This window comes from Rhizobium sp. rho-13.1 (assembly GCF_007000305.1).
In the GTDB taxonomy this organism is placed as follows: domain Bacteria; phylum Pseudomonadota; class Alphaproteobacteria; order Rhizobiales; family Rhizobiaceae; genus Rhizobium; species Rhizobium rhododendri.
The window spans coordinates 785,113-841,686 of sequence record NZ_SCFL01000001.1; the positions used below are offsets into that span (position 1 = coordinate 785,113).

Sequence of the window (56,574 nt, forward strand, 5' to 3'; positions counted from 1 at the left end):
TCCGCAGCGTGTCGTAGACCTGCATGCTGTCGGCATTGATCACCACGCCGTCGTGCAGGCTGGCAAGCTCCACGGCCATGCCGGACTTGCCGCTGGCGGTCGGCCCGGTTATCAGGATCGCGTCGATGTCGTTCACAGGGTTTCCCATCATGGCCTTCGTTGCCACGCTTATTGCCAATCCGTCAAACCCCGTTCTCGTCTCGCGCCTCGCGGAACAGGCGGCCGATGCGGTGAAAGCATCGGGATTGTACTGGCTGGCGGATGGCATAGCCTGCGACATCGCCCTCCGGGACGGCACCAACCTGCAGGCGGCCGAGACAAGCCTCAGGACCGTACTAGGCAGCGCACCCATCGATCTCGTCATCCAGGATGCCGAGACCCGACGCAAGAAGCTGCTGGTGGCCGACATGGATTCAACGATAATCGCCCAGGAATGCATCGACGAGCTGGCAGCCGAAGTCGGCCTGAAGGATCAGGTCGCAGCCATCACTGCGCAGGCCATGAACGGCGAGATCGATTTCGAACCCGCCCTGCGCGCCCGCGTCGCGCTGTTGAAAGGCCTGCCAATCTCGGTCGTCGACGAAGTGATCGCCAGGCGCATCACCATGACACCAGGAGGCCCGCAACTGATCGCCACCATGAAGGCGAAGGGCTTCTACACCGCGCTCGTCTCGGGCGGGTTCACAGTCTTCACCAGCCGCATCGGCGCTACTCTCGGCTTTAATGAAGACCGCGCCAACGTGCTGCTGGAAGACAATGGCGTGCTCACCGGCTTCGTCGCCGAGCCGATCCTCGGCAGGCAGGCGAAGGTCGATGCCCTCACCGAAATCGCGGCCACCCTCGGCATCTCCACCGAGGACGCGATTGCGGTCGGCGACGGAGCCAACGATCTCGGCATGCTGGAGCTCGCCGGCTCCGGCGTCGCCCTGCATGCAAAACCCGCCGTCGCGGCTGAAGCAAAAATGCGCATAGACCACGCCGACCTCACCGCGCTCCTCTATATCCAGGGCTACCGCAAAACGGATTTTGTCGACGCCTGAATCTCCAAACGCATTTCGAGGCTTCAAGAGACGGATGGAACTTTGGCCATGATCATTCTCGAAACCGACCGCCTCATCGTTCGCAACTGGCGCGAACCCGACCGTGATCTTTTCTTCGAGATCAACTCCGACGAGACGGTCATGAAGTTCTTTCCCTTCTGCCGGGATCGGGCGAGCGCGGATGCTTTCTTCGACCATCTGAAGACCCTGATTGCGGAAACAGGCCTCGGCTTCTATGCGCTTGAAAGCAAGGCGACCGGCGAAACGATCGGCTTTTGCGGCCTTGCCCGCACCGACCTAGAACCGTTCATTCCGCTTGGGACGGTGGAAATCGGCTGGCGTCTGCCGGTGCGCTTCTGGGGACAGGGTTTCATCAGCGAGGCGGCAACCGCCCTGCTCCGTCACGGCTTCGAGACCCTTGATCTCGACGAGATCGTTTCCTTCGCCGTCCACAACAACCACCGCTCGACGGCCGTGATGCGGCGCATCGGCATGCACCGGGATATGAACGGCGACTTCGATCATCCCCGCATCCCCGACAGCAAGCCGGAGCTGAAGCATCACGTGCTCTACCGGTTGACGGCAGACCAGTGGCGCGACGCGGAGAGTGCGGCCTAAGCCCTACTCCAGCGGCACGGCAATGAAGCGCAGGTCGCCGTTGGGCGCGGCGATCATCATCTGCGCGTTGCGACGGCCTTCCTTTTTCAGGGACGTAACCTTGGCCGAGATCGATCCCGGCGTCTTCATGAATTCCTGCGCCACCTCGACGATTACGTCGCCGGGCTTGAGGCCTTTTTCGAGCGCCGGCGATCCCGGTGCAACCTCCATGACGACGACACCGTCGACGCTGTCTGCAATACCGAAGGTCTTGCGGTTGTCCGCGTTGAGGCCCGCCAGCTGTATACCAAGTACGGTCTGGACTGTATCGGCGTTCGGAGCCGGTGCAGCGTCGCCCTGGTCTTCCTGATCGTCCATCCCATCGTCATCGCCAGCGCCGTCGCCATCGGGGTTAATGACGCCATTGCCATTGGAGCCGCCGGGTGCCGCATCCGGCGCAGCCGCTTTATCGTCCGCGGCAGCGGCAGTGTCGTCAAGCTTGCCGAGCGTCACCTTGACGGTCTGCTGCTTGCCGTTGCGCATCACCACGACATCTACCGCCTTGCCGACCGGACTTTCCGCAACCACGCGCGGCAGGTCGCGCATTTCGTTGACAGCCTTGCCATCGAAATTGAGAATGACGTCTCCCGCAAGGATCGAGCCGTTGTCGACCGGACCGCCCTTGATGACACCCGCCACAAGCGCGCCCTTGGCCGACGGCAGTCCGAGGCTCTCCGAGACATCGTCGGTCACAGGCTGGATACGCACCCCCAACCAGCCACGACGCGTCTCACCAAAATCCATCAGCTGCTTGACGACACCCTCGGCAATCTCTGAAGGCACGGAGAAGCCGATGCCGATGGAGCCGCCGCTCGGCGAGATGATAGCCGTGTTGATGCCGATCACTTCACCGCGCATGTTGAACAGCGGACCGCCGGAATTGCCCTTGTTGATCGCAGCATCCGTCTGGATGAAATTATCGTACGGGCCGGCATTGATGTTGCGGCCACGTGCCGAAACGATACCGACCGTCACCGAGCCGCCAAGACCAAAGGGATTGCCGACGGCCATCACCCAGTCGCCGATACGCATCTGGCTGGAATCACCGAAGTGAACCGACTTCAACGGCTGCTTCGGCTCTACCTTGAGGACGGAAAGGTCGGTCTTGGTGTCGGTGCCGACAAGCTTTGCCTTCAGCTTGGTGCCATCCGGAAAGATCACCTCGATATCGTCGGCGCCCTCGATCACGTGGTTGTTGGTGACGACATAGCCCTTCGGATCGATGACGAAGCCGGAGCCCAGGGAACTGACCTTGTGATTGTTGCTCTGCCCGGGCTTATCCTTGAAGAAGTCGTTGAACAGATCCTGGAAAGGCGATCCGTCGGGCATCTTCGGTGTCGACACGGTGCCCTCGCCCTTGACCTTCTGCGAGGTCGAGATGTTGACGACGGCATCAAGCAACCCGGCTGCGAGATCGGCAACCGAGGCAGGTCCTGCCATCGGTGGGCGTGGAGCGGCAGGCGGCGCAGATCCTGGCGGTGGCACCGGCAACGGACCTGACGGCGTCGGCGGGGTCGTGGCATTCGGCGGCGCGGGAGTGGCCGGCATGGTGCCCGGCACGCCCGAGAGGACATTCGTCGTGCCTTCCGCATAAGCCCGTTCGAAGCCATTGAAGGTGGAGCCGGCAACAAGGGCCGCGCCAGCCATCAGGGCAAGCGAACGTCGAAGGGTCGGGCAAGCGGTCGAAGCCATCAGGCATCCTCATCAAAAGGTCAGGTCGTTTATTACAGCATCAGCATAGGGCGGAATGATGAAGGGTGGAATCGCCTTTTTCGCTAATCCCCGCCCGTGATGACAAAGGTCGGAGATGGGCGCCACTTGCCGGTGGTTAGCGGGCACAAAAAAATCGGGCCACCCTTTGGATGGCCCGACATGATCGCAATCTTGAGTGCGAGACAGCGTCAGTTGACGGCTGGTGCTCCCGGCAGGGCGAGAGGCGCGCTGGCCGATGGCGCTGCCAGGGCGGGTGCGCCTGGCTGCGGTGCAGGCGGCGTTCCGTTCGGGTTCTGGAAATACCGGAAGAAATCCGATGTCGGCGACAACACCATTGTCGTCGTCCCGGACCCAAGTGCCGTCGTGTAGGCGGCCATCGACCGATAGAACTGGAAGAAGGCAGGATCGCGCGAGAATGCATCGGCAAAGATCCGTGCCCGCTCGGCTTCGCCCTGACCACGCAGGACTTCCGAATCCTTGCTGGCTTCGGCAACGATCTCAACGACCTGGCGGTCGGCGACAGCCCGGCGACGCTGGCCCTCTTCGGTGCCTTCGGCGCGCAGCAGCTCTGCTTCCGCCAGGCGCTCGGCGCGCATGCGGTCGTAAGTCTTCTGCGACACGTCCTGCGTCAGGTCGGTGCGCCGGATGCGGACGTCATCGATCTGGAGACCGAGCGTTTCTGCATCCTTGTGCAGGTCGTTGCGAACTTCGAGCATCATCGATACGCGCTCGTCCGAAAGAGCGGCATCAAATTCGCGCAGACCGTAGACCCGACGCAGCGAGGCGTCGAAGCGGGTACGAAGCTGCGATTCGGCCGCCGTGCGGTCGCCCGACACGGTTTCGCGGAACTTGCGGGCATCGGCGATGCGGTAGACCACGAAGGCATCGACATCGAAGGTGGCGCCGCCCTTAACCTGGACGCGGATATTATCCAGATCGAAGCGCAAGGCCTGCTTGGAGACATACTGGACGCGGTCGGCGTCAGCGAAGGCGAAAGGCAGCTTGAAATAGATGCCCGGCTCGGACTTCACCGACTGGATCTGACCGAAGCGGACCAGAACGGCCTGCTCGCGAGCGTTGACGACGAACACCGACGAATAGACGATGAACAGGAGGACGAAGATGGCGATGACGATCGCCGGAAGACGACTGGAGGACATGTTACTTACCCCCCTCTGTCGCGGCAGCCGGCGGAACGACCTTGCCTATCCCGTTCAGCGGCAGATAGGGCAACACACCCTGCTTCTGGTCGATGATGACCTTGTTCGAATTCTTCAAGACGGATTCCATCGTTTCAAGGAACAGGCGTTCTCGGGTGACATCGGGCGCCTTGACGTACTGCTCGTAGACCGACACGAAGCGCTGGGCCTCACCCTCGGCTTCCTTGACGACACGGTCCTTGTAGGCAGCCGCTTCTTCGCGGTTCTGCGCCGCCTGGCCGCGTGCGCCACCGAGCTTCTGGTTGGCGTACTGGTTAGCTTCTTCGACGAGGCGCTGCTTGTCCTGGTCAGCACGCTGCACTTCTTCGAAGGCATCGGCGACTTCGCGAGGCGGAGCAACATCCTCGATGTTGACGCGGTTGATGGCGATACCCGAGCCGTAGCGGTCCATCGTGCCCTGGATGATGTTCTGGACTTCGCTGGCGATCGGCTGACGGTTGTCGCGGAATGCATCCTGTGCCGGACGACGGCCGACGACTTCACGCATGGCGCTCTCGGACACCTGCTGCAGGGTTTCTGCCGGATTTTCGAGATTGAACAAGTAGGCCTTCGGATCGCTCACCGTGAACAGCACCGTGAACTGGACATTCAGGATGTTCTGGTCACCCGACAGCATCAGGCCAGATGTGGAATTGGCACTGCCGCGTCCACCGATGCTCTGCAACTGCTCAGTAACCTTGACGATGTTGATCTGGTCCATCGGCCAGAGGTGGAAATGAAGACCAGGAAGCGAGACTTCCTCTTTGGGCTTGCCAAAGCGCAGTTCGACGCCTCGCTCGTCCGGCTGGACGGTGTAGATGCACTGGATAAGCCAGAAAACAACGACGACCGCAGCAACAATCAGGAAAATACCGCTGTTGAAACCGCCTGGAATGATCCCCCGCAGGCGCTCCTGGCCGCGTCGGATGATGTCTTCCAGATCGGGAGGACCGCCCCCGCCGTTGCCGCGCGGACGGTTGGGACCCTTGCCCCAGGGGCCTGGCTTGTCGCCACCGCCACCATTACCGCCGCCGCTGCCACCGCCGCCCCAGGGACCGCCGCCATTCTGATTACTCCAGGGCATTAAAACCTCATCGTTCGTGGAATCCTTGACACGTTGTCCGGCCCTGGTTCCCCGCGGCAGCAACGATGCCCTCGTTATAGGTATCGGCGGTGTCGCTTTCAACGCAACCTCTGGAAGTTGGGCGGCATAATTGGAAAAATAGTTGATTTTTGGAGCTTAAATGCAGTTTCGCGTGTTTCGCGGCAAAGCCGTTGCAAACTTTGAAGCAGGCAAAGCCACGCCTGTAATCCGCGCGACTTTCACCGGCGACGATACGTCACGAAGCGCGTTGCAAAGCTGTCTCGCTCGCCAGCGGGGACTGCCAACTCGGCCTCTTCCTGCCATACCGCCGGGTCGATCGCCGGGAAGGATGTGTCTCCCTCAACCTCTGTCTCGATGTGCGTCACATACATGCGCTCGGCAGTCTCCATCGCCTGGTGATAGATCTCTCCGCCACCGATGACGCAGATTTCATCCACGCCATCGAGCCTCGCCTTTTCGGAAGCCTGCGCAATCGCGTCCTGCAGCGAGTTCAAGACCGTAACGTCTTCAGGAGCGAAAGTGGGGTCGCGGGTAACGATGAAGTTCGGCCTTCCCGGCAGCGGCTTGCCAATCGACTGGAACGTCTTGCGGCCCATGATGACCGGCTTTCCCGACGTCAGCGCCTTGAAGCGCTTGAGGTCGGTGGATAACCGCCATGGCATGGCGCCATCCCTGCCGATGATGCTGTTTCGCGAAATCGCGACGATGATGACCTGTCTTATGTCCGACATGGAACCTGCATCCCTTCAATCCCTCGGCAGCGCCGGCACCCATCTTGGCGCGGTCGGCCTTCCCGCCCGTTCTTACCGCACCATAATCATCGGTGCCACAAAAAGGCTCGAGCGGGGGAGCCGTCCCGCGACCGCATCGCACAAGTGGACCTTGCCTGCGAAATGCAGCATACCATTTGGTCCTTGCCTCAAGCAAAAACCGGCAATCCCGACTGGAGTTAACCGATGACCGAGAACACCGAATACAAGCCCGCAAGCGTCTGGACATGGGACAAGGCAAGCGGCGGGCGGTTTGCCAATATCAACCGGCCCATCGCCGGAGCCACCCATGAAAAAGCCCTCCCCGTTGGCAAGCATCCCCTGCAGCTCTATTCCCTGGCGACACCCAACGGTGTCAAGGTGACGGTCATGCTCGAGGAACTGGTGGCCCTCGGCCACGAAGGGGCTGAATACGATGCCTGGCTGATCCGCATCAACGAAGGCGACCAGTTCGGCAGCGACTTCGTCGACATCAATCCGAATTCCAAGATCCCGGCCCTGATGGATCGCAGCGGACCGACACCGGTGCGCGTCTTCGAATCAGGCTCGATCCTGTTTTATCTCGCCGAAAAATTCGGCGCCTTCCTGCCGACGGAACAGCCGATCCGTACGGAATGCATGTCCTGGCTGTTCTGGCAGATGGGCAGCGCCCCCTATCTCGGCGGCGGCTTCGGTCACTTTTACGCCTACGCACCGACAAAGATGGAATACCCGATTAACCGCTTCACGATGGAAACGAAACGCCAGCTGGACGTCCTCGACCGCCGGCTTGCCGACAATGAATATCTGGCCGGCTCGGACTATACCATCGCCGATATCGCCGTCTGGCCCTGGTATGGTGCGCTGGCCAAGGGCTGGCTGTACGAAGCAGCCGAGTTCCTGCAGGTCCAGGAATACAAGAACCTGCAGCGTTGGACCGACCTGATCGGCGAACGCCCCGCAGTCCAGCGCGGCCGCATGGTCAATCGCGTGTTTGGAGAACCGTCGAGCCAGTTGCATGAGCGCCACGATGCCGCCGATTTCGACACGAAGACACAGGACAAGAATCCGTCGTAAACAGTCAGAGGCAGTTTCTTACCGCCCACATGCGGCCCCGGCTTTCGGGGCCGTTCCCATCACGGGTTGGCGCGCAGATAGGCAATGACGTCCTTGATCTCGCTGTCGCTCCACAATCCCCAGAATGGCATGGTCGTGCCCGGGACTTTCTTCTTCGGGCTGGATAGAAACGCCGAAAGCGCTGCCTCGTCCCACACCAGTCCGGCAGCACCGGCATCGCTCATGGCCTTCGAATACCGGTAGCCGGCAACGGCCCCGGCAGGCCTGCCGACGACGCCCTTCAGATAGGGACCGAAGCCGTTCCTCTCGCGGTCCACAACATGGCATTGCGTACAGAGCTGGAAGACTTTCTTGCCATGCGCAAGATCCTCAGCCGACACCCCCGTCGCTCCGCCGATCGTCATAGCGACGGTAAAAGCCGCCACCGGCATCTTCCGCAAAATCAAATGTCTGAGGCACTCCATTTCGCGCTGATCTCCTCGACAGCCAGTTGCAGCGCAACGTGATACGCCGTTGCAGGCTGAAAATCGCTTGGCTTTATAGTCGCAGCATCGGTGGTTTCGAAGACCCGGCGACAAAACCCCTGACACGCGCTTTCAGAGCTGGGCTAAGCGTCGCGATATCGAAAGTGCCGGTTTCGTCTGGATTTGCACGCCTGGATAGTCCAAAACAGCAGAATGAAAACAGCAAAGAAATCGAAATTTCCAATCCGGCCGATGTCGTTCGTGCGACATTTTCTGCAAAGTTCGTCCGCAGGCGGCATCGTTCTCATGGTGTCCGCAGTGGTGGCGCTTACCGTCGCCAACTCGCCCCTCTATTCTGTGTATGCGGACACCCTGCATCTCTACGTCGGAGGTCTTTCGATACTTCATTGGGTCAACGATGGCCTGATGGCGATATTCTTCCTGATGGTCGGCATGGAAATCAAGCGGGAAGTTCTCGACGGCCAGTTGTCGACCTGGTCGCGCCGGATCCTCCCCGGTGTCGCAGCGATTGGCGGCATGCTGGTGCCCGCCCTCATCTATCTCTCGTTCAATCTCGGAGAAGCCGGGCATCCGAAGGGCTGGGCTATCCCGTCTGCCACCGATATCGCCTTTGCTCTCGGTGTCCTCTCGCTGCTCGGGCCAGCAGTCCCGACATCGCTGCGCGTTTTCCTGACGGCCCTCGCAATCATCGACGATCTCGGCGCCGTGCTGATCATTGCCGTGTTCTATACCGGCGACCTCAATGTCTATGCACTCGGCGGCGCTGCCGTGACATTGCTGGCGCTCGTCGCACTCAACCGCGCCGGCGTGACACGCCTGCTGCCTTACCTCGTGCTAGGCGCAATCCTCTGGTTGCTGACACTGCAGTCGGGCATTCATGCGACGCTAGCCGGTGTCGCCCTCGCCTTCACCATTCCGCTGAGGGCTATCGCGAGTAAAACAGATACGGAAGTCTCCCCGCTGCTGACGCTGGAGCACGGCATACAGCCCTGGGTCAATTTCCTGATTGTGCCGATTTTCGGGTTTGCCAACGCCGGCGTTTCGTTTGCCGGACTGTCGCTCGGTGCTTTCGTCGATCCCGTCCCGCTCGGGGTGGCGACAGGCCTGTTCGTCGGCAAGCAGCTTGGCGTCTTCGCCTTCTCAGCCGCCGTCATCCGCATGGGTTGGGCGGAATTGCCAAGGCACGCGACCTGGCTGCAACTCTACGGCGTCGCCCTCCTCTGCGGCATCGGTTTCACCATGAGCCTGTTCATCGGCCTGCTGGCCTTTGCCTCGGACCCGATGCTGCAGGATGAAACGAAGCTCGGCGTCCTGCTCGGCTCGTTCTTGTCTGCAATTGTCGGCGCGATACTCCTCAAGACCACCGGCGGCAACGATGCCCAGCCGGACAGGCCGGCAAGCGCCTGATCCCTGCGCCATGCCCGGTCGCTACACCGCGACCGGGGCCTCGATGGCCGGATGCGGATCGTAGCCGCTGACCTCGAAGTCCTCGATGCGATAGTCGTCGATGCTGTCTGGATGGCGCAGCAGACGGAGCTTCGGAAACGGCCGTGGCTCGCGACTGAGGATCGTGCGGGCCAGATCGACGTGGTTGAGATAGAGGTGCACGTCTCCCCCGACCCAGATCAGTTCGCCCGGCGTCATGTCCACCTGCTGGGCCACCATGTGAACCAGCGCCGCCTGCTGGGCGAGATTGAAAGGATTGCCGAGGCCGACGTCACAGGAGCGCTGGCCGACCAGCAGCGAAAGCTTGCCTTTCTTGCCCGACCCCGCAGGGGCGCCCTCGTCTGCGATATTGCTGACATAGAACTGGTACGTCATATGGCACGGGCTGAGCGCCATCCGGTCGAGTTCACCGACGTTCCAGGCGTGGAACAGCATGCGCCGGCTGGAGGGATTGGACTTCAGTGTCTGGATGACGGCCGCGATCTGGTCGTGTTCCTGACCGTCCGCATCCAGCCACCGCCGCCACTGCTTGCCGTAGACTGGCCCGAGGTCGCCCCACTCAAGGGCGAAAGCGTCGTCGCCGAGCACGCGCTCCTCGAAGGCCTCCTGCGAAATATCGTCGCCGGTTGCCTTCCGATATTTGTCGAGCGGCCAGTCGGTCCAGATCCGGACGTTTTCGCGCAGCAACGACTGGATGTTAGTCTGCCCGGTCAGGAACCACAGCATTTCCTTCACGGCCGTTTTCCAAAACACCCGCTTCGTGGTGTAGACGGGGAAACTTCCATCGGAGAGGTCGAAGCGCATCATCGCGCCGAACGTCGACAAGGTGCCGACGCCGGTCCTGTCGATGCGGCGGTCGCCCTTCTCCAGAAGGTGTTCCAGCAGATCCAGGTACTGGTATTCGGGATGCCGGGCCATGTGAGAAATCCTTTTGCGTCGCCAGTTTCGTAACGTCGCCGCGCCTCAAAACCAAGCCATGCCAGCAATCGGGACCGACTTCTCCCCCAGTTTCGACGCCGATCAAGAAAATGCCAAGCAATTTTGCCACGAGGTCTTCCCTCGGGCACGAGAAGACACTATATCGGTATTGCCGGTTTTCGGACCGGCTATGGCAATAAATGAGCGATGTAATAAACCTATTGGACCCGGGGGCGGTACCCGGCGCCTCCACCAAAAACTGGCCAGAGATGATCGGCTTTTGATGGGGGCGAAATAGGATCGACAAGGGTGTAAAGATCTACTTTTTGCCCGGCATTGTACCACCGTTATCGGACTAAATCTGTAGTTGCAAACACCAACTATGCGGAAGCTCGTCTCGCTGCTTAATCGCAGTGTGACACTTCAAATCAAGTCCTGAAGGTTCGCACCTTAAGGCGGGGTTCGGAGGTACCTGGCAACAGAAACCTCCACCTTCTCCCTTTTTCGGAAATCATGTATGGTCGGTCGACATGACTCGCGCGTCGGGGGTTTTCCGAATCCGCCTGCTGTGGCATAGAGCCTTGAAGACGGCCAACGAAAGACGGGAAAGCATGGGGCAGGATCATATCCGCTACGATATTCTGGCACAGGACGCTCTGCGCGGAGTTATCCGTAAGGTTCTGACCGAGGTCGGCACGACCGGCCGCCTGCCCGGCGACCACCACTTCTTCATTACATTCCTGACCGGCGCCGCTGGCGTGCGCATCTCCCAGCATCTGAAGTCGAAGTATCCGGAGCAGATGACCATCGTCATCCAGCACCAGTTCTGGGAGCTGAAGATCACCGAAACCCATTTCGAGATCGGCCTGTCGTTCTCTGACGTACCGGAAAAGCTGGTGGTGCCTTTCAACGCCATCCGCGGTTTCTATGATCCGTCGGTGAATTTCGAGCTCGAATTCGACGTGCCTCTCAGCGACGAGGAAGAATTGCCGAGTGGCGAGATCACCGCATATCCCGTCAATACGGATACACCGGTCGAGCACATCGCCACCAACGAAAGCGAGCCGAAGAAGCCCGGCTCCGTCGTGTCGCTGGATGCATTTCGCAAGAAACAGTGAAATCACGGCCCCAGGCGATGCGTTGGGGAGCGGATCGATGACTGCAGAGATCGTCAACCTGAAACAGTTTCGAAAGCAGCAGGCACGCTCCGACAAGGAGAAGCAGGCCGAGCAGAACCGCATCACTTTCGGCCGCACCAAGAGCGAAAAGAAGCTGACGACAACGCTCAACGACAAGGCTAGCAAGGCGCTGGACGACGGACATATCGAGCAGCCGTCGACTGACAAATAAGCCGCAAGCTTGGCGGGTCCACGCAGTCAAATACGTCCGGTCGATCGATTTACAGTCGTTTCCGAAAAAGCGTCCACCAGGCCATCATGATCCGCAAACACTCCGCCACGCTCCATGGCCACCGCACCAGCTTCACGCTGGAGGATGGTTTCTGGGACGAACTGAAGCTGATTGCCAATGCACGTGGCCTGTCGCAGGCCGCACTTATCGCCGAAATCGACGATAGGAGATCTCCGGAAAGCAACCTGTCGTCAGCGCTGAGGCTCCATGTCCTACAATGGCTGAAGGACGCTGCCAGAAAAGAGTGACGACCAGCGACTGCCCCGCCTGATCAGAACTTTTGCGGTGGAGTGGAAAAATCCGGAACAGTCAGCGGTGCCGGTAAAGGTGGCTGCTGCTGCGATTTGGCTTTCTGTTCGGCATCGGCTTTTGCCTTGACCTCAGCTTCAGCCCGTGCCGCCTCGTTTGCCTGAAATTTGGCCAAGGCCTCAGCACGTGCCTTCGTTGCCGCTTTGATCTTGGCCTTTACGGCGGCATCGGCCTTCGCCTTTTCTTCCGCCTGCGCCTGCGCTTCGGCCTGTGCCTTGGCCGCAGCGTCAGCTTCAGCCTTGGCGGCGGCATCGGCTTCCGCCTGCAGCTTTGCTTTCGTCGCCGCCTCCGCCTGTCGCTGCGTCTCGGCCTGTTCGGCCAGCATTCTCAGGCGCTCCTCCTCGGCCTTGCGCTGCTCCTCGATGACTGCATCCTGCTGGCGCTTGATATCGCGCTCGGTGGCTGCGAATTTCGTGAGCGCCACCTCGCGCCTCAACCGCTGCTTTTCCAGCACACCAGATTGCAGCCGCTCGACCCGGCGTCGTTCGCGCTCGAAGGCCCGCAAGGACAGGAAGCTGGTGACAGCGCTGGAATCGACGCTGCGGGTCGGTGTTGCCAGCGGCCCAGTGAAGCCGAGACGCAGGGCCGGATCGGCACCACTGACAGCATCGGCGCCGGCATTTAGAGAAATGGCGAGCGCACCGCGGATGGTCTCGTCGGACAGGTTGATATCGGCATTGCCGGTCAGTTTGGCCGTATCGGTCATGGCAACGAGATTGTCGATCCGCACCCGTCCGCCCGAAATATTGAGCGGCATCGTCAGCGGCTTCAACACCGCATCGCCGTTGTTCAGCAGCGTCTGGACGATCGGCTCCACCTTGTCGGCGGTGACGGCGCCCTGGATCTGGTCGGTGGCCGACAACAGCGATGGCAGGATGCCGAGATTGAGACCACGAATACGCGTTTCGCCGAGCATCACCTGGCCGGAGCCGCTCGCCGAGGCCGCGAGGTCGCTGACGCTCTTGCCGCTTGCCTCCATGTTGAGAGAGAGCCCTGCCCTCCCGGTCGCCACAGGGGCGCCGTCGCGCTGCCAGCCGATGACGGCCAGATCGGCATTGCCGAGATCGATCTTCGTTTGCAGCAAGGCATTGCCATCATTGTTGGCAAGCAGCAGGCGACCGCCGATCGTTCCACCGCTCCATTTGCCTGCCATGTCGTTGAACTGCAGGGCATCGCCCTTGTATGACATGTTGGTGGTGAAATCGGATACGGGACCGAAAATGCCGGGCCACATCTGCTGAGCCGAGAGTTTTACATTGATGTCGGTGCCGGTAAACATCGGCAGTCCCAGCTTGGCCCTCGTCAGGTTGCCATCGGCCGGGTCCGTCATCGGGCCGAAGATGGCCTCTCCGAGCCACCCGAGATCGGCTTCCGTCATGGCAATGTCGCCGCTCGCCTTGATGTTGGCCGCCTTGCGGTCGAAGGCCAGCTTGCCGGTCACGCCGTTGCTGGCGAATTGCCCCTTGATGTCGGAGAACGCCACCTTGTCCGAATCGATCGTCGCGGTGATCTGGAGTTTCGCCGGCAGGCCGGTGCCCATCTGCGGCATGCCGATGCCGTTCATGACCAGATACGGATCGAGATCGGCGCTCTCCATTGACAGCGCCATCGTGCCGTTGAGAAATGTCGCCGGCCGGACATCGACCTTGCCGTTGGCAGTAAACGACGTCTTGTCGGTGGCAAATGTCAGGGCCGCATCGGCCGGGTCGTTATCGGTCGCCGACACCTTCAGAGTCAGGCGTCCGTTGGCATCGGCATCGACGGGCAGCGGATCGAGGCCCGCCTGGCCGAACAGGATCGAAGTGACCGAATTCTCAAGCGTCGCCTCAAGCGTCGTCGTACCCTTGCCGGTCAGCGCCAGAAGGTCGGACATGCGGTAATCGAGGTTGACGCGGCTGCCGTTGGAAACGCCGGCCAGCGTCAGTGCCAGCCCGTTGCCCTGGTCGCCGCCCAGCGTCAGTGCTCCGCGAAGGGCCGTGTTGCCGTACCATGCACCATTGCGCACAAGCCGGTCGACGACCGGGTGATGCGGCAGGTGCTGGCTGAGCATCGTGAAGAACGACGTCGGGTCGGCAGCCTTGAAGGTGATTTCGCCCGATCCCTTGTATTCGAGCAGAGAGCCTGACGCGCGCCCGGTGGCGGTAATCTCTGCGCCGGCAACGTCGCGCACGAACAGCTTGTCGAGCTTCAGGGCTCCATCGGCAATTCCGAACGTAGTCTCGACATCGCTGGCGGCTATGCCGAAGGCGGAAAACTTGTCTGCTTTCAGATGGGCGTTGATCTTGTGATCGAGAATGTTTTCACCCGGTTCCTGTCCGGTAAACAGGCCGGTCAGGGCGCGCAGCGCGTCGAGATCGAGGGAATCGCCATTGAGATCGACAGCCAGCGTCGGCGCCTGGTTTTCCGGCAGCTGACGATCCAGCCGCCCTTTCAGCGTCGCATCGCCGATGGCAATCTCGAGGTTGTCGAAACGCTGCCGTAAATGGGTCAGGTTGACGTCGGCGGAAAAGCCGGCGGCCTTCAACTCGCGAATGGACGGATCGACGGTGCCAGACAGCCAAGTGGCGAGCCCCGAAGGCTGGCTGGAGGCCACCAGCAGGTTGCCGGTGAAGTTCGGGTCGCCTTGCAGCAGCAACTTGCCCTTGGCTTCCACTTGCGTGCGGCCGGGTAGCGTGCCGACTGCCTTGTCGACGGTCCAGCCGGCGCCCGCTGGTTCGAGATCGAGCTGCACGTCGCGCAATGTCGTGTCGCCGGCAACGATTGCCGGCAGGCGTACCGTTGCCTTGCCAGGCACTTGAGGCACCGGTATTTCGGCTGCGATGGCAATGAGGTTGCTCAGCCTTTGCCGCGCGGAAACTGCGGGGTTGCGCGTCGTCTTGCCTTCGCTGCCCTGATTTCCGAGCCGGTTGACATCGATCTGCTGTCCGTCCGCCGTCAGCAGGAACTCCGGCTTTGGCCCCGTATCGAGCGTTGCCTCGCCGGTGATGACATAAGGGTCGTCGGAAGCACCGAGCTCCAGGCGGTATTCGGGAATACGAATGCGGTCGTTGGTGAGTTCGAACTTGCCCTTGGCACGCGGCTCGCTCGATTTAGCGTCGCCCGATATCTTGCGTGCCTGCCGGGTTTCAATGCCGGCCGAGAACGTACCAAGGTAATCGGGCTTGCTCGCCACCAGCTTCAGTTCGCCATCGAGATCGATGCTGACGGGATGGCTCTGCGGCACCAGGCGCGTGCGGACCTTCAGCACGCCGTTGTCATCGGGCTGGCTGCTGGCGATGGTGAACTTCCCATGCTCGTCATCGAGCGCTGCCTCGCCTTCGACCCGCCAAGGGCCGGCCAGCGATTTCGCGGACATTTCGGCATTGAGATCGGTAATATGGCGCGTGCGCCCTGATTGCTCGTCGATGAACTCGACCGATCCGCCATCCACATGGACGTTTTCCAGCACCACGGATTTCGCCGGAATTTCCGACTGGCTGCCGCGCATCCAGTCCAGCGTGCCATCCTTCAGCAGCCGCAGGCGGACCTTCGGCTGGGAGATGCGCATGTCGAAGATCAGCGCCTCGCCAGACAGGAAAGGCGCAAGCTCGGCATCCATCGCAAATTCTGAAATCTGCACAATCGGCGTCCCGTCCGGCTCCTGGCCGACGCGCACGTCATGCAGCGTGACTGAGGGAAACGGCAGCAGGCGGGCATCGACGGAACCATGAACGGTGACCTTCTTGCCGATGATGCGGCTGGCCTGTTCCTCGAAACTTTGCCGAAATCCGGTCCAGTCGATGAAGAGCGGCGCCAGCAGCGCCACGAACAGCACCACCACCAGAACGCCACCCAGAAAGACCAGGACCTTGCCTAACAACGCGTTGAATCTCCATTCCTCATGCCCGTCACGACACTAGCGCCATTCGCGTCGGGGGCAAGGCAAACTCATGGTAATATTCCATTTTTCAGTCTGCATGAAAGATTTTGCCGGGATTGAATATGCCATCGGGATCGAGACTGCGCTTGATCTGGCGCATCAGGTCGACGGCGCCGCCGAGCTCCTGCTCGAGAAACGCCATCTTGCCCTGGCCGATGCCATGTTCGCCCGTGCAGGTGCCGTCCATCGACAGCGCCCGCGCATTGAGACGCGCGACAAATCCCTCGGCAACGGCGACACCTTCGGGCGTCTTGTCGTCGAACAGCAGCAGGACGTGGAAGTTTCCATCACCGGCGTGCCCGACGATCGGCCCCAGCAGTCCATGCGCCTCGATATCGGCCTGTGTTTCGACGACGCACTCGGCAAGCCTCGAAATCGGCACGCAGACGTCCGTCGACAAAGCCGCCAATTCAGGCGCAAGCGCGCGGCAGGCCCAGTACGCATCGTGACGGGCCTTCCAGAGCTTGTTGCGCTCCTCGACATTGACGGTCCATTGAAACTCGTCCCCGCCACATTCGGCAGCGATCTCACCGAATTCAGCCGATTGCAGCGGCACCGTTTCCTCCGTGCCATGAAATTCCAGGAACAGGGTCGGCCGCTCGGGATAGGACAGGCCGGAGTAGCGGTTGCAGGCACGAACCTGCATGCTGTCCAGCAATTCGATGCGGGCAACGGGAATGCCCATCTGGATGGTCATGATGACGGCGTCACAGGCCGCCTTGATGGTCGGGAAGGCGCAGACGCCACCGGCGATCTTCTGCGGAATACCCTGCAGCCGCAGCGTCACCGAGGTCAGAATGCCGAGCGTCCCCTCGGATCCGACGAACAGGCGGGTCAGGTCGTAGCCGGCGGAGGATTTACGGGCCCGGCGAGCGGTGCTGATCTCCTCGCCGGACGCCGTTACAGCGGTCACAGCCAGAACATTGTCCTTCATCGTCCCGTAGCGCACCGCATTGGTGCCGGATGCGCGGGTCGACGTCATGCCGCCGATCGAGGCGTTGGCCCCTGGATCGATGGGGAAGAACAGGCCGGTATCGCGCAGGTAGACGTTGAGCTCCTCGCGCGTCACGCCCGGCTCGACGACGCAATCGAGATCCTCCGCATTGACTGCAAGAACCTTGTTCATCCGACTCATATCTATCGATATTCCGCCATTTGGCGCATTGATCTGGCCTTCCAGCGACGAGCCCGTGCCGAACGCGATGACGGGCACCTTGTGCTCGGAACAGGCGCGCACGGCAGCCTTGACGTCGTCGCTGCTCTCGGCAAAAAGCACGCCGTCGGGCAGCTGCGAGGGAATGTATGTGGTGGTGTGCGCGTGCTGGGCACGAAAGGCATCACCCGTCTGGAAACGGTCGCCGAAAGCCTGCTTCAGAATGCCGAGAACGGCAGCAACGCCCGCCTCGTTGCGTGTTCCAGCTCTTGCATCCGCCAGCGCCATTGCGTGATCTCCCATGCGATCTCGGCAGGACCTGTAAGGCCCCGAAGGGCTTCTATGAGACAAGCGATCCGTCCTGTCCAGCCCAACGTCGGGTCCAGCGGTCTCATGGAACGACACCGGACCTTGCTCTCCGGCAGATCGGAATTGCGGCTGCGACCGACAACCGCTGCAGCGTTAGAGAACCGAAATATTGCACAAAATCGCGGCATGTGCGTTTGCGGCAGGCCGCCTTTCGGCTCGTCGGAGAGCCCGGACCCGCCACATCGCGCCAGTCCCGGCGCTCATCGTCTGGCACGCGAATTGCGTAGGCCTTCTTGATTTTTCATTCGAGTTTAAAAGGACAAGCCTATGAAACGCCAACAGTTCCTCCTCATGGCCGCACTCGCGATGATGACGGTCGGCACCGTCTCCGCTCCCCATGCGGCGCGCGCAGACGCGCTCAGCGACATCGCCGCCCGTGGATCGATCCGCGTTGCCGTGCCGCAGGACGCACCGCCCTTCGGCACTGTCGGCCCGGACATGGAACTGCAGGGACTCGACATCGACATGGCGAAACTCATCGCCTCCAAACTGGGCGTCAAGGCCGAACTGGTGCCGGTGACGCTGCCGAACCGCATCCCCTACCTGCAGACCAACAAGGCCGACATCGTCATCTCCAGCCTTGGCAAGAACCCGGATCGCGAGAAGGTCATCGACTTCACCTCCGCCTATGCGCCCTTCTTCAACGGCGCCTTTGCCCCCGCCGACCTGAAGATCACGTCCGCTGCCGATCTCTCGGGCAAGACCGTTGCCGTGGCCCGCGGCGCCATCGAGGACCTCGCCCTGACGAAGATCGCCCCGCCGGATGCAATCATCAAGCGCTTCGAGGACAATAACGGCACGATCTCGGCCTTCCTCTCGGGCCAGGTCCAGGTTATCGTGACAGGCAACGTCATTGCCGCTGCGATCCTCGAGAAGAACCCGCCGAACCGTCCGGAACTGAAGTTCCTGATGAACAAGTCGCCCTGCTATATCGGCCTCAACAAGAACGAGGACGCACTCAAGGGCAAGATCAACGAAATCATCGCGGCTGGCAGGGCCGATGGATCGATGAACAAGATCACCCAGAAATGGCTGCACCAGGACATCCCGGCAGACCTCTGACCGCTCCCTGACAAAGGCTGGCGCCCTTGCGGCGTCGGCCTCCCCACCGGAAGCGGAGGAACCTGGATGCACTACCATTTCGACTTCGCCTGGCTCGGCGAATACTACCCCATGCTGATCAAGGGCGTCGGCATCACGCTGGAACTGACCGCCGTCGGCGCAGTTTTCGGCATCGGGCTTGCCATAGCCTGCGCCTGGGCCCGCTCGCTCGGCCCCCGTTGGCTGAGGCCCTTGGTCGTTCCCTATGTCGAACTGATCCGCAACACGCCCTTCATCGTCCAGCTGTTCTTCATATTCTTCGGACTGCCCGGCATCGGCATCAAGCTCGGGGAAATGCAGGCAGCCAATTTCGCCATGGTCATCAATCTCGGCGCATATGGATGCGAGATCATCCGGGCCGGCATTCAGGCGACACCGCGCGGCCAGTTCGAGGCGGGCGCCAGCCTTGCGATGACGCCGTTCCAGACATTCTGGCATGTGATCCTCGTCCCAGCGCTGCAGCGCATCTGGCCGGCCCTGTCGTCGCAGATCATCATCGTCATGCTCGGCTCCGCCGTCGTCTCGCAGATCGCTGCTGAAGACCTGACCTTTGCCGCAAATTTCATCCAGTCGCGTTCGTTCCGCGCCTTCGAGGCCTATTTCGTCTCGACGACTATCTACCTGCTGCTGGCAATCATCCTGCGCCAGCTCCTGTCCGGCCTCGGCCGCATCCTCTTTCCGCGCGGGAGCACCCGATGATCCAGTTCACCACCTGGGATATCGTCCGCAATCTTCTCTACGCTACCCGCTGGACAATCCTCCTGTCGCTGGTCTCCTTCGTCGGCGGCGGCCTGCTCGGCATGGTGCTGCTCTACCTGCGCACGGGGAAGCGGCGCATCGCGCGCATTTTCGTCAAATACTACGTCGAACTGTTCCAGGGCACGCCGCTGCTGATGCAGCTGTTCCTCGCCTTCTTCGGCATGGGGCTGTTCGGCATCGACGTCCCGGCCTGGCTTGCCGCCGGCGTCGCGCTCATCCTCTGGTCGGCCGCTTTCCTTACTGAAATCTGGCGCGGTTGCGTCGAGTCCGTCGTCAAGGGCCAGTGGGAGGCGTCTGCCAGCCTCGGCATGGGATACGCCCAGCAGATGCGCCATGTCATCCTGCCACAGGCCCTGCGCGTCGCTGTGCCGCCGACCGTCGGCTTTTCCGTGCAGGTGGTGAAAGGCACGGCGCTGACATCGATCATCGGCTTCGTCGAACTGTCGAAGGCCGGCACCGCCATCACCAATGCCACCTTCGAGCCGTTCACCGTCTACGGTTTCGTCGCCCTCATCTATTTTGCCCTCTGCTGGCCTCTGTCGAAAAGCAGCCAGATCCTGGAAAGGAAGCTCAATGTCGCTCATCGAAATCACTGAGGTGCGCAAGAGCTTCGGCAGCAACGAAGTTCTGAAGGGCATCAACATAAACGTCGAACCCGGCGAGGTCATCGCCATCATCGGCAAGAGCGGCTCGGGGAAATCCACCCTGTTACGCTGCATCAACGGCCTAGAACTTATCGATGACGGCTCGATCTCCGTCGCCGGTGCCCAGTTCCTGCCCGACGAATTGCATCTGAAGGCGCTGCGGCTGAAGGTCGGCATGATCTTTCAGCAGTTCAATCTCTTTCCGCACCTGACGGCCGGCCGCAATGTCATGCTGTCGCAGACGGTGGTGCGGAAGACGTCCAAGGCTGATGCAGAAGCTATGGCCCGAAAGATGCTCGAGCGGGTCGGCCTGGCCCACAAGTTCGATGCGTATCCCGACGAGCTCTCCGGCGGCCAGCAACAGCGCGTCGCCATCGCCCGGGCGCTGGCGATGCAGCCGATCGCGCTGCTCTGCGACGAGATCACCTCGGCGCTCGACCCGGAGCTCGTGTCGGAAGTGCTGGCCGTGGTCCGCGAACTCGCATCCGAAGGCATGACGCTGCTGATGGTCACCCACGAGATGAAGTTCGCCCGCGACGTCTGCTCGCGCGTCGTCTTCATGCACGAAGGCCGCGTCCACGAAATCGGCCCGCCGGAAGAGTTCTTCAGCAACCCCAAAACGCCGGAACTGAAACAGTTTCTGGGGATGCTGTGAGGCGGGAGCCTAAGGCAACATCGGCGGATTGAGCCGCGCAAATCCCTCCTGCCGGCGGTATGGATAGTAGGGGTAAGGCGCGGCGACAGCACTTGCCGCATCGAGGCGGGCAATCTGCTCGCTGGTGAGGCTCCAGCCGACAGCGCCGAGGTTTTGCCGGAGTTGTTCCTCGTTTCGAGCCCCGATGATGACGCTCGAGACGGTTGGCCGGCTGAGCAGCCAGTTGATGGCGATCTGAGGCACCGAACGGCCGGTTTCCCCGGCGATCCCGTCGAGGACATCAACGATATCGAACAGCTTGTCTTCATCCACGGGCGGCCCGAACTCTGCCGTCTGGTGAAGCCTGCTGCCTTCCGGCAAAGGCTGGCCACGGCGGATCTTGCCAGTCAGCCGCCCCCAGCCGAGTGGGCTCCAGACCAGCGCGCCGACACCTTGGTCTGCGCCAAGCGGCATAAGCTCCCATTCGTAGTCGCGGCCGACCAGCGAATAATAGACCTGGTGCGCGACATAACGAGGATGGCCGCCCCGGTCGGCTGCCGCCAGCGATTTCATCAGCTCCCATCCGGCGAAGTTCGAGGCGCCGACATAGCGGACCTTTCCCGCTGAGATGAGATCGTCCAGCGTCGACAGCACCTCCTCCACCGGCGTATGGGCATCGAATGCGTGAAGCTGCAGCAGATCGATGTAATCCGTGCCGAGCCGGCGCAACGCATCGTCTGTCGTGCGGATCAACCGCGAGCGCGAGGTGCCGGCATCGTTCGGTCCGTCGCCCATCGGCAGCGCCATCTTTGTCGATATCAGCACGCTGTCGCGGCGGCCACGGATCGCCTGCCCCAGCACTTCCTCCGAGGCGCCGGCCGAATAGACGTCCGCCGTGTCGAACAGGTTGAGGCCAGCTTCCAGGCAGATGTCTATGAGGCGGCGGGCTTCGACGACATCCGTCGTCCCCCAGGCACCGAACAGCGGGCCACTGCCGCCAAACGTCGCCGCGCCAAAGCTCAAGGCGGGGACCTTCAGGCCGGATCGGCCGAGATATCTGTATTCCATTGTCGTCTCCTGCGTTTCGTCAAAGGTAGATTGCAAAGACGATGTGAACTAGACTGCCGCAACGATCAGCATTCATGAATTGAATTCATAGTGAGCAAAACCGACGTAAACCGTTCAGGCGAAATGGAGATCTTTGTCCGGGTGGTCGATCTCGGCGGATTTTCGGCTGCCGCCCGTGCCAGCCGCCTCACCCCCTCGGCAATCAGCAAGCTCATGACGCGGCTGGAAGGACGGCTAGGCACGAGGCTGCTCAATCGCTCCACTCGCACGCTGCAGCTGACAACGGAAGGCAGCCTCTTCTACGACAGCAGCGTCCGGATACTTGCCGACATTGCCGAGGCGGAACGCAACGCCTCGGTCGGAGAATTGGCGATCGGCCGCATACGCATCAACACCAGCGCATCTTTCGCCAATCATGTTCTTGCGCCGCTCGTCCCGCAATTTCTGCGGCTTTATCCCGCAGTCACACTCGAGATTACCGTTACCGACGCGGTCGTCGACCTCATGGCCGAAAATGCAGATGTCGCGATACGGGCTGGTCCGATGAAGAGTTCGCAGCTGGTCGCGCGCAAGCTCGGTGGCACGTCGATGGCGATCGTCGCCACGCCGGACTATCTCGAGGAACATGGCACGCCGCGCACGCCAGCCGATCTCGACAGACACCGGAAGATCGCTTTTTCATACCGGCGAGCCGTCGCCGGCTGGCCGCTGCTGGTGGACGGCAAGTGCGTCGCGAAAAAGCTGGTCAGCACGATCGAGGCGAGCGATGGCGAGGCCATGCGACATCTCTGCCTGGCCGGCGGCGGCCTGGCGCGACTGGCAAGCTTCACGATCCGGGACGATGTCGCCGCTGGACGCTTGCTTGTCGTGCTCGACGACTGCAATCCCGACGACATCGAGGCGTTCCACGCCGTCTATATCGGCGAAGGCGGCCCTGTGCCAGCGCGAGTTCGTGCATTGCTGGATTTTCTGGCCGAGCACGTCAGGCTGTCATAGGCAAGGTACAGTGCGTCGCAAATGCGAGGCTGAGACGACTGCGCAAGATCGTTGCTCCATTCCGTCAGAAGCGATATCTGCGGGAGACGCCTGCATCGATCGAAACGATACGAATGCACGACAGCACCAGCTCGAAAAATTGACCGAGGATAGATGGCCCGCAAGAACAGAGACGACTTTGACTCATCGAACGCGGAGCCGGAGCCAACGATTTGCCCGCTCTGCGAGCGCGTGATCCCGGACGATCAGAAGGACGCCCACCATCTCGTCCCGAAGAGCAAGGGCGGCAAGGAGACCGTCTACCTGCACCGCGTCTGCCACAACCAGATCCATGCGATCTTCACGGATAGCCAACTCGCCAAGAAGTTCAGCACGATCGAGGCAATTCTCGAGGATCCGGCTGTGCAGACTTTCGTGGCGTGGATCAAAAGCAAGCCGCCGGGATTTGCAGACCTGGCCAAGGAGTCCGGACAGGCCTTGGGCCGTGGGCGCAAACGGTAGTATCCGGGAGCACAGGCCATGACCCTCGATGAGCTCGTCACCCGCTATCGCCCGCATCTGGAAGATGAATCCGTCAGGGTCCGGCGGAGCTGGGAGGAGATGTTTACCTACACGCTCAGGCTCTATCCGAAGGACACCCTTCTGGAAGCCTTCGATGTGCATGGCCTTGAACAAAAGCTGATCTCTGCAGGCCTGCACCCGCCCGTCGTCAACGGTTACGTCAAACGCTGGGCCGATTTGCTCGCGCGCGCACAGGACCTCTGACCTCTAACGGCATGAGTTCAGCCTACCAGGGGCGGCGCGGGTCCTGCCTGCGCACGCCCTCTATAGGCAATCAGCCGTTCTGGGTGATCGGCGCTATCTGGATTTCGACGCGACGGTTCTGCGCGCGGCCGGCTTCCGACGCGTTGCTGGCGACCGGCTGTGTCGGGCCGAAGCCGACGGCGGAGACGCGGCGCGGATCGATGCCCTGGGTGCCGAGATAGCCGGCGACCGAGTCTGCGCGACGCTCCGAGAGCTCCTGATTATGCTGCATGCTGCCGGTCGAATCCGTATGTCCGTTGACGTCGATCAGCGTTTTGTTGAACTTGCGCAGAACGATTGCCACCGAGTTCAGCGTCTGGTCGAACTCCGGCTTCACGTAATACTGGTCGGTATCGAAGGTGATGGCCGACGGCATGTTGAGAATGATGCGATCACCGGTGCGGGTGACGGAAACGCCGGTGCCCTGCAGCTGCTGACGCAACTCCGATTCCTGCTGGTCCATGTAATTGCCGATGGAACCGCCGGCGAGAGCGCCGATGCCTGCGCCGATCAGCGCCGCGTTGCGCCGTCCGACCGGGGAGCCGCCGACGGCAAGGCCCGCAATCGCCCCGAGCCCCGCGCCGATGGCAGCGCCACCCGCAGTGTTCGAAACCTTCTGCTCGCCCGTGTAGGGATCGGTGGTCGTGCAGGCATTCAGGAAGGCAGCCGAGACGGCGAGTAGAACGAATTTCTTGATCATGGACGAGGGCCTCTGCTTCGATGACGAGACGTGTATCAAGGATTGCGGCAATATCATGAAAAATAATGACAGCCCCTTGTCAACGCACAGATTTGCCCCATGAGCGTCGTAGCGAACCATAGGCCGTAGTGGATGCGCAGGGACATTGCCGCGCGGACGACGACACGTCACCGCGCCCTGCCGTCTCCGAATCGCGCGCTGGGGCGGCTCCGATAGCGGGCGGGATGGCAATAAGGGAATGAAAGCAGAACATCTTTTCTGGCCTTTCGATTCCGAATCACTACATTACGCGACATGACGATAGGACACGACGACATTCCCTTCTTCGACGAAGAGCCCGAGCACGCCGAGCCGAGGCGCCACGAGCCGGCTGCAGCGCGTCCGCAAGCTGCCGGCGGCATTGCCGCCCGCGCCATGGCAGCGCGCGATGTCGGCCGCGTGCCGGATTACCTCGCAGGCCTCAACGCCGAGCAGACAGAGGCTGTCGAGACGCTGGAGGGGCCGCTGCTGGTACTCGCCGGCGCCGGCACCGGCAAGACCCGTGTGCTCACCACCCGCATCGCCCATATCCTGTCGACGAACCGCGCCTTCCCCAGCCAGATCCTGTCGGTGACATTCACCAACAAGGCGGCGCGCGAGATGAAGGAGCGTGTTGCACTGCTGGTCGGCGGCGCAGTCGAAGGCATGCCATGGCTCGGCACCTTCCACTCGATCGGCGTCAAGCTGCTCCGCCGTCACGCGGAACTGGTCGGCCTGACATCGGATTTCTCCATCCTCGATACCGACGACGTCGTTCGCCTGATCAAGCAGATCATCCAGGCCGAGGGCCTCGACGACAAGCGCTGGCCGGCAAAGCAATTCGCCGGCATGATCGACGGCTGGAAGAACAAGGGCCTGACACCGCCCGATATTGCCGAGGGCGATGCCCGTGCTTTTGCCAACGGCAAGGGCCGCGAACTCTACGCTGCCTACCAGGCGCGGCTGAAGACGCTGAACGCCTGCGATTTCGGCGACCTGCTGCTGCATCCGATCACCATGTTCCGCCAGAACCCGGATGTGCTGAAGGATTATCACCAGCGCTTCCGCTATATCCTCGTCGACGAGTATCAGGACACCAACACCGCCCAGTACATGTGGCTGCGGCTGCTCGCCCAGCGGCCGAAGGGCGAGATGCAGAATGTCTGCTGCGTCGGCGACGACGACCAGTCGATCTACGGCTGGCGCGGCGCCGAGGTCGACAACATCCTGCGCTTCGAGAAGGATTTCCCGGGCGCCAAGGTGATCAAGCTCGAGCGCAACTACCGCTCGACCGAACACATCCTCGGCGCGGCTGCCCATCTGATCGCCCACAACGAAGGCCGGCTCGGCAAGACGCTTTTCACCGACCGCAGCGATCCCGAGGACGCCAAGGTTCAGGTTCACGCCGCCTGGGACTCGGAAGAGGAAGCCCGGGCGCTGGGCGAAGAGATCGAGCAGCTGCAGCGCGGCGGCCACGCGCTGAACGACATGGCGATCCTCGTGCGCGCCTCGTTCCAGATGCGCGAGTTCGAAGACCGCTTCGTCACGCTCGGCCTCAACTACCGCGTCATCGGCGGCCCACGCTTTTACGAGCGCATGGAAATCCGCGACGCCATGGCCTATTTCCGCCTCGTCTGCCAGCCGGCCGACGACCTCGCCTTCGAGCGCATCGTCAACACGCCGAAACGCGGTCTTGGCGACACAACGGTGCGCGCCCTGCACGACTATGCCCGCGCCCGCAATATACCCATGCTGGCCGCGGCAGCCGACATCATCGAAACCGACGAGATGAAGCCGAAGCCGCGCAAGGCTTTGTACGACGTCGTGATGTCCGTCCGCCGCTGGCAGGAACGGCTCGAAAACGCACCCCACACGGAGCTTGCCGAGCAGATCCTCGAGGAATCCGGCTACACCGACATGTGGAAGAACGACAAGTCGGCTGAAGCGCCGGGCCGCCTCGACAACCTGAAAGAACTGATCCGCTCGATGGACAGCTTCGAGAGCATGCGCGGCTTCCTCGAACACGTCTCGCTGGTCATGGATGCCGAAAACAACGAGAACCTCGATGCTGTCTCGATCATGACGCTGCATTCCGCCAAGGGACTGGAATTCAAGACGGTCTTCCTACCCGGCTGGGAGGAAGGCCTGTTTCCCCACCAGCGCTCGCTCGACGAGAGTGGACGGGCGGGTCTCGAAGAGGAACGACGGCTTGCCTATGTCGGCCTGACGCGGGCCAAACGCCTTTGCCACATCTGGTTCGTCTCAAACCGCCGCATCCACGGCCTCTGGCAATCCACCCTGCCCTCCCGCTTCCTCGACGAGTTGCCGAATACACACGTGTCCGTCGCCGAGACCGAGCAATCCTATGGCGGCTATGGACGCAGCGCCTACGGCCAGTCACGCTTCGACAAGGCCGAGCCCTTCTCCAACAGCTACGGCACGCCGGGCTGGAAACGCGCCCAGGCCAACAAGACCGATGCAACGCGCGACAACTGGGGCTCGCGCTCCGGCCACGCAGTCGAGCGCATCGGCTACGGCGAAAGCGGCCCGAAGGCGCGCACCATCGACGGCGAACTGGTGGCGAAATCAACGACCGACACTCCCTCCCGCTTCGCAGTCGGCGAACGCATCTTCCACATCAAGTTCGGCAACGGCAATATTTCAGCTATCGAAGGCAACAAGCTGACCATCGAATTCGACAGGGCCGGCCAGAAGCGTGTGCTGGATGGGTTTGTGGAGAGGGTGTGAGGGCGGAAGCGCGCTGTGGCGAGTAACCCCGTGGCGGATGTCGGCCCGTTGGGGACATTTTACGAATTCGAAGAATAGCTATTTAGCTCTGCGTCCAACGAATTCCGCAAACCGTCCTGCTTCGCCGTTAGCCTTAGGTAATCCAAGATCTCGACGATATATCCGGGATACGATATCCAACGATCTGGCGCAATCAGGACCTAATATTGAAGCGGTGTGGCAAAATGTAGGACGACACGGCACCTGAGGGCTGGGCGTGATCGCTGCGTCTTAATTGCGCCGCCGCCTTAATGAATAATGCAATCCCCGCGGCTTTCGCCGTTCTTGTCTGTATCCAGATAGCTCAGGTAGTCGATCAACATCTCGCTGCGCTGCTCAGCAAAATCATAGCCGCCAGCATTGGCAAGCATTTCCGTGAGCGCGGTGTCAGGGATCTCGCAACCCCGCCTGCGTTTTTCGAACGCCCCCAACCTTAGGCGTGCTCGATCAAGCGCGCTCTGCTTCGCCCGACGATCTTCATTAGCCCTATCGGCAAGCGTCTTTAGTGCCTTTTCAGCGGCCTGCCGCGCTACAGGGTTGGGCCAGATCTCGCCAGCCATGTCGATCGCCTCGGCCTCACGTTCGAGGCCCGGCCCCGCCTCGCTGCCATCATATTTTTCGAGATACCAAGTCAGTGCCTTGCTTCTGTCGGTATCGTAGAAGGCATCTTCACGGTGAACCTCCATAAATTCGGCAAACGACTGCTGAAGGAACTCCATGCCATAAATGCCCTTTTCAGCAATGTCGCTGAGCATCATCGCTGACTGCTGTACAGGCAGTCGGGCGAACACCTTCACCGCCTGATCGTGTTGACCGGCCTCTTCGAAGTGCAACGCAAGCGGTTGTATCAGACCCTCTGCAACTTCGCTGCGGATCACGCCAACAACGAAGGCCTGTTCCTGCGGGTTCTTGTATTTTTCTTTGGCCTCGCGCACATCCGTCTGCATCTGCGCCAGGACAGGATCAACAAGGTCAAGCGCAGCCTGCTCGCCTCGGCAAGCAAGCACACCAGTGGTCTGCCGAGACCAGTCTATCGCCTGTTTCTCTCTCTCCAGCTTCCAGCCCTGCTTCTCCTTCTCAAGCAGTGCGAGGATGCGCTCCCCTGGCTCATGATTGCCGTTATCACAGAAACGTGCAGCGGCCCGGCTCAGCCCCTCCCTCGGATCATAAGTCGCGGACTGCGGAAAATTATAGCGGCTGGCATAACGCTCCAGCGCATCCACATCATTATTTGCCATCCAGTCGAAAACCAGCGTGACGGTATCGAACGCATCGTTCCAGAGCATCTCTACGTGCTCGTCCCAAAGAGAAAGCGTAGCCGCGCGTTCTTTCTTAAGCAAAACGGGAAAGGCGAACTCAACGAAGTCGGCAAAGTTCGTCCTATCAGGCCCCTCTTGGCTGTCCAAAGCTTCCTCAAGGAGGTCAGCAGTCAGCCAGTCCGATGGAAGGAGAGGCCAGCTGGTCTTGTCTAGAGTGGCGAAGAAAGCCTCATCTGCTCCCGCCGCCTGCCAGCGTTGCCGAACCGCCTGCCACTGATCTGGCGGAACAAGCGCATAAAGCCTGCCGGCCCGCGTTGCATGTGGAGCGGCTTCGGCAATCGGATCGCGGCTGCTGAAATCCTTGATCGCTATGTCGAGTGCTACATCGAGGACACATTGTCGATCTTTAGGCTGGCAGAAGACGGCCCTGCTGCCAAAGGCGTCAAAAATGCCTGCGTTGGCGAACTGCGTTACGCAGAAAAACGATAATATGTTTGCAAAAAGGAGGGCAATCAGGAGACGATACTTCCGGAGAGGCAACCTTTTTGCAACGCGCATTATCGATGTCCCCCCATCCAGCCTGTCTGCTCATCGCACCTTCAGAGGCACCAAATAAGGTGCTTGTTCAGCATGACAAGGTCAGGGTGGGGACAGAATGACTGCAATTTGCGGTTGGTTCAACTGATCGCTGCAACACACTCACCGAAGCAGCCGTGGCCGCTCCAAGCGAAGCAGACACGCGACCTTTGCGATAAAGCTAGCGATGGTAAGGTACCGGATAATTGTCAAGGTGCAGCATTATGACCGGCCGACGGTGTCACCACCTTGCATATCCATAGAAGCTGATCCGCAGTCCTCGAGAAAAAATCACAGCATCTTGCACAAGAAAAAGCGCTGCGTTTGTCGGGGGTAGTGATCGAGCACGCTGAAGACGGTATAGCCTTGCTTCTCGTAGAAGCCTGGCGCCTGAAAGCTGAACGTATCCAGCCAGACGCCAACGCAGCCTCGCTCTCTGGCCCAGCCTTCCGCCTGTTGCAGCATCCTGGCACCAAGGCCTTGGCCACGAAAGGCTTCGGGGACCACGAGCAGTTCCACGAAAAGCCAGTCGTAGCTGTAGCTCGCCCATAGACCACCCCGCACCGTGCCAGCCTCGTCGCGCAGCAGGATTGCGAGCGGGCCCCAGGGCCCATCCACCTTTGAAGCATTGTAGTCGATCAGCGGTTGGCGAATTGCGTTGTAATCGTCATCGCTAGGCTGGATGACAAGCTCGAGGTCAAGGCCAGACATGTCATTCTCCTGTCGTTCAGCTAGGAACATTCCCGCAGGCAGCGGTCAGGTTCCGTAGAACGCCCTGTGATAAACGACAACGCCTTGTCGCGTGTCATCTCCGAAGTCGAGTCTTTGGAAATATTCCACCGGGACTCCGGGAAAGTGCAAAGCGGGGTCAGCCTTGAACCCGAAGCGGGCATAGTAGCCGGGGTCGCCGAGGACGACACATCCAGCCGCGCCATGGGTTTTTATCTGGTAAAGTCCAGCTTCGATAAGCCTCGCTCCGATGCCCTGTCGCTGCTTGTCGGGTCGCACGGCGACCGGCCCGAGCCCGTACCAGTTGACGGCTTGGCCATGGATTTCGACCGGAGAAAAGGCGACATGGCCGACAATCTCTCCATCCTTTTCTGCCACCAGCGACACCGTTAAAGCGCCTCCGGCTCTAAGACCTTCAACAATAGCGCCTTCCGTTCCGTCGCTGTGAGGAGCGCCGTCGAATGCGCTGGTGACGAGCACGCGGATTGGCTGAATGTCGCTGGTATTTTCGGGTCTTATGATCATCTGACGCTTGTAGTAGACAACAGAAAAACGGCCAAGAAGCAACAACTTAGCGCAGTTTCAGTACCCTACTCTGCCGCTGAATTACCATCAGCCGCCACCGGTTCGACACCCCCAAGCCTCAATCCTGACGCTATGCTGCACTGCAAAAAACACAATGCTGCGGTGCTACCAATTGTCGCTGACTGCTTTATATCGTCGCCTACGGCCCTGCCTCCCGCGCTCTTTTGCGGATTTTCAGCGGGCCGCTGCCAATCTGCCGCCCGGCAGGGCCTGAAACGTTTCAGGCGCGGCGACAACAGTTTTGAGGATCAATAAAGTGGCTGGTATAACAACAAACAGCGCTGTCTCCGAAGGTGCCAAGGCGCCGGCGGGACAGAATTATCAATTTGCGCTTATTGCGCTCACCTCTCTCTTTTTCATGTGGGGCTTCATCACCTGCCTGAATGATATTCTGGTTCCGCACCTGAAAAACGTCTTTCAGCTGAACTATACGCAATCGATGCTCATCCAGCTCTGCTTCTTCGGCGCCTACTTCATCGTCTCGCTGCCGGCCGGCGCTCTGGTCAAGCGCATCAGCTACAAATGGGGCATCGTCGTCGGCCTCGTCATTGCCGCTATCGGATGCGCGCTGTTCATCCCCGCCGCCAGCTACCGCATCTACGCATTGTTCCTCGGCGCACTCTTCGTGCTCGCCGCCGGCGTCACCGTTCTGCAGGTTGCCGCCAACCCCTATGTCACCGTCCTCGGCAAGCCCGAAACGGCTGCTGCCCGCCTGACGCTGACCCAGGCCTTCAATTCGCTCGGCACCACCATCGCGCCGATCTTTGGCGCCTTCCTGATCCTCTCGGCGGCAACAGCCGATCTCAGCACCGCGACGCCGGAACAGCTCGACGCCATCCATCTGGCTGAAGCCAGCACGGTCAAATTCCCCTACATGATCCTTGCCATCGCGTTTCTGGTGCTGGCAGCCGTCTTTGCCGCGCTAAAGCTGCCGAACGTCCAGGGCGATGAAACCGTCAACAAGCCCGGCGATACCGGATCGGCCTGGCAGTATCGCCATCTCGTCCTCGGCGCCGTCGGCATCTTCCTCTATGTTGGCGCTGAAGTCAGCATCGGCAGCTTCCTCGTCAACTTCTTCAGCCAGCCCGACATTGGCGGCCTGTCGGAATCGGATGCTGCCCACTACGTCGCCTATTTCTGGGGTGGCGCCATGATCGGTCGCTTTATCGGCGCCGTAGCCATGCGCTACGTCGATGACGGCAAGGCTCTGGCATTCAACGCCGCTCTCGCTGCCATCCTGCTGCTCATCACCGTGCTTACTACCGGACATGTCGCCATGTGGGCCGTGCTGCTGGTCGGGCTGTTCAACTCGATCATGTTCCCGACGATCTTCAGCCTGGCGCTCGAAGGCCTCGGCAAATACACCAGCCAGGGCTCCGGCATCCTCTGCCTTGCCATCGTCGGCGGCGCCATCCTGCCGGTCATTCAGGGCGGTCTTGCCGATACCATTGGCATCCACCTCGCCTTCCTGATGCCCGTGCTCTGCTACATCTACATCGCATTCTACGGCATCAAGGGTCACAAGCTGCGCTGAGACCCTGAACCCATTGCGCCTCGCACCCTGTGCGGGGCGCAAAACACTTGATCCTTCCGTGCCGTCTTGGCATCGTGCACCAAGACATGGATGGAAGGACGTGACGATGAAGGCCCTGCTGCTGATCGATATCCAGACCGGCTTCTGCCCGGGCGGAAACCTCGCCGTTCGAGAGGGCGACGAGATCGTGCCCGTCGCCAACAGATTGATCGACAGCGGCAAGTACGACCTTGTCGTCGCCTCGCAGGACTGGCACCCCGAAGGCCATGGCAGCTTTGCCTCCTCCCATCTCGGCAAGAACCCTTTCGACATGGGCATGCTCTCCGGCAAGCCGCAGATGATGTGGCCGGACCATTGCGTCCAGGATACCCCGGACGCCGCCCTCCATCCCGACCTCCACGCCGGCGCCATCGATTTCATCCAGCAGAAGGGCCAGAACCCTGAAGTCGACAGCTACTCCGCATTCCGCGACAACGATCAGGCGGCCCTGACCGGCCTCGCCGACTATCTGCGCGAGCGACAGGTCACGGAACTCGATCTTTGCGGCCTCGCCACCGATTACTGCGTCAAGTTCTCCGCCATCGATGCCGTCGAGATGCTGCCGAGCGTCAGGGTGCGCTTCATCGAGGACGCCAGCCGCGGCATCGACCCTGCCGGCGTAAAAGCCGCCATCGACGAAATGCGCGTGCGCGGCGTGGCGATCATCGACAGCGCCGAGGCGCTCAACGCCTGAGCGATCGGCGGAGGCGCTAAACCTTCCTTCACGAAGATCGCCGAATGTGGCGGAAACGCCATGGGGCCATTGCCGTGCAAACCATCACCATCAACGGCCGCTTTCTGACGCAGCCCCTTTCGGGCGTGCAACGCTTCGCAAGGGAACTGACACTGGCGCTGGATGCAAGGATCGCAGCCGGCACCGTGCCAGATGCCCTTAAAGAGGTTAACTGGCGTCTCGCCGTCCCCGCTGGTACCGCCGTTGACCTCGATCTTCAGGCCATCGGCGTCGATGCATTCGGCGCGGGGCCCGGGCACCTGTGGGAACAGACGGCGCTTTACGCTCATGCCCGCAAAGGCCGATTGCTGGGCTTCGGCGGCAGCGGCCCGCTGCTGCACCGGCGCCAGGCGGTTGTCATTCATGACGTGACGATCTTCCGCCATCCGGGCTCATTCAAACGCAGCTATCGGCTGCTGCACGCCGCTCTCGGCTTTGCCCTGACGCGGACGGCGAAGATCGGCACCGTCTCGGAATTTTCCCGCCGCGAACTCGCCTCTGTCTTCAAGGTGCCGGCCGCCGGTATTGATGTCGTTTACAACGCGGTCGATCATTTTGCCGCCATTGCGCCGGATACCGGGATCATCGACCGGCTCGGCCTCTCCACGAACGGCTTCTTCCTGCTGGTCGGCACCATGAAGCCCAACAAGAACCTGGAGTTTGCCATCCGCGCCTTCGAAGCCCTTTGCAACACCAGCCAGAAACTGGTCGTGGTCGGCGGCAGTGCGCCGAGCGTTTTCAAATCGAAGGACGCGGCCTCGACCGGTAGCATCCTATATCCCGGCAGGCTGACCGATGCCGAGATCGTGGCATTGGAACGCCATGCGACCGCCTTCGTCTTCCCGAGCCTCTACGAAGGCTTCGGCATTCCGCCGCTGGAGGCCATGACGCAAGCCTGCCCGGTCCTCGCGGCAGATATCCCGGCTGTGCGCGAAGCCTGCGGCACGGCCGCCCTCTATTTCGATCCGACCAGACAGGAAGAACTGACCGAAGCGATGCGCCGCATCTGCGACGAGCCATCCCTGCGCCAGTCTTTGCAGGATGCCGGCCGGATCAATGTCGGACGTTTTTCCTGGGATACAAGCGCCGGCCGCATCCTCGAGATGCTGGCCGCCCTGTAAGCCATGACTAGGAGGTTGCCGCCGCGCTAAACAGCCGCCTGAAATAGCTGTACAACCCGGCGAGGCAAAAGACGCCGCCGCCGACCACGCCGACAGCCACCGAGGACCAGAGCGCTTGCCCGTAGCCGGCAGTGGCCACGACCGGGATGGCAAGCCCCACTGCCGCAAAAGCCACTGGCTGCCAGACGAACTCGAACGGCAGCGTCACCAGCACCTTCAACCCAACCACCATGGCCAAAAGTGCACCGACCATGCCGCCCGCCATCAACGGCCCGCTTGCATCGCCAAGCATTGCTGAAGTTGCCAGCGTCCCGCCGTTCAGCAACAGGCAATCGACGGCCGATAGCAGGAAAATCGACAGCAACCTGTGCCGAAGATGCGCAGGTGTCGGCAGCATGTTGAGCGTCAGCGCCCGGCAAAGCGCCAGGCCGACGACGAAGGGTGCAGCACTCATGAAACCGTCCCGGAGAGCAGGCGCGATAACGAATAGGCCGATGGGTTGCAGAAGGGCAAAAATGCCGGCAGCCGTCATCAGCGTAAAGCCGGTCAGCAGCGAGTAATAGGCGCCGAGTTGCGCCTTGAAAGCGCTGGTTTCGCCGTCCCGATCGTAAAGTGCCACGACATCGGGGTATTGGATCGCCTGCAGCGCCGAGACGATGAGCACGAAGGGCCGCTGCAGCAGATCGAGCGCCAGCAGCGCCCCGGCAGCAGCCGTAGGCCCAAGCACCGCCGTCAGGATCGCCTTCAGGCCGAGCGGCGCAAGCAGGCCGACGACCGAGGCGCCGGCAGCGACGCTACCGTAGATGAAGTGCTTTCGGACAACGGCAGCGTCGAAGCTTGCCCGCTCCGGTGAGACGCGGCGGGTCAGCGCCACCGCCAGCAGCGTATAGACCACATAGCCGGCCAGCAGCCCACCGACCGCCGCCATGAAGGTCGGGGCCAACAGCGCGCCGCTGAGCGTGCCCACGGCGAGGATTGTGGCGCGCGATCCCTGAAGCCTCGAAAAGGTGCGAAATTCCTGGCGGAAGCGCAACATCGTCAGGTGCAGGTCGCTCGCGCCTTGAAAGATCGCCACAAGACCGCCAACCAGCGCCACGCCGACAGGCACGGCAAACAGGATCGACCCCGCAGCCGCGACCACACAGATAAGCGCGCAAGTGGCAAACTCGACTTTCAACGCGCGCCGTTCTGTTGGCTCGCTCCCCGTCTGGCCGGGATAGAACCGGCTGCAGGCAAAGCGTATCCATTCGAAACAGAGGATCGCGGCAAACTGGCTGATGGAGATAAACAGCGAATAGGCAGAATAATCCGCAGGCGACAGCCAGTGGGCGACGACGATCAGCAGCCCGAATGCCACCGCCGCCTGATAGAAATATGCCGCCAAAGCCACGATCTTCGCCATCCGACGACATAACCGCAAAAAGCTGACGAAAATGCTAAGTCGCCGCTCATTCCGTGGTTGGCAGCGCAGGTTCCGGGCGAAGCGCCGAATTGCGTTTGGCAGCGCGGCGCGCTAGGAGAGCCTGCCGTTTCGTGGATGGGATGCATGGCCGGCTCGCGGGACTTCGGTTTCGCCCTGCGTGGGGAGAGTGATCTATGGATGTGACCAGCACCATTGCGGAGATGCGCGCCAGGCTTATGCCGCATCTGCGCGCCGGACGACGCATCGGCCTCGTGCCGACCATGGGCTATCTGCATGCCGGACACCTGGAACTCGTTCGCCGGGCGCGGAGCGAAAACGATATCGTCGTCACCTCGATCTTCGTCAATCCGCTGCAGTTTGCCGCCGGCGAGGACCTGGAGAAATATCCCCGCGATTTCGAGCGTGACAGCGCCATGCTGCGCAAGGCCGGGGTCGATTATCTCTTCGCCCCGACGCCTTCAGACATGTATCCAAGACCGATGGAAGCCGTCGTCGACGTGCCGGCCCTCGGCACCGAACTCGAGGGCTCTGTGCGTCCCGGCCACTTTGCCGGCGTCGCCACCGTCGTGACCAAGCTCTTCAACATCGTCCAGCCCGACAAGGCCTATTTCGGCGAGAAGGATTTCCAGCAGGTAACCCTGATCCGCCGCATGGTGGAGGATTTGGCGCAGCCGGTGACCGTCGTCGCTGTCCCGACGGTGCGCGATGTCGATGGTCTGGCGCTGTCATCGCGCAATAGCTACCTCACCGCCGATGAGCGCGCCGCTGCCGTCATCGTGCCGCAAGCGCTCGCAGAAGCCGAACGCCTCTACGCGGCGGGCGTCCGGGATCCCGCAGCGCTGGAAAGTGCCCTCACCGACTTCATCGCGCGCGAGCCGCTCGCCACGCCCGAAGTGGTCGCCGTGCGCGATCCGCAAACTCTGAAACCCTTGGCGGCCACCGGCGAAGGCCCGATCCTCGTCGCCCTCTTCGTGCGGATCGGAACAACCCGGCTGCTTGACAACCGCGTCATCGGTCAAATCAACGCCCGTAGCGAAAAGGCCGCCTGACATGAGTGCCACGACCTCCGCCAAGCGCATCACACCAGCCCGCATCAAAGCGATGAAGGGCACGCGCCCTGTCGTAGCGCTCACGGCCTACACGACGCCGATGGCGCGTCTGCTCGATCCTCACTGCGACATGCTGCTGGTCGGCGATTCGCTCGGCATGGTGCTCTACGGCCTGCCGACCACGGTCGGCGTGACGCAGGAGATGATGATCGCCCACGGCCAAGCCGTGATGCGCGGCGTAGCCCACGCCTGCGTCATCGTCGACCTGCCCTTCGGCACCTACCAGGCCTCGAAGGAACAGGCATTCCTGACCGCTGCCCGCATCATGAAGGAAACCGGCTGCGACGGCGTCAAGCTCGAGGGCGGACGGGAAATGGCCGAGACCGTCGCCTTCCTCACCGCACGCGGCATTCCCGTGTTCGGCCATGTCGGCCTGATGCCGCAGTTGGTCAACACCAACGGCGGATACCGCGCACTTGGTCGTTCGGACAAGGAATCGGACAAGATACGTGACGATGCCGCCGCCATCGGAGAGGCTGGCGCCTTTGCCATCGTTATCGAAGGCACGGTTGAGCCGCTGGCTCGCGAGATCACCGCGAGCCTGTCGATTCCCACCATCGGTATCGGCGCCTCGCCTGCCTGCGACGGCCAAGTGCTCGTGTCCGACGACATGCTCGGCCTGTTCAGCGATTTCAAACCGCGCTTCGTCAAGCACTTCGCCAATCTCGCGCCGCTGATCTCGGAAGCCGCCGCAGCCTATGCGGAAGACGTGAAGGCGCGGTCGTTTCCCGGGCCGGAACATACGTTTCAGCCGAAAGGCTGACTCAATACATCAGGTCCCGTCATTGCGTTCCCGCTCGAGCAGATAGATCGCCTCGCCGAAATCCTCCATCTGCTTCGTCAGCGCCGCATGGGCGTCGCTTAGACCCTGGTTGTAGAAGAATGCGCCGATATCGTTGGCGAAAAACTCCAGCAGGAATTCGGCCGGCAGCACACCGATGGTCTGGTCGAGCTCGTCGGCGAAATATTGGCGGATACGCGTGACGGCAGCGGCCTTCTCCTCCTTGGGTAGAACGATCTTCTTCATCTGTGCCCTCCTTGCGCGCCGCAAGGTTCAGCGAAATCGATCCATCGATCAAGGAAATTCAGTTGCCGCTGCCAGCCCCTCGCCTTACAGGGAAGCCCGCAACCGGAAATAACGCAGGGCTTGAGATGAATCGCGCGGACTTTCAGGAGGGACTGCGCGGCGGTATCCTCGTCGGCCTTGCCTCCACACCCTTCGGCGCCCTGTTTGGCGCCATCGCCCAAGGCCACGGCCTTTCGCTCGGCGAACTGACATTGATGAGCGGCATCGTCTATGCCGGTGCCAGCCAGCTGGTCGGCCTCGATCTCTTCGGTCACGACGTCGCCGCCTGGCTGATCGTCCTGTCGATCCTGGCGGTCAACTTTCGCCATATCCTCTATTCGGCGGCGATTGCCCGCTACATCAGGCACTTCAACGGCATCCAGAAGGCCCTGACCTTCTTCCTGCTCGTCGATCCACAGTTTGCCGAGACGGTGAAGCGCGGCGAAGCCGGCAAGCAGGTGAGCTTTTCCTGGTATATCGGCCTTGCCCTGATGGTCTACATTCCTTGGGTATTCGCAAGCTTCATCGGCGGCCTGCTCGGCAGCCTGATCGGCGATCCCCGATCGATCGGCCTCGATGTGCTGCTGCCGCTCTATTTTCTCGGCATCGTCATCGGCTTCCGCAAGCGCGACAATTTCCTGCCCGTCGTCGCTGCCAGCGCCGTTGCCGCTGTCGTCGCCTACCGTTATGTCGGCTCGCCCTGGCATGTCAGCATCGGCGCGCTCGCCGGCGTTGCGTTGGCGGCCCTCCTGCCGCCGGTCAAAAGCAACCGCAAGCCCGACCTCGCCGTCGAAAACCACGAGGTGTGACGATGACGCAATTCGATCCCCACATGCTGTTGCTCATACTCGCGGCTGCCGGCGTAACCTACCTGACGCGCATCGGCGGCTACGTTCTCATCACCCGAATGACCCGCATCCCGCCGCGCATGGAGGCCGCCCTCAACGCCGTGCCCGCCGCCGTGCTGACAGCGCTGATGGCCCCCACCTTCTTCAACGGCGGCATCGACCTCAAGGTGGCGCTGGTAGCCGCAGGATTGGTCGGCCTTTATCTGCCGGCCAGCGCAATGCTCGTCACCGGCTGGATCGTCGTCATGGCCTGGCGCCAGTTCATCGGCGCCTGACCCTGACTTCGCGTGAAAAGTTCGGCCTCAGTGGCCGAGCGGCAGCGTCGCATTCTCCAGCCAGCTGCGCACCTCGGCGTCATGGATAAGCGGCATCAACGCCTCGCGGGTGCGCGCGTGATAGTCGTTCAGCCAGTGAAGCTCGTCATGTGTCAGCAATTCCGCGATGATCAGGCTGCGGTCGATGGGGCAGAAGGTCAGAGTCTCGAAACCCAGCATGTCGATATCGCCGCCGTCGATCGGCTCCGCATCGCGGACATAAATCAGGTTTTCGATTCGGATGCCGAAGCTGCCGGGACGGTAGTAGCCAGGCTCGTTGGAGAGGATCATGCCGGGCAGCAGCTCCTGCGTCGAGAGACGGGCAATGCGCTGCGGGCCTTCATGCACCGACAGGAAGGAGCCGACGCCATGGCCGGTGCCGTGGGCATAGTCGGCGCCGGCCTTCCAGAGCGCGATGCGGGCCAGCGGATCGAGATCGCAGCCGCGCGTGCCGACGGGAAAGCGCGCCGTGCTGATGCCGATCATGCCTTTCAGAACCAGCGTGAAAAACTGCCGCTGCTCCTCCGGCACGGTGCCGACGGCAACGGTACGGGTGATGTCGGTTGTGCCGTTGATATATTGAGCGCCCGAGTCGAGCAGGTAGAGTTCGCCAGCCTGCAGCAACCTGTCGCTCTCTGTCGTCACCCGGTAGTGGATAATGGCGCCATGCTCGCCGGCTCCTGAAATCGTGTCGAATGACAGGTCCTTCAGCGGATTTTGCATCGCCTGGCCGATTTCGGCCCTGACAGCCTCAAGTTTGCGGGCCGCGTCGATTTCCGAAACGGTGGCCGGCTTCTGCGTCTCCAGCCAATGAAGGAAGGTCACCATCGCCGCACCATCCTGCAGATGGGCAGCAGCGGAGCCATTCAGCTCGGCCTGATTCTTGCGGGCGCGCGGCAGCCGTGCGGGATCGTTACCCTCGACAACCTCGCCACCGGCGCTGCGGATAATGTCGGTCAGAGCCTGCGCTGCCAGATCCGGGTCGACCATTACGCGCGCGCCATTGGCGGAAGCGGCATTCAGCCTCTCTATCAGATCGGACGGGGGAAATTGCTGGCAGAGCTGCGCCAGATAGGCTTCCGCCTCGATATTGGTCTTGCGCTTGTCGAGAAACAGCTCTGCCCTGCCGCCGGCATGAATGATCGCCCGGGCGAGCGGATGTGGTGTATGCGGCACGTCATTTCCGCGAATATTAAAGATCCAGGCGATCGACGAGGGATCGGTGACCAGCACGGCCGCGCAGTTCTTCTCTTCCAGAAGCCTTGCAATAGAGCCGATCTTCTCGCTGGCAAGCACGCCGGCCTGCTCCACCGTCTGGATGGTCACGGGTCCAAGCGGCTCGGCGGGGCGGTCGGTCCACAGGCGATCGAGCGGATTGTGCGGCAGGAACACGAGCGTGCCGCCGATCTCGCCCAACGCCTTTTCCAGCCGTCGCACTTCCGCGCCGGTGTGCAGCCACGGGTCGATCCCGAGCCGAAGTCCCTTGGCGGCGTGCTTCTTAAGCCACTGATGCGGCGGTTCGCCGACAAGATCGCCACTGGAAAACACTGTCGTATCCACCTGCTCCAGCAGCTGAGTCGTGTAGCGGCCATCGACGAAAACAACAGCCTTCGACTGTGTTACCAGCGCCACGCCGGCAGAACCGGTGAAGCCGCTCAACCACGCCAGTCGCTCCGAGCAGGCGGGCACATACTCGCCCTGGAACTCGTCGGCGCGTGGCACCAGAAATGCATCGATCCCGAGAGCTGTAAACGAGGCTCGGAGCCCCGCAACGCGTTCACGGCCGAATTGCGGTGTGGAAGTGACATCAAAAGACTGGAACATGGGGCATCCAAATGCTGACAAAGCGAATCCGCCCTGGGCGGTTGCCTGCATGTTATCCCAATTCGGCGCCATTGCGAGACTGGCCCTCGCATTAATGCCTGTTAATGCCCGTTAACGACTGCGCCTATTTGATGGGCAGAATCAAGCGATTATGACTCAATCACGACAATACCCATGACGTATACGCATGGCTCCCATGCCGCATTAAATCTGTGCTGCAGTGCGGGATAGTTTATAAGGGGTGCATCAGAAGGGTTGAAAGCAACCCACCCAAAAGGAATACGACTATGAACACTCCCCGTTTCGCATACAGCAGCCCGATGCAGGCTGGCGAACGCCGGACCGTCCGTCACGTAATCGGTGCCCTGCGCGTTGCAGATAGCGAAGCTTCCCGGATCATCGGCGTAAGCCGCGGCGACGTACGCAACACGAACACCAGCTACGCATTCTAGGATCGGTCGATACGGCTTCTCCTCCCGGCCGACGACTGACGAGAATGCGAGACGCCCGCTTGAGCATTTCCTCCCCTCTGCTCGCGGACATGATCAGGTAACACTGATCTGCAAGGCGACACCCCTGGTGTCGCCTTTTGCATTTTGGAGGAAATTCAAGAACTTGGTAACAAAGCCGGAATCACTGCGCGAGCCGGTCAAGGCTCAGGCGCGGTCGAGATGGATTGTAACCCAGCCGTTGCGCCATATGGTGCGGACATGGCGCAGCGTGGCGCCGTTATAGGCGGCGATCACCTTCCAACGCTGGGCGGCAAGGATACCGGACAGGATGACAGACCCACCGGGAGCAAGATGGTTGGCAAGCTGCGGCGCCATGCGGATCAGCGGCCGCGCAAGGATGTTGGCGATGATCAGGTCGAAAGGCCCATGCCGGGAAAAGGCCGTCGAGTGAAATCCGGGAGCGGTTTCGAGCGAAATTCCCGAGGCTATGCCGTTGCGCACGACGTTTTCGCGGGCGACTCGAACCGCGATGGGATCGATGTCGGTGGCCAGCACCGGAATATTCTTTAGTTTCCGCACGGCAATGGCCAGCACGCCGCTGCCGGTGCCGAGATCCAGCGCATTGCGGACGCGTCGGCTGCGCATGACCGTCTCGATGGTTTCGAGGCAGCCGGCGGTCGTCCCGTGATGACCCGTGCCGAAGGCCTGACCGGCGTCGATCTCGATAGCGATCTCGCTGGCGCGGATCTTGTCGCGATCATGGGAGCCATGGACGACAAAGCGGCCGGCGCGCACCGGCTTCAGGCCGTCGAGCGAGCGGGCGATCCAGTCGACGTCGGGGATGATTTCCTTGTCGATCGCAAGTCCCGGATAGGCCTCGGCCAGCAGCGCCTCGAACCGTGGGCGAACGTCCTCTTCCTGATCCGCATAGAGGTAGATCGAGGCTTCCCAGATATCCTTCTTCTCGTCGATCTCGGAGGTTGCGATCGGCAGTTCCTCGTCTTCGAAGACAGGCGTCATCAGGTCTAGGATCCGCTCGGCATCGCGCTCGGTCGTCGTCACATACAGGCGAATCTCATTCAACGCTTCGGTCTCTCATCGTCGTTCAGTCCAGCCGGTCGATGGCGGTTTGCAGGTGTCGTACCTCGCGACATGGCGCAAAAGCAAGCGGCGGACGACGGGAAGCCGCATTACCGGCGGGTTCATGGTCACAAAGCTCATCGGGCGCTGCGGCTCTTGCCTACCTGACGTATCGTGGATCGTACAACCGACAGACCGACAGGTCCGGCCCAGGCACCCCGCCTAGCCCTTGTTGATCAGGTTCTGCAGCTTCTTGACGGCCGTATCCGGATTTTCCTGGTAGGCAATCGTTCCTGCAAACCGGCCCTCTGCGTCCAGAAGATACACAGATGCCGAATGGTCCATCGTATAGTCGCCATTCGGATCCTTGGCGTCGAGCGGCACCTTGACCGCATAGACCCGGAAACCGTGCACCATCTCGGTCACCTTGTCGGTCGGCCCGGAAATGCCGGTGATGCGGCGCGAAACGTTGGAGACATATTCTTTCATGATGGCAGGCGTGTCGCGCTCTGGATCGACGGTGACGAAATAGGCCCCGAGCTTGGATCCATCCGGATCGACCTTCTGGAGCCAGCCATCCATTTCGAAGAGCGTCGTCGGGCAGACATCCGGGCAATGCGTATAGCCGAAGAAGACCGCCGACGGCCGGCCGCGGAATGCCTTCTCGGTGATTGGCTGGCCATTTTGCGCCACGAGCGTGAAGGGAACGCCGAAGGGGCCGCCTGCAGCAGCGGATTCAGGCGATCGGGTGAAATAGAACGACCCTGCCCCGAGGAAGCCGGCCGTCAAAGCGACCAGGACCCAGATCGCAATACGCAGTTTTTTCATGATCGATTCCCGATGCCAAAGCGGCCCGTCCAATGGAGTACCTGTTGAGAGGCTGCAGGGATACCGCTTCGGGCGACCGACCGCAATTCAACACGCCGTCACCCATATCGAATATGCGCGATACCTTGGAAATCGGCACAACGTTAAGCTGATCGTAACCAGTCTCGGTCAACATGTTTTTCAACGGCAAACCTCAATGATTCCGCTCAGACGCTCCGGAAAGAACTTCACATGTCGAACGCCATCAAACAGTCGGGTGCCTACCTGGAAATCGTTTCGTTTCACCTTGCCGATCAGGAATTCTGCATCGACATCATGGCGATCCGCGAAATCCGCGGTTGGGCGCCAGTGACGCCGATGCCACACACGCCACCCTACGTTCTCGGTCTCATCAACCTTCGCGGCGCGGTTATCCCCGTCATCGACATGTCCTGCCGCCTCGGCATGAAGATGACCGAGCCGTCGGAGCGCTCTGCCATCATCGTCACCGACATCGCCGGCAAGCTGGTCGGCCTGCTCGTCGAGCAGGTGTCGGACATGATGACCATCAAGAGCGAAGACCTGCAGCCGGCACCGGAAATCATCCCGGAGGCCCAGCGCGCCTTCTGCCGCGGCATCGTCGCCCTGGAAAAGACAATGGTCTGCTTCCTCAACCTCGACACCGTCATCGCCGACGAACTGGCGCAGGCCGCTTAAGCCTGACTACCCCGTTTATCCAACGGCCCGATGCGCAAGCGTCGGGCCGTTTTCGTATGGGTTGGGTCAGGGAGCGGGCTTGCCTTTTGTCCAGGTCACCGTCTGACCGTAGAGCGGGATGGTCGAGATCGACATCTTCGCCGAGCCGTCTGTCAGTTCGCGCGAATGGGCGAGATAGATCAGCGTGTCGTTCTTCTTGTCATAGATCCGGTTGACGACAAGCTTCTTCCAGATCAGCGACATGCCGGACTTGTAGACCTCCTCGCCGCCCTCTGACAGGTTGATATCGTTGATCTGGATCGGACCCGTCTGGCGGCAGGCGATGGAATTGTTGGACGGGTCCTCGAACCACTTACCCTTGCGCAGACGGTCGATCACGCCCCGGTCGAAATAGGTGACGTGGCAGGTGACGCCACTGATTTCCGGGTCCGGAACGGCATCGATGAGGATGTCGTTACCCGTCCAGTCGACGCCGACCTTGCCGACGACTTCGGCCGAGGCCGTGCCGGCGATGAGCGTGAGAATTGAAGCAGCGGCGAGAGCGAAACGGCGCATGGAAAACTCCTTGTTGATCCAGCGCCGAAGATATGTCGCAGGCGGATCTTTGCAAGGAGAGACGTTAGCGCTTGCGGCAGGTGCAGGGCTCATAGCCGCGCGACGTCAGGCGGCCGATCGTCATGCCGATTGCGGCCGGAATGCCGCCGACATCGACGGCCTTCACCGCCTTCGCCATCTCGATGGCGGCCGAGGCACAGATGGCCGCGTCTTCAGCCGCATTGTGATGCTTGAACCTCAGCGCCAGATGCTCGGCGATCACATTCAGCCGGTGCGACAGGAGCTGCGGCCAGATCCGCTGCGCCATCTTCAGGCTGCAGAGATAGAATAGCTCCGGATAGGATTGCCGGTAGTGATCGAGGCTCGCCCGCCAGACGCTAAAATCGAAGGACGCATTGTGGGCGATCATCGTCGCGCCGCGAAAGTCCTCCTGGAACTCCTCCATCACCTCGGGAAACGAAGGCGCATCCTCGACATGCTCCGGCCGGATGCCGTGGATGGCGATGTTGAAACCCGAAAACCGCATGTCCTTCGGGCGGATCAGCCGCTCTTCCACCCGCACCACACGCCCGTCCTCGATCCACGCCAGTCCAACGGAGCAGGCGCTGCCGCGCTGCTCGTTGGCAGTCTCGAAATCGATGGCGATGGTTTTCACGGGTGGTGTCCGATTCGTCTGATCGGACAGTAGTAGCGAGGCTTGAGCCTTGAAGCAATTTGGCAGCGAGGTTGACATTCTTCCGACGCTGAGGAAATCTGGGAGGATGATCGGATCGCTCAACAACGTCATGCTTCACATCACCACCACCCTTCCAGGGTGTGGGGGCGTGTTGCCGGGCTGAAACCCGACCGATCATCCCGACGACCCTGCCCGAGGCGAGCAGGGTTTGGGAACCGGCTCTCCTCCGTCAAACAAGGAGAGACCCCATGAATGAGACGCCGAGTTCTGACAAATCGCGTTCGAAAACACCTCCCGAAGGACTGCTGATCCGCGCGGCCGAAGTAGATGATGCCGAGGGTATCTCGACAATCGCCAACCTGCCCGGCTTTCGCGCAGGCACGCTGCGCCTGCCCTATCAGACGACGGACGATACCCGCCGCTGGCTGTCTAAAGCGGAGGCGCAATCACCGCGTCTGGTTGCCGTCCTCGACGGAAGAATCGTTGGAAACGCAGGCCTGCGGCGGTTCGAGGGCCGCAGGCAGCATGTCGGCAGCATCGGCATGGGCGTCCATGACGCATACACCGGTCGCGGTATCGGCAGCACGCTCATCGGTGCATTGCTGGATTGCGCCGACAACTGGCTGAACATCCGACGCGTCGAACTCACCGTCTATGCAGACAACGCAGCCGCCATCGCGCTCTACAAGCGTTTCGGATTTATCGAGGAAGGCCGGCTGAAGGACTTCGCCTTCCGCGCCGGGTCTTACGTCGACGCCCTGACCATGGCGCGCCTGCGCGAGCAAGGATGATGGAGGCTGCGGCCTTGCCTCACCCGATCAGCGCCAGCCACTCGTCCTCGTCCATCGTCTGCACTCCAAGCTCGCGCGCCTTATCGAGCTTGGAAAATGGCGGATTGAGATGGGTCGCGAGCAAGTAGTATGGCCATGCGCTCAGTTACAAAATGAAGATTGATTTCCGGAAATTTCCCGAATGCCAAATATCCTATTCTTTTTCACAATTTCTAATATTCTTAAATTTTAAGATATATATTGAAAGTAGTTATGTGTGCTGATAAATACAACTTTTCCTGAGGTAGGGCTACGCAAGCAAAGGAAACACTATGTCTAAGCATTGGTCGGGCCAAACATGCTCGGAAACAGGTTTATACGGACAGTATCACGACACTAATAACTCATATGCTGGGGCAGAGCACGATAAGAATGTCAAAAGCGGCGACCCATTCCCTCCTTCTCTGAACAATTGTCACTTCAAAAAGAAATAACACAAAGCGGCCTGGAGCTTCAGGTCCAGCCCGCTTGCGTTGGCTTACTCGTTGGCAGCCGGATGCCTCGTAGTGGTGCTAAATCACCCTACTGTCGACGGCAAGGCCGATCAGCGCCAGCCACTCGTCTTCGTCCATCGTCTGCACTCCAAGCTCGCGCGCCTTGTCGAGCTTGGAGCCGGCGCCGGGGCCGGCAACGACGATGTCGGTCTTCTTCGAGACGGAGCCTGCCACCTTGGCACCGAGGCTTTCCGCTTTAGCCTTGGCCTCGTCGCGCGTCATCTTTTCCAGCGTGCCTGTGAAGACCACGGTCTTGCCGGCCACCGGACTACCGGAGGCCTTGGGCTGCTCGGCATCCTGCGGGCGCACCTCGCGCAGCAGTCGCTCGATGACCTCGCTGTTGCGCGGCTCCTTGTAGAACTCGACGATGGCGCGGGCGACGACCTCGCCGATACCCTCGATGGCATTGAGGTCGTTCCATGCATCTCCCGTCAGCGGTGCTGCCTCGCGCATAGCCTCTCCGAAGGCCTCATATGTGCCATAGGAGCGGGCCAGCAGCTTGGCATTGGTCTCGCCGACGTGGCGGATGCCGAGTGCATAGATGAAACGCTGCAAGGCAATCTCACGCCGCCCGTTGATGGCGGCATATAGCTTGCCGACGCTGACCTTGCCGAAGCCATCGATATTCTCGAGCTTGGTCAAGGACGCCTTCTGCCGCTCCTCCAGCGTAAAGATATCCGGCGCGGTGCGGATCTGCAGGGCCGGATCGTCGCTTTCGAAAAAGAAATCGATCTGCTTGGCGCCCAGCCCCTCGATATCGTAGGCATTGCGCGAAACGAAGTGCTTCAGGTGCTCCTTGGCCTGCGCCTGGCAGGCAAAACCGCCGGTGCAGCGCGTCACCGAATCAAGCTTGCCGGTCTTCTCGTTGACCTCGCGCACCGCATGACTTCCGCAGACCGGGCAGACCTTCGGAAACTCGTAGGCGACACTTGCGGCATCGCGCTTCTCAAGCACCACATCGACGATCTGCGGAATGACATCGCCGGCGCGCTGGACGATGACGATATCGCCGATCCGGATGTCCCGGCCCTCTCGCAAGACCTCACCGCCATTGCCGATACCCTTGATGTAGTCCTCGTTGTGCAGCGTCGCATTGGTGACAACCACACCGCCGACAGTGATCGGCTCCAGCCGCGCCACTGGCGTCAGGGCGCCTGTCCTACCCACCTGGATATCGATGGCGGTCAGTCGCGTAAACGCCTGCTCGGCCGGAAACTTGTGCGCCGTCGCCCAGCGGGGGCTGCGCGAGCGGAAGCCGAGTCTAGCCTGCAGCGCGAGGTCGTCGACCTTGTAGACAACGCCATCGATATCGTAGTCGAGATCGGCGCGCTTCAAGCCTATATCGTCATAGTGGCTGAGAATATCGGCTACCGATTCCAACCGCTTCATCAGCGGATTGATCGGAAAGCCCCAACGCCCGAAAGCCTCCACCATGCCAAGCTGGGTATCCGCCGGCATTTCAGACATCTCGCCCCAGGCATAGGCAAAGAAGCGCAGCTTGCGGCTGGCCGTCACCTTGGCGTCGAGCTGGCGAAGCGAGCCGGCGGCCGTGTTGCGCGGGTTGACGTAGGTCTGCTTGCCCTCCGCCGCCATCTGGGCGTTCAGCGCCAGGAAGTCGCTCTTGGCCATGTAGACCTCGCCGCGCACCTCGACGACATCCGGCGCGTCCTTCGGCAGAGTGTTCGGGATTTCCTTAATGGTTCGGATATTGGCAGTGACGTTTTCGCCCGTCGTCCCGTCGCCACGCGTCGCGGCACTCACCATGCGACCGTTCTCGTAGCGGATCGACATCGACAGCCCGTCGATCTTCGGCTCGGCGGTAAAGGCAATCGACTGGTCCGGCAGGCGTCCGAGGAAACGGTAGATGCCGGCAACGAAATCCTGCACGTCTTCTTGCGAAAATGTGTTGTCGAGCGACAGCATCGGCCGCGCATGGGTGATCTGGGCAAATGTATCGGACGGAGCAGCGCCGACATGGCGGGAAGGACTGTCGATTCGCACCAGCGCCGGAAAGCGCGCCTCGATCGCATCGTTGCGCCGCTTCAGTGCGTCGTAATCGGCATCCGAGATCTCCGGTGCATCCTTGCCGTGATAGAGTGCGTCGTGGTGGGCAATCTGGCTCGCCAGCCGCTCCAGTTCGGCGGCTGCATCGGCCTCGGTCAGATCCTCGACGGACATAGCTTCGCTCGGCATCCATATCACTCCACAGTTTGAGTGGATCTTTCTAGAGCAATTCCAGCCGATGAAAAGATACCCTGCGACAGCGGCGCTCAGCCGTTTCCGGATAACAGCCGCGCAGCGGCGGCCCGCGCCTCGTCGGTGATCGATGCGCCGGCCAGCATGCGGGCAATTTCCTCGGTCCGGTCCTCCGGCTCCATCGTCGCCACCCGCGTGGTGATCTTATCGGAGCCATCGGCAGACGGGCCCTTGGAAATCAGCAGGTGGGTCGCAGCGCGGGCCGCCACCTGCGGCGCATGGGTGACGGACAGAACCTGCACCTTCTCCGACAGCCGCTTCAGCCGCTGGCCGATGGCATCCGCCACCGCCCCGCCGACACCGGTGTCGATCTCGTCGAAGACCAGCGTCGGTGCCGAGCCGCGGTCGGCCAGCGCCACCTTAAGCGCCAGCAGAAAGCGTGACAGCTCGCCGCCCGATGCCACCTTCATGATCGGTCCCGGACGGGTGCCGGGGTTGGTTTGGACATGGAATTCGACGACATCGATGCCCTCGGCGGCGCCGGCCGCCGGATCGGTGGTGATCTCGACCATGAAACGCGCGCGCTCCAGCTTCAGTGCCGGCAACTCGGCCATCACGGCGTCGCTGAGCGACGTTGCGGCATGATGGCGCTTTTCGGAAAGGCTCTGGGCGGCACGATCAAAAAGCCCCTTGGCAACCGCCAGTTCGGCATCGAGCTTGGCGAGCTTCTCCTCGCCGGCATCCACCTCAGCCAGATCGGCAATCATCTTCTCGGCGAGATCAGGCAGGCCGGTGACCGGAACGGAATATTTGCGCGCGGCTCCGCGCAAGGCAAACAGCCGCTCCTCCACCCGCTCCAGTTCGCGCGGGTCGTATTCGGTCTTGCGCAATGCCGCCTCGACTTCCATCTGCGCATTCGACAACTGGTCGAGGGCTGCGTCCAGCAGGGCGACGGTGTCTTCCAGCAGGCCGGGCGCTTCCTGGCTCTTGCGCTCGAGGCGCCGCACCAGCGAGGCGATATGCGGCACGGGAGAGGCATTGCCGTTCAGGAACTCGGAGGCCTCTGAAATATCGCCGGCAATGCGCTCGGCTTTCATCATCTTCGAGCGGCGCTCGGCAAGATCGTCCTCTTCGCCATCCTGCGGAGAGAGCGTTTCCAGCTCCTCGACGGCGGCGCGAAGATAATCGGCCTCGCGGGCGGCAAGCTCTATCTTGTCGCGATGCTTCTTCAAAGCCCGTTCGCATTCGCGCCACTGGCGGTAGAGGCCGGAAACGGCGACGACCTCATCGGTGAGACCAGCAAAGGCATCGAGCAAGGTGCGATGGGCGTTGGTGTCGACGAGAGCGCGGTCGTCGTGCTGGCCGTGGATTTCGACCAGCAGCTGCCCGGCCTGGCGCATCAATTGGACGCTCAGCGCCTGGTCGTTGACGTATGCCTTAGTGCGGCCGTCCGCAGACTGGGTGCGTCGGAAAATGAGGTCGCCTTCGTCGTCGATACCGTTTTCACGGAGCAGCTTGCGGGCGCCATGGTCAATTGCCACATCGAAGACGGCGGTGATCTGGCCGCGTTCCTCGCCGTGGCGCACGAGCCCACCGTCGCCGCGGCCGCCCATGGCCAGCGACAGGCTGTCGAGCAGGATGGACTTGCCGGCGCCGGTCTCGCCGGTCAGAACCGACAAACCTTTTTCGAAGGCAAGGTCCAGCCGCTCGATCAGGACGATATCGCGGATCGAAAGCTGGACCAGCATCTCTTATTGGTTCTCAACTGCTACCGAGAAGAAGCTTCTTGCCGGCACGTGCGATCCACGATCCCTCGTTCTGGCGTGGTTCGACGCCACCGCTCTTCAGCAGCTTGTACGAGTCGGCATACCACTGGCTGTCGGGATAGTTATGGCCGAGCACGGCAGCGGCAGTCTGTGCTTCCTCAACGATGCCCATGGCGTAATAGGCTTCGACGAGACGCGCCAGCGCTTCCTCGATCTGGTTGGTGGTCGGATAGTTCTCGACGACGACGCGGAAGCGCGAGATAGCGGCGAGGTAATCCTTGCGTTCCAGATAGTAGCGACCAACCTGCATTTCCTTGCCGGCCAGCTGGTCCTTGGCGAAGCGGATCTTTGCCTGGGCGTCATCGACGTATTCAGACTTCGGATAGTTGTCGATCACCTTCTGCATCGCCTCGATGGTCTGCTGCGAGGCGCGCTGGTCCTGCGTGACGCTGACGATCTGCTTGGCATAGGAGGCGCCGACCAGATACTGCACGTAGGCAGCATCCTCGGAACGCGGATACTGCTTCATGTAGGTGTTGCCGGTCGTCACGGCCTCGTCGTAGTTGCCGGTGCGATACTTGACGAACGTGCTCATGACCAGCGCCTTGCGGCCCCAGTCCGAGAATGGCTCCTGGCGGGTGATGGCATCGAACTTCTTGCCGGCCTCGCCCATGTTGCCTGCCTTGATGTTGGCAAGGCCCTGATTGTAAAGCTGCTCCGGCGGATCGGTCTCAACGCCGAGCTTGGTGATGTCGATGTCCTTGTCCGACTGGCAACCGGATACGAACGCGCCGGTCCCTGCGAGGAGAAGCGTGACGAGCAAAGCCCGCGCTGTAATCTTCATGCTTTCAGATCCTGCAAAACCCATTCGGAAATTCCCAATTACCGCCACGACAAAAAACGAGTGCTACCGGCCCGCGTTTCTATCCATAAAAGCGTCGTCAGGGCAACGCAATGATGAACCATTAACGCATTTTTGTGGCGCATCCACGAGATTTACCCGCATCCTGCCACCTTGCTGCCTTTCGTCCGCCCAAGAAAAAGCCGCCCCCTTTCGGAGGCGGCTACCCTGGTCGAACATTATCTGGAGGTCATGCGGACCAGGGAGCAAACTCGGGTGCGTTGACGGCGACGAAGTCGCGCGCTGCCGGCCGGCGGCGCGGCACGGACGTCTCGACAACTTCATAGGCAGACGTGTCGCTGAGGAGTGCCTTCAGTGCGTTGGCATTCATCTTGTGGCCACCGCGGTACGAGCGGTAGCAGCCGATGAACTGCGTGCCGGCAAGGGCAAGATCGCCAACAGCATCGAGCGTCTTGTGACGCACGAACTCGTCCTTGGCATAGCGCAGGCCCTCGACATTGATGACCGTGTTGTCGTCTGAGATGACGACCGAATTTTCCAGCGACGAACCGAGCGCATGACCGGATGCCCAGAGACGCTCGACATCGCGCATGAAGCCAAAAGTCCGGGCGCGCGACAGTTCTTTCTTGAAGGTCTCGGCGTTCAGGTCGCCTTCCCACTTCTGGCGGCCGATCAGCGGGCAATCGAAATCGATTTCGACTTCGAAGCGCGTGCCGTCATAGGGGCGGAACTCGCACCATGAGCCACCCGATTCGATGCGAACCGGCTTGACGATGCGGATGTAGCGGCGCTTGACGCCGAGTGGCACGATGCCGGTCTGCTCGAAAGCTTCGATGAACGGATACGAGCTGCCATCCATGATCGGCATCTCGGCGCCCTGGACTTCGACCACAACGTTGTCGAGGCCGATGGCATAGATTGCCGCCATGACATGCTCGACGGTCGCGACAGAACGGGCAGCCGAAAAGCCGAGAACGGTGCACAGATCGGTGTTGCCGACCTGCGAGGATACGGCGCGAAGCTCAGTGACATCGCCGTTATCGTGGATGCGCTGGAAAACGACGCCGGTGTCGGCTTCGGCAGGAAGAAAGGTGATCGACACGTTGGCGCCGGAATGAACGCCGATGCCGGAGAGTGTGACGGGGGCTGCAACAGTTGTCTGAAAACCCAGCAATCCAATTGCCATTTACGTTCTGCCTTATCATCCTGCACCGAACCGACTTGCTTTTGAGAGACTGCGATGTCGTGGTTCGGTCTGTTACTTGGCACGAAATTCAAAGTTGATCCGAAGAGCGGATGCGATTCCGTAGTGCGCTTGGTATCTACATACGCGCCACGCCGCGGCAAACCAAATCACTGTTTCTTTCGCAATGTAACGGAATCAGGTCACTGAAATTCCTAGGTAATTTCGCGCGGCACAGGCCAGATAAAACATAACCCCCGGAGCAGATATCTGCGCCGGGGGCCAAAGTTTGCGGGGCTGCCGGATCAGTTCGACTGACGGCGCAGGAATGCCGGGATCTCGAGCTGGTCGTCTTCATTGCTCATGCGCGGCTGTGGCTGCTGGCGACCGTGATCGTCAAGCTGGCCGCGACGCGGAGCATAGAGGCTGGCCTCTGCGGACAGCGGCCGGCGCTGCTGCGAAGCCGCAGTCGGTGCCGGAGCGGTCATGTCGGCGGAAACATCGTCCTCGTCGCGACGACCAAGCGAATTGGTGATTCGCTTCAGCAGACCCATCGGGCCGCGTTCTTCGGCAGCGGCATGGTTCGGCTGTGCACGATGATCCATCTCGGCTTTGACGACCGGAGAGAAATCCTCGACCTTTGGCATGCGGACCGCTTCCGCGGTCTGGCGGACCATCGGATCCTGGCGCATCGGTGCAGGCTGCGGAGCCTGCATGACGGGCTGCTGCATGACCGGAGCCGGCTGCGGTGCGGGTGCCGACTGACGCAGCACCGGTGCTGCGGCTTCCGGGGCTGCGAAGATACGGCTCTGCGGGCGGAAGGTTTCTTCCTGCATCACAGGCTGCTGGACCGGCTGGGGAGCTGGCGCAACCTGGCGGGTGGTCAGCATTTCCAGTTCGCGTTCCATGTCGGCTTCCGCCATGCGGATCGTCTGGGCGATAGGATCGGCAGCCTTTGGTGCCTGCGCGACATAGGCAGGCTGAGCAGCGGCCGGTGCCGGGGCAACGGCCGCAGAAGGACGGACAATCGGCTTCGGTGCGGAGCGGAGTTCCATGTTCCGTTCGGCTGTCATGTTCATCGCACGGTCGATGCCGGTGGCAACGACGGAGACGCGGATGATGCCTTCGAGCGATTCGTCGAACGTTGCGCCGAGGATGATGTTGGCGTCCGGATCGACTTCCTCACGGATGCGGGTCGCAGCTTCGTCGACTTCGAACAGCGTCAGGTCACGGCCGCCGGTGATCGAGATCAGCAGGCCCTGTGCACCCTTCATAGAGGTTTCGTCGAGCAGCGGGTTGGCGATCGCAGCTTCTGCAGCCTGCATGGCGCGGCCGTTGCCCGATGCTTCGCCGGTGCCCATCATTGCACGGCCCATTTCGCGCATGACGGAACGAACGTCGGCGAAGTCGAGGTTGATGAGACCTTCCTTGACCATCAGGTCGGTGATGCAGGCAACGCCCGAATAGAGAACCTGGTCGGCCATGGCGAACGCATCGGCGAACGTCGTTTTGTCGTTGGCGATCCGGAACAGGTTCTGGTTCGGGATGACGATCAGGGTGTCGACCGACTTCTGCAGTTCCTGGATACCCATTTCGGCCAGACGCATGCGGCGTCCACCTTCGAAGTGGAACGGCTTGGTGACGACGCCAACCGTCAGGATGCCCTTGTTGCGGGCGGCCTGGGCGACGACGGGAGCAGCACCGGTGCCCGTACCACCGCCCATGCCGGCGGTGACGAAGCACATATGCGTGCCCTGCAGGTGATCGACGATCTCGTCGATGCACTCTTCAGCGGCAGCGCGGCCGACTTCCGGCTGCGAGCCGGCGCCGAGGCCTTCCGTGACGTTGACGCCGAGCTGGATGATCCGCTGTGCCTTGGTCATGGTCAGCGCCTGCGCATCTGTATTGGCGACCACGAAGTCGACGCCCTGGAGGCCGGCTGTGATCATGTTGTTGACGGCATTGCCGCCACCGCCACCGACACCGAACACGGTGATGCGGGGCTTAAGCTCGGTGATATCTGGCTTCTGCAGCTTGATCGTCATGGTACCGTTCCTTCTTGTCTATGACCGCGTCGCCACGCCAGCCAATTCACTCAATGTGCTCGCCCGTGCCGGAAGGCATTGCCGCCCGGCCCGGAAACTCAAAAACTTTCTTTCAGCCACTGCCCGACCCGGGCAATGCGGCTGTTGTTGCCGCCGAGCGACGAAAGCAGACCGCTGCCGCCCATATGCGTTTCCAGATCCGCCACCTGCGGATAGATCATCAGGCCGACCGCCGTCGAAAAGGCAGGTCCCTTGGCTGCCGTCGGCAGGCCGGAAATGCCCATCGGGCGGCCGATGCGGACGTTCCGCGCGAGGATATGGCGCGCCACTTCCGGCAGGCCGGTCAGCTGGCTCGCACCACCCGTCAGCACGACGCGCTTTCCGACGATCGGGCTGAAGCCCGAGCGCTGGATACGGTCGCGGATCAGCTCCAGCGTTTCCTCGATACGGGCGCTGACGATGCGCGATACCAGCGCACGCGGCACCTGGGTCGGCTGGTCGCGGTCATCCTCGCCAATTGGCGGGATGGAAATCATTTCGCGGTCGTCGCCCGGATTGGGCAGCGCCGAAGCGTGCACGACCTTCAGCCGTTCTGCGTCCTCGATACGGGTCGACAGGCCACGGGCCAGATCGGTCGTGACGTGATGACCGCCGATGCTGACCGCATCCGTGTGCACGAGCTTGCCTTCGGCAAACACCGAGATCGTAGTGGTGCCGCCGCCCATGTCGATGGCGGCGCATCCGAGTTCGACCTCGTCGTCGACCAGGGCAGCCAGACCGCTGGCATAAGGCGTTGCCACCATGCCCTCGACCGACAGGTGGGCACGGTTGACGCTGAGTTCGAGATTGCGCAATGCCGAGCGCTCAGCCGTCACCACATGCATGTCGACGCCAAGCGCGTCGCCGAACATCGCCAGCGGATCGCGAACGCCGCGCTCGCCGTCGAGCGAGTAGCCCGTCGCCAGCGAATGCAGGATGGCACGATCCTGGCGCAGCGATTGCTGGCAGGCGGCCGTCAGGACCTTCTTCAGATCGGTGGCTTCGACTTCCTGACCGCCGAGATCGATGGTTGCCGTATAGATGTCGCTTCCGAGGCGACCGGCCGAGACGTTGACGATCAGGCTCTCGACCGTCAGGCCCGCCATTCGCTCGGCAGCGTCGACCGCAAGGCGGATGACGCCTTCGACTGCATCGAGATCGGCGATGACGCCCGTCTTGATGCCGCGTGAGCGCTGGTGGCCGATGCCGATGATTTCGATGTTGTGCGTGCGGCCGGGAAGAACCTGCGTTTCCTCGCGCGGCGTCAGCCGACCGATCATGCAGACGATCTTCGTCGAGCCGATGTCGAGCACGGAGACGATATGCGAGCGCTTCGACGAAAGCGGCTTCAGGCGCGGCAAGCCGAAATGGGACGAACCGAATAAGCTCATGTGTCTTGTCCCGCCTTTTTCAGAGCCTTGGTTCTCAAATCCAGCGCCGCCTGTCGGCGCACCATCGCATCCGGCGTCAGTTCCACCGTCGTGCGATCTTCGAGACGAAGGTCGACGGCAGCGATGTCGCGCGCCAGAAGGTTCTGTTCCTTGTCCAGCTTTGCCAGCTTTGCGAGCGCCTGCTGCAGGTCGTCTTCCGGCAGCTTGATGACGATGCCGCTGTCGAGATAGAGATCCCAGCGGCGACCGGCGACACGCACAAAAGCCTTGACGTGGCTGCGAAGGTCCGGCCAGGCGGCAAACATGTCACCGACCGAAGTCGCGGCCTTCTCGGCTTCGCGCCCGACGAACAATGGCAGGGACGCAAACTTGTTGTCGCGCAGCGGCGCGATGACCGTACCGTTCTGCTCGATCAGCGAAAGCTCGGCGCCGTGCTGCCAGATACCGTAAGCGGCCTTCTCCTTGAGCTTCACCTCGATGGTCTTCGGATAGACCTTGCGAACCTCGACGTTTTCGACCCAGGGAAGGCTGGCAATCTTCTGGCGCGCGGCATCGACGTCGAGTGCGACAAGCGATGTCGTGCCATCGAGGCCGAGAAGCTGCAGGATTTCGATTTCAGAAGTCTGGTCGTTGCCCGAAACCTTGACGTCCTCGATAGCAAAGCCGGCTGCCGCCGTCGTTGCCTGGGCGACAGTCTGCGTATGACCGCCGAGCGACATGCCGTAGAGGCCTGTCGCGGCAAGGAAAGCTATGGCGGAGACAGTGCCGAGATGTGGTGGAACGTAGATGCGCCCGGAGCCGAGGCTCACCAGGAAACGCACGGCACGACGGAGCGGCCGCGGCAGGACGAACAGGTCCTCCGGCTGATCGAACAGCACCGGAGCACGGTGCCTCGAGCGCTTCATCCTTTTGACCGTCAACGCAAACATGACGCGTCCTCCACCATCCACCGGAGAAATTCGCCAAACGAGTAGCCGGCGTGGCCTGCCATTTCCGGCACAAGCGAAGTCGGGGTCATGCCGGGCTGGGTATTGATCTCTAGCCAGATAAGTTCACCATCCTCGGAAAAGCGGTCGTCGTAGCGAAAGTCTGATCGTGTGACTCCGCGGCAGCCGATTGCTTGATGCGCCGTTAACGCTAATCTTTGTATTTTTTGGTAAATATTTGGTGAAATTTCTGCGGGAATTACGTGTTTCGAGCCGCCTGCGACATATTTCGAGTCATAGTCATAGAAGCTGTGTCCCTGCGGCACGATCTCGGT

54 protein-coding genes and 1 other RNA gene (2 of these 55 cut by a window edge) are annotated in these 56,574 nt (G+C 61.3%); 26 read left to right on the forward strand and 29 right to left on the reverse strand.

Going from position 1 to position 56,574, the window contains the following annotated elements; all coding sequences use genetic code 11:
• A protein-coding gene (gene miaA, locus EQW76_RS04005) for a tRNA (adenosine(37)-N6)-dimethylallyltransferase MiaA (RefSeq protein WP_142823148.1) crosses the window boundary here: on the reverse strand, positions 1-151 show its beginning. The gene continues 743 nt to the left of window position 1, outside the view; 151 of the gene's 894 nt are visible here — the first part of the coding sequence; it begins with the start codon at positions 149-151; its stop codon lies off the left edge, out of view.
• Here miaA and serB point away from each other — a divergent pair.
• Together serB and EQW76_RS04015 are read left to right on the forward strand one after the other, a co-directional pair.
• Positions 150-1,040 (forward strand): phosphoserine phosphatase SerB, encoded by an 891-nt coding sequence (serB, locus tag EQW76_RS04010; RefSeq protein WP_142823602.1) that lies wholly within the window; start codon positions 150-152, stop codon positions 1,038-1,040. The two genes, miaA and serB, sit on opposite strands and share 2 nt — an antisense overlap.
• Before the next feature lie 48 nt (positions 1,041-1,088).
• Complete coding sequence (locus EQW76_RS04015; protein WP_142823149.1) at positions 1,089-1,658, forward strand: GNAT family N-acetyltransferase; 570 nt, start codon at positions 1,089-1,091, stop codon at positions 1,656-1,658.
• Between the two features lie 3 nt (positions 1,659-1,661).
• Here the strand turns inward: EQW76_RS04015 and EQW76_RS04020 are convergent, their stop codons facing one another.
• The 4 genes from EQW76_RS04020 to EQW76_RS04035 all read right to left on the reverse strand — a co-directional run bounded on the left by EQW76_RS04020 (position 1,662) and on the right by EQW76_RS04035 (position 6,445).
• Entirely contained in the window at positions 1,662-3,389 is a 1,728-nt protein-coding gene (locus EQW76_RS04020; protein ID WP_142823150.1) for a Do family serine endopeptidase, read from the reverse strand.
• 209 nt (positions 3,390-3,598) lie between these two features.
• The gene (locus EQW76_RS04025) at positions 3,599-4,570 is read right to left on the reverse strand and encodes a protease modulator HflC (protein ID WP_142823151.1); all 972 of its coding nucleotides are present in this window, start codon (positions 4,568-4,570) and stop codon (positions 3,599-3,601) included.
• 1 nt (position 4,571) lies between these two features.
• Entirely contained in the window at positions 4,572-5,693 is a 1,122-nt protein-coding gene (gene hflK / locus EQW76_RS04030) for an FtsH protease activity modulator HflK (protein ID WP_142823152.1), read from the reverse strand.
• 239 nt (positions 5,694-5,932) lie between these two features.
• Positions 5,933-6,445 carry a dihydrofolate reductase gene (locus EQW76_RS04035; RefSeq protein WP_142823153.1) on the reverse strand — a complete coding sequence of 171 codons (513 nt, stop codon included), beginning with the start codon at positions 6,443-6,445 and terminating at the stop codon, positions 5,933-5,935.
• A gap of 225 nt (positions 6,446-6,670) precedes the next feature.
• On the opposite strand from EQW76_RS04035, the gene yghU reads away from it, so the two are divergent.
• Positions 6,671-7,540, forward strand: coding sequence for a glutathione-dependent disulfide-bond oxidoreductase (yghU, locus tag EQW76_RS04040; RefSeq protein WP_142823154.1), 870 nt, complete (start codon positions 6,671-6,673; stop codon positions 7,538-7,540).
• Positions 7,541-7,599: 59 nt separating this feature from the next.
• On the opposite strand, the gene EQW76_RS04045 is transcribed toward yghU, so the two are convergent.
• Positions 7,600-7,971, reverse strand: coding sequence for a cytochrome c family protein (locus EQW76_RS04045; RefSeq protein ID WP_202617114.1), 372 nt, complete (start codon positions 7,969-7,971; stop codon positions 7,600-7,602).
• Between the two features lie 246 nt (positions 7,972-8,217).
• Here EQW76_RS04045 and nhaA point away from each other — a divergent pair, with 246 nt between their 5' ends.
• Positions 8,218-9,432, forward strand: coding sequence for a Na+/H+ antiporter NhaA (nhaA, locus tag EQW76_RS04050; protein WP_142823155.1), 1,215 nt, complete (start codon positions 8,218-8,220; stop codon positions 9,430-9,432).
• 21 nt (positions 9,433-9,453) lie between these two features.
• On the opposite strand, the gene EQW76_RS04055 is transcribed toward nhaA, so the two are convergent.
• Complete coding sequence (locus EQW76_RS04055) at positions 9,454-10,389, reverse strand: thymidylate synthase (protein WP_142823156.1); 936 nt, start codon at positions 10,387-10,389, stop codon at positions 9,454-9,456.
• Between the two features lie 132 nt (positions 10,390-10,521).
• Between EQW76_RS04055 and ssrA the strand changes: the two genes are divergently transcribed.
• From ssrA to EQW76_RS04075, 4 genes are all read left to right on the forward strand, one after another.
• Positions 10,522-10,882, forward strand: a transfer-messenger RNA (tmRNA) gene (gene ssrA / locus EQW76_RS04060).
• 118 nt (positions 10,883-11,000) lie between these two features.
• Positions 11,001-11,507: an SspB family protein gene (locus EQW76_RS04065; protein WP_142823604.1), complete on the forward strand. Its 507-nt coding sequence runs from the start codon at positions 11,001-11,003 to the stop codon at positions 11,505-11,507.
• A gap of 37 nt (positions 11,508-11,544) precedes the next feature.
• Positions 11,545-11,739, forward strand: a complete 195-nt coding sequence (locus EQW76_RS04070) for a DUF4169 family protein (RefSeq protein ID WP_142823157.1) — start codon at positions 11,545-11,547, stop codon at positions 11,737-11,739.
• Between the two features lie 86 nt (positions 11,740-11,825).
• A complete protein-coding gene (locus EQW76_RS04075) occupies positions 11,826-12,047 on the forward strand; it encodes a ribbon-helix-helix domain-containing protein (RefSeq protein ID WP_142823158.1) in 222 nt (73 codons plus the stop codon).
• 23 nt (positions 12,048-12,070) lie between these two features.
• Here the strand turns inward: EQW76_RS04075 and EQW76_RS04080 are convergent, their stop codons facing one another.
• Both EQW76_RS04080 and EQW76_RS04085 read right to left on the reverse strand, forming a co-directional pair.
• Positions 12,071-15,967: an AsmA family protein gene (locus EQW76_RS04080; protein WP_142823159.1), complete on the reverse strand. Its 3,897-nt coding sequence runs from the start codon at positions 15,965-15,967 to the stop codon at positions 12,071-12,073.
• Positions 15,968-16,055: 88 nt separating this feature from the next.
• Positions 16,056-17,468, reverse strand: coding sequence for an FAD-linked oxidase C-terminal domain-containing protein (locus EQW76_RS04085; protein ID WP_142823605.1), 1,413 nt, complete (start codon positions 17,466-17,468; stop codon positions 16,056-16,058).
• Between the two features lie 348 nt (positions 17,469-17,816).
• On the opposite strand from EQW76_RS04085, the gene EQW76_RS04090 reads away from it, so the two are divergent.
• From EQW76_RS04090 to EQW76_RS04105, 4 genes are all read left to right on the forward strand, one after another.
• Complete coding sequence (locus EQW76_RS04090) at positions 17,817-18,611, forward strand: transporter substrate-binding domain-containing protein (RefSeq protein WP_142823160.1); 795 nt, start codon at positions 17,817-17,819, stop codon at positions 18,609-18,611.
• A gap of 66 nt (positions 18,612-18,677) precedes the next feature.
• Complete coding sequence (locus EQW76_RS04095; protein ID WP_142823161.1) at positions 18,678-19,349, forward strand: amino acid ABC transporter permease; 672 nt, start codon at positions 18,678-18,680, stop codon at positions 19,347-19,349.
• Positions 19,346-20,005 (forward strand): amino acid ABC transporter permease, encoded by a 660-nt coding sequence (locus EQW76_RS04100; RefSeq protein ID WP_142823162.1) that lies wholly within the window; start codon positions 19,346-19,348, stop codon positions 20,003-20,005. Before EQW76_RS04095 ends, EQW76_RS04100 begins: the two co-directional genes overlap by 4 nt.
• A complete protein-coding gene (locus tag EQW76_RS04105; protein WP_111222883.1) occupies positions 19,983-20,708 on the forward strand; it encodes an amino acid ABC transporter ATP-binding protein in 726 nt (241 codons plus the stop codon). Before EQW76_RS04100 ends, EQW76_RS04105 begins: the two co-directional genes overlap by 23 nt.
• 9 nt (positions 20,709-20,717) lie before the next feature.
• Here EQW76_RS04105 and EQW76_RS04110 read toward each other — a convergent pair whose 3' ends face one another.
• Entirely contained in the window at positions 20,718-21,755 is a 1,038-nt protein-coding gene (locus EQW76_RS04110) for an aldo/keto reductase (RefSeq protein ID WP_142823163.1), read from the reverse strand.
• Positions 21,756-21,845: 90 nt separating this feature from the next.
• Here EQW76_RS04110 and EQW76_RS04115 point away from each other — a divergent pair, with 90 nt between their 5' ends.
• From EQW76_RS04115 to EQW76_RS04125, 3 genes are all read left to right on the forward strand, one after another.
• Positions 21,846-22,751 (forward strand): LysR family transcriptional regulator, encoded by a 906-nt coding sequence (locus EQW76_RS04115; RefSeq protein WP_142823164.1) that lies wholly within the window; start codon positions 21,846-21,848, stop codon positions 22,749-22,751.
• A 153-nt stretch (positions 22,752-22,904) separates the two neighbouring features.
• Positions 22,905-23,252, forward strand: coding sequence for an HNH endonuclease (locus EQW76_RS04120; protein ID WP_142823165.1), 348 nt, complete (start codon positions 22,905-22,907; stop codon positions 23,250-23,252).
• 18 nt (positions 23,253-23,270) lie between these two features.
• A complete protein-coding gene (locus EQW76_RS04125) occupies positions 23,271-23,516 on the forward strand; it encodes a hypothetical protein (RefSeq protein ID WP_142823166.1) in 246 nt (81 codons plus the stop codon).
• Positions 23,517-23,586: 70 nt separating this feature from the next.
• Here EQW76_RS04125 and EQW76_RS04130 read toward each other — a convergent pair whose 3' ends face one another.
• Complete coding sequence (locus EQW76_RS04130) at positions 23,587-24,255, reverse strand: OmpA family protein (protein ID WP_142823167.1); 669 nt, start codon at positions 24,253-24,255, stop codon at positions 23,587-23,589.
• A 294-nt stretch (positions 24,256-24,549) separates the two neighbouring features.
• On the opposite strand from EQW76_RS04130, the gene EQW76_RS04135 reads away from it, so the two are divergent.
• Positions 24,550-27,021 (forward strand): UvrD-helicase domain-containing protein, encoded by a 2,472-nt coding sequence (locus tag EQW76_RS04135; protein ID WP_142823168.1) that lies wholly within the window; start codon positions 24,550-24,552, stop codon positions 27,019-27,021.
• Positions 27,022-27,308: 287 nt separating this feature from the next.
• Here EQW76_RS04135 and EQW76_RS04140 read toward each other — a convergent pair whose 3' ends face one another.
• The 3 genes from EQW76_RS04140 to EQW76_RS04150 form a co-directional block, all read right to left on the reverse strand.
• On the reverse strand, positions 27,309-28,877 hold the full coding sequence (locus EQW76_RS04140; protein WP_142823169.1) for a hypothetical protein: 1,569 nt from the start codon (positions 28,875-28,877) through the stop codon (positions 27,309-27,311).
• Between the two features lie 309 nt (positions 28,878-29,186).
• Entirely contained in the window at positions 29,187-29,606 is a 420-nt protein-coding gene (locus EQW76_RS04145; RefSeq protein ID WP_142823170.1) for a GNAT family N-acetyltransferase, read from the reverse strand.
• 45 nt (positions 29,607-29,651) lie between these two features.
• Positions 29,652-30,149, reverse strand: a complete 498-nt coding sequence (locus EQW76_RS04150; RefSeq protein ID WP_142823171.1) for an N-acetyltransferase — start codon at positions 30,147-30,149, stop codon at positions 29,652-29,654.
• Positions 30,150-30,465: 316 nt separating this feature from the next.
• Between EQW76_RS04150 and fucP the strand changes: the two genes are divergently transcribed.
• From fucP to EQW76_RS04165, 3 genes are all read left to right on the forward strand, one after another.
• Entirely contained in the window at positions 30,466-31,743 is a 1,278-nt protein-coding gene (gene fucP / locus EQW76_RS04155) for an L-fucose:H+ symporter permease (RefSeq protein ID WP_142823172.1), read from the forward strand.
• A gap of 106 nt (positions 31,744-31,849) precedes the next feature.
• Positions 31,850-32,476: a bifunctional nicotinamidase/pyrazinamidase gene (pncA, locus tag EQW76_RS04160; RefSeq protein WP_142823606.1), complete on the forward strand. Its 627-nt coding sequence runs from the start codon at positions 31,850-31,852 to the stop codon at positions 32,474-32,476.
• Between the two features lie 74 nt (positions 32,477-32,550).
• Complete coding sequence (locus tag EQW76_RS04165; protein ID WP_142823173.1) at positions 32,551-33,636, forward strand: glycosyltransferase family 1 protein; 1,086 nt, start codon at positions 32,551-32,553, stop codon at positions 33,634-33,636.
• Between the two features lie 7 nt (positions 33,637-33,643).
• Here EQW76_RS04165 and EQW76_RS04170 read toward each other — a convergent pair whose 3' ends face one another.
• Positions 33,644-35,026 (reverse strand): hypothetical protein, encoded by a 1,383-nt coding sequence (locus EQW76_RS04170; protein ID WP_224127726.1) that lies wholly within the window; start codon positions 35,024-35,026, stop codon positions 33,644-33,646.
• A 206-nt stretch (positions 35,027-35,232) separates the two neighbouring features.
• Between EQW76_RS04170 and panC the strand changes: the two genes are divergently transcribed.
• Both panC and panB read left to right on the forward strand, forming a co-directional pair.
• Entirely contained in the window at positions 35,233-36,108 is an 876-nt protein-coding gene (gene panC, locus EQW76_RS04175) for a pantoate--beta-alanine ligase (RefSeq protein WP_142823175.1), read from the forward strand.
• Position 36,109: 1 nt separating this feature from the next.
• Positions 36,110-36,931 (forward strand): 3-methyl-2-oxobutanoate hydroxymethyltransferase, encoded by an 822-nt coding sequence (gene panB, locus EQW76_RS04180; RefSeq protein ID WP_142823176.1) that lies wholly within the window; start codon positions 36,110-36,112, stop codon positions 36,929-36,931.
• Positions 36,932-36,940: 9 nt separating this feature from the next.
• Here the strand turns inward: panB and EQW76_RS04185 are convergent, their stop codons facing one another.
• Entirely contained in the window at positions 36,941-37,195 is a 255-nt protein-coding gene (locus tag EQW76_RS04185) for a DUF2164 domain-containing protein (protein WP_142823177.1), read from the reverse strand.
• Positions 37,196-37,320: 125 nt separating this feature from the next.
• Here EQW76_RS04185 and EQW76_RS04190 point away from each other — a divergent pair, with 125 nt between their 5' ends.
• Both EQW76_RS04190 and EQW76_RS04195 read left to right on the forward strand, forming a co-directional pair.
• Complete coding sequence (locus EQW76_RS04190; RefSeq protein WP_142823178.1) at positions 37,321-38,043, forward strand: AzlC family ABC transporter permease; 723 nt, start codon at positions 37,321-37,323, stop codon at positions 38,041-38,043.
• A gap of 2 nt (positions 38,044-38,045) precedes the next feature.
• Complete coding sequence (locus EQW76_RS04195; RefSeq protein WP_111222868.1) at positions 38,046-38,357, forward strand: AzlD family protein; 312 nt, start codon at positions 38,046-38,048, stop codon at positions 38,355-38,357.
• 27 nt (positions 38,358-38,384) lie between these two features.
• Here EQW76_RS04195 and EQW76_RS04200 read toward each other — a convergent pair whose 3' ends face one another.
• Entirely contained in the window at positions 38,385-40,220 is a 1,836-nt protein-coding gene (locus EQW76_RS04200) for an aminopeptidase P family protein (protein WP_142823179.1), read from the reverse strand.
• A gap of 287 nt (positions 40,221-40,507) precedes the next feature.
• Here EQW76_RS04200 and EQW76_RS29305 point away from each other — a divergent pair, with 287 nt between their 5' ends.
• Positions 40,508-40,672 carry a hypothetical protein gene (locus tag EQW76_RS29305; protein ID WP_162854792.1) on the forward strand — a complete coding sequence of 55 codons (165 nt, stop codon included), beginning with the start codon at positions 40,508-40,510 and terminating at the stop codon, positions 40,670-40,672.
• A 204-nt stretch (positions 40,673-40,876) separates the two neighbouring features.
• Here EQW76_RS29305 and EQW76_RS04205 read toward each other — a convergent pair whose 3' ends face one another.
• Both EQW76_RS04205 and EQW76_RS04210 read right to left on the reverse strand, forming a co-directional pair.
• Positions 40,877-41,755, reverse strand: a complete 879-nt coding sequence (locus EQW76_RS04205) for a 50S ribosomal protein L11 methyltransferase (protein WP_142823180.1) — start codon at positions 41,753-41,755, stop codon at positions 40,877-40,879.
• 219 nt (positions 41,756-41,974) lie between these two features.
• Positions 41,975-42,580 (reverse strand): SCO family protein, encoded by a 606-nt coding sequence (locus EQW76_RS04210; protein ID WP_142823181.1) that lies wholly within the window; start codon positions 42,578-42,580, stop codon positions 41,975-41,977.
• Positions 42,581-42,811: 231 nt separating this feature from the next.
• On the opposite strand from EQW76_RS04210, the gene EQW76_RS04215 reads away from it, so the two are divergent.
• Entirely contained in the window at positions 42,812-43,276 is a 465-nt protein-coding gene (locus tag EQW76_RS04215; protein ID WP_111222864.1) for a chemotaxis protein CheW, read from the forward strand.
• A 66-nt stretch (positions 43,277-43,342) separates the two neighbouring features.
• On the opposite strand, the gene EQW76_RS04220 is transcribed toward EQW76_RS04215, so the two are convergent.
• Together EQW76_RS04220 and EQW76_RS04225 are read right to left on the reverse strand one after the other, a co-directional pair.
• Positions 43,343-43,831 (reverse strand): CreA family protein, encoded by a 489-nt coding sequence (locus EQW76_RS04220; RefSeq protein WP_142823182.1) that lies wholly within the window; start codon positions 43,829-43,831, stop codon positions 43,343-43,345.
• Positions 43,832-43,895: 64 nt separating this feature from the next.
• Positions 43,896-44,486, reverse strand: a complete 591-nt coding sequence (locus EQW76_RS04225) for a 3'-5' exonuclease (protein WP_142823183.1) — start codon at positions 44,484-44,486, stop codon at positions 43,896-43,898.
• Between the two features lie 269 nt (positions 44,487-44,755).
• Between EQW76_RS04225 and EQW76_RS04230 the strand changes: the two genes are divergently transcribed.
• The gene (locus EQW76_RS04230; RefSeq protein ID WP_142823184.1) at positions 44,756-45,298 is read left to right on the forward strand and encodes a GNAT family N-acetyltransferase; all 543 of its coding nucleotides are present in this window, start codon (positions 44,756-44,758) and stop codon (positions 45,296-45,298) included.
• Between the two features lie 551 nt (positions 45,299-45,849).
• On the opposite strand, the gene ligA is transcribed toward EQW76_RS04230, so the two are convergent.
• The 8 genes from ligA to EQW76_RS04270 all read right to left on the reverse strand — a co-directional run.
• The gene (ligA, locus tag EQW76_RS04235; RefSeq protein ID WP_142823185.1) at positions 45,850-48,024 is read right to left on the reverse strand and encodes an NAD-dependent DNA ligase LigA; all 2,175 of its coding nucleotides are present in this window, start codon (positions 48,022-48,024) and stop codon (positions 45,850-45,852) included.
• 77 nt (positions 48,025-48,101) lie between these two features.
• Positions 48,102-49,775 (reverse strand): DNA repair protein RecN, encoded by a 1,674-nt coding sequence (gene recN, locus EQW76_RS04240; protein WP_142823186.1) that lies wholly within the window; start codon positions 49,773-49,775, stop codon positions 48,102-48,104.
• Positions 49,776-49,788: 13 nt separating this feature from the next.
• The gene (locus EQW76_RS04245) at positions 49,789-50,661 is read right to left on the reverse strand and encodes an outer membrane protein assembly factor BamD (protein WP_202617092.1); all 873 of its coding nucleotides are present in this window, start codon (positions 50,659-50,661) and stop codon (positions 49,789-49,791) included.
• 223 nt (positions 50,662-50,884) lie between these two features.
• On the reverse strand, positions 50,885-51,841 hold the full coding sequence (lpxC, locus tag EQW76_RS04250) for a UDP-3-O-acyl-N-acetylglucosamine deacetylase (protein WP_142823188.1): 957 nt from the start codon (positions 51,839-51,841) through the stop codon (positions 50,885-50,887).
• A gap of 302 nt (positions 51,842-52,143) precedes the next feature.
• Positions 52,144-53,883 carry a cell division protein FtsZ gene (ftsZ, locus tag EQW76_RS04255; RefSeq protein ID WP_142823189.1) on the reverse strand — a complete coding sequence of 580 codons (1,740 nt, stop codon included), beginning with the start codon at positions 53,881-53,883 and terminating at the stop codon, positions 52,144-52,146.
• 98 nt (positions 53,884-53,981) lie between these two features.
• The gene (gene ftsA / locus EQW76_RS04260) at positions 53,982-55,313 is read right to left on the reverse strand and encodes a cell division protein FtsA (RefSeq protein ID WP_111222856.1); all 1,332 of its coding nucleotides are present in this window, start codon (positions 55,311-55,313) and stop codon (positions 53,982-53,984) included.
• Complete coding sequence (locus EQW76_RS04265) at positions 55,310-56,242, reverse strand: cell division protein FtsQ/DivIB (protein WP_142823190.1); 933 nt, start codon at positions 56,240-56,242, stop codon at positions 55,310-55,312. The genes ftsA and EQW76_RS04265 overlap by 4 nt, the downstream gene beginning before the upstream one ends.
• Positions 56,230-56,574: the end of a D-alanine--D-alanine ligase gene (locus EQW76_RS04270; RefSeq protein ID WP_111222854.1), read on the reverse strand. It continues 582 nt past the right edge of the window; 345 of the gene's 927 nt are visible here — the last part of the coding sequence; its start codon lies beyond the right edge, outside the window; the stop codon is at positions 56,230-56,232. Before EQW76_RS04270 ends, EQW76_RS04265 begins: the two co-directional genes overlap by 13 nt.

Coding starts and splice junctions, on each gene's coding strand:
- serB (WP_142823602.1), top strand. CDS start 150: ATGGCCTTCGTTGCCACGCTTATTGCCAATCCGTCAAACCCCGTTCTC.
- EQW76_RS04015 (WP_142823149.1), top strand. CDS start 1,089: ATGATCATTCTCGAAACCGACCGCCTCATCGTTCGCAACTGGCGCGAA.
- EQW76_RS04020 (WP_142823150.1), bottom strand. CDS start 3,389: ATGGCTTCGACCGCTTGCCCGACCCTTCGACGTTCGCTTGCCCTGATG.
- EQW76_RS04025 (WP_142823151.1), bottom strand. CDS start 4,570: ATGTCCTCCAGTCGTCTTCCGGCGATCGTCATCGCCATCTTCGTCCTC.
- hflK (WP_142823152.1), bottom strand. CDS start 5,693: ATGCCCTGGAGTAATCAGAATGGCGGCGGTCCCTGGGGCGGCGGTGGC.
- EQW76_RS04035 (WP_142823153.1), bottom strand. CDS start 6,445: ATGTCGGACATAAGACAGGTCATCATCGTCGCGATTTCGCGAAACAGC.
- yghU (WP_142823154.1), top strand. CDS start 6,671: ATGACCGAGAACACCGAATACAAGCCCGCAAGCGTCTGGACATGGGAC.
- EQW76_RS04045 (WP_202617114.1), bottom strand. CDS start 7,971: ATGCCGGTGGCGGCTTTTACCGTCGCTATGACGATCGGCGGAGCGACG.
- nhaA (WP_142823155.1), top strand. CDS start 8,218: ATGAAAACAGCAAAGAAATCGAAATTTCCAATCCGGCCGATGTCGTTC.
- EQW76_RS04055 (WP_142823156.1), bottom strand. CDS start 10,389: ATGGCCCGGCATCCCGAATACCAGTACCTGGATCTGCTGGAACACCTT.
- EQW76_RS04065 (WP_142823604.1), top strand. CDS start 11,001: ATGGGGCAGGATCATATCCGCTACGATATTCTGGCACAGGACGCTCTG.
- EQW76_RS04070 (WP_142823157.1), top strand. CDS start 11,545: ATGACTGCAGAGATCGTCAACCTGAAACAGTTTCGAAAGCAGCAGGCA.
- EQW76_RS04075 (WP_142823158.1), top strand. CDS start 11,826: ATGATCCGCAAACACTCCGCCACGCTCCATGGCCACCGCACCAGCTTC.
- EQW76_RS04085 (WP_142823605.1), bottom strand. CDS start 17,468: ATGGCGCTGGCGGATGCAAGAGCTGGAACACGCAACGAGGCGGGCGTT.
- EQW76_RS04090 (WP_142823160.1), top strand. CDS start 17,817: ATGAAACGCCAACAGTTCCTCCTCATGGCCGCACTCGCGATGATGACG.
- EQW76_RS04095 (WP_142823161.1), top strand. CDS start 18,678: ATGCACTACCATTTCGACTTCGCCTGGCTCGGCGAATACTACCCCATG.
- EQW76_RS04100 (WP_142823162.1), top strand. CDS start 19,346: ATGATCCAGTTCACCACCTGGGATATCGTCCGCAATCTTCTCTACGCT.
- EQW76_RS04105 (WP_111222883.1), top strand. CDS start 19,983: ATGTCGCTCATCGAAATCACTGAGGTGCGCAAGAGCTTCGGCAGCAAC.
- EQW76_RS04110 (WP_142823163.1), bottom strand. CDS start 21,755: ATGGAATACAGATATCTCGGCCGATCCGGCCTGAAGGTCCCCGCCTTG.
- EQW76_RS04120 (WP_142823165.1), top strand. CDS start 22,905: ATGGCCCGCAAGAACAGAGACGACTTTGACTCATCGAACGCGGAGCCG.
- EQW76_RS04125 (WP_142823166.1), top strand. CDS start 23,271: ATGACCCTCGATGAGCTCGTCACCCGCTATCGCCCGCATCTGGAAGAT.
- EQW76_RS04130 (WP_142823167.1), bottom strand. CDS start 24,255: ATGATCAAGAAATTCGTTCTACTCGCCGTCTCGGCTGCCTTCCTGAAT.
- EQW76_RS04135 (WP_142823168.1), top strand. CDS start 24,550: ATGACGATAGGACACGACGACATTCCCTTCTTCGACGAAGAGCCCGAG.
- EQW76_RS04140 (WP_142823169.1), bottom strand. CDS start 28,877: ATGCGCGTTGCAAAAAGGTTGCCTCTCCGGAAGTATCGTCTCCTGATT.
- EQW76_RS04145 (WP_142823170.1), bottom strand. CDS start 29,606: ATGTCTGGCCTTGACCTCGAGCTTGTCATCCAGCCTAGCGATGACGAT.
- EQW76_RS04150 (WP_142823171.1), bottom strand. CDS start 30,149: ATGATCATAAGACCCGAAAATACCAGCGACATTCAGCCAATCCGCGTG.
- pncA (WP_142823606.1), top strand. CDS start 31,850: ATGAAGGCCCTGCTGCTGATCGATATCCAGACCGGCTTCTGCCCGGGC.
- panC (WP_142823175.1), top strand. CDS start 35,233: ATGGATGTGACCAGCACCATTGCGGAGATGCGCGCCAGGCTTATGCCG.
- panB (WP_142823176.1), top strand. CDS start 36,110: ATGAGTGCCACGACCTCCGCCAAGCGCATCACACCAGCCCGCATCAAA.
- EQW76_RS04185 (WP_142823177.1), bottom strand. CDS start 37,195: ATGAAGAAGATCGTTCTACCCAAGGAGGAGAAGGCCGCTGCCGTCACG.
- EQW76_RS04190 (WP_142823178.1), top strand. CDS start 37,321: ATGAATCGCGCGGACTTTCAGGAGGGACTGCGCGGCGGTATCCTCGTC.
- EQW76_RS04195 (WP_111222868.1), top strand. CDS start 38,046: ATGACGCAATTCGATCCCCACATGCTGTTGCTCATACTCGCGGCTGCC.
- EQW76_RS04200 (WP_142823179.1), bottom strand. CDS start 40,220: ATGTTCCAGTCTTTTGATGTCACTTCCACACCGCAATTCGGCCGTGAA.
- EQW76_RS29305 (WP_162854792.1), top strand. CDS start 40,508: ATGAACACTCCCCGTTTCGCATACAGCAGCCCGATGCAGGCTGGCGAA.
- EQW76_RS04210 (WP_142823181.1), bottom strand. CDS start 42,580: ATGAAAAAACTGCGTATTGCGATCTGGGTCCTGGTCGCTTTGACGGCC.
- EQW76_RS04215 (WP_111222864.1), top strand. CDS start 42,812: ATGTCGAACGCCATCAAACAGTCGGGTGCCTACCTGGAAATCGTTTCG.
- EQW76_RS04220 (WP_142823182.1), bottom strand. CDS start 43,831: ATGCGCCGTTTCGCTCTCGCCGCTGCTTCAATTCTCACGCTCATCGCC.
- EQW76_RS04230 (WP_142823184.1), top strand. CDS start 44,756: ATGAATGAGACGCCGAGTTCTGACAAATCGCGTTCGAAAACACCTCCC.
- ligA (WP_142823185.1), bottom strand. CDS start 48,024: ATGCCGAGCGAAGCTATGTCCGTCGAGGATCTGACCGAGGCCGATGCA.
- recN (WP_142823186.1), bottom strand. CDS start 49,775: ATGCTGGTCCAGCTTTCGATCCGCGATATCGTCCTGATCGAGCGGCTG.
- EQW76_RS04245 (WP_202617092.1), bottom strand. CDS start 50,661: ATGGGTTTTGCAGGATCTGAAAGCATGAAGATTACAGCGCGGGCTTTG.
- lpxC (WP_142823188.1), bottom strand. CDS start 51,841: ATGGCAATTGGATTGCTGGGTTTTCAGACAACTGTTGCAGCCCCCGTC.
- ftsZ (WP_142823189.1), bottom strand. CDS start 53,883: ATGACGATCAAGCTGCAGAAGCCAGATATCACCGAGCTTAAGCCCCGC.
- ftsA (WP_111222856.1), bottom strand. CDS start 55,313: ATGAGCTTATTCGGTTCGTCCCATTTCGGCTTGCCGCGCCTGAAGCCG.
- EQW76_RS04265 (WP_142823190.1), bottom strand. CDS start 56,242: ATGTTTGCGTTGACGGTCAAAAGGATGAAGCGCTCGAGGCACCGTGCT.